The organism is Streptomyces sp. NPDC102451 (assembly GCF_044765485.1).
Taxonomy (GTDB): domain Bacteria; phylum Actinomycetota; class Actinomycetes; order Streptomycetales; family Streptomycetaceae; genus Streptomyces.
Genome location: NZ_JBIWKD010000003.1, coordinates 444,698 through 499,736, shown reverse-complemented (window position 1 = coordinate 499,736; position 55,039 = coordinate 444,698). Strand labels below are relative to the sequence as shown.

The following is a 55,039-nucleotide window of genomic DNA, read 5'->3' as shown; positions in this document are numbered from 1 at the left end:
CGGCGAATCCTCGTCGCGATGAGGACGAGTGCCGCTCTCTCTTTCGGCTGCCCGCACTTTTCGGGGTCACACCCGGTGAATTCAGCGAATTGAGAAAAACGCGGGCGGCCCAGGACCATGGGGTCCTGGGCCGCCCGCGTCAGCGCTGGTCGGAGTGGTCTACCAGCGGTACCACCGGCCGCGCTTGCCGCCGGTGCTCGACCGGGCGAAGAACCCGACGAGCCAGATCGCCAGCACGATCACCGCGATCCACCAGAGTGCCTTGAGTGCGAAACCGGCACCGAAAAGGATCAGAGCGAGCAGAAGAACGAGAAGCAGGGGAACCATTGTTATCAACCTCCGAAACAGCTGGTGCCCGGAACGAATTCCTCTACACATCGGATCGGGAATTTGATTTCCCGGCCTCGCCGTCCGGGAGCGGGCGGCCCACGGTAGGGTGCTGCCACCAGCGACGATCGGCGGGACCGTGATCCTTTCCTACACGCCCCCGCGGCAGTACGACGCTCCGGTCGGCATCCCCGGCTGGCTGGCTCTGCTGCTCGGGCTGCTGCTGGTCGGTGGCATCGGCTATGTGTGCTGGTCGGTGCGGCGATTCCGCCGGAAGATCGCCGCCGAGGCAGCCGCGGCCCGTAAGCGTGAGGCGCGAAAGAAGCACTGAGCCGCCCGGAGGGACCGGGCGGCTCAGTGGACGGAGTGGGTCAGGGGCGGGGCGGGATGGTCAGACCCTCGCGGGTTCCTTCGCCGGGGAGTCACCCGAGGCCGAGGCCGGGCCGGTGGCCGCGACCGTCGAGGCGGCAGGCTCCTGGGAGACGTTGAACTCCGTCAGCAGCGCCTTGCTGAAGCCGAAGAAGTACGTCGCCACGAAGCCCGCGACATAGCCGACGAGCAGACCGCCCGCGTAGATCGCGATCGTGGAGCCCAGGCCGTGGTTGCCGTCCAGGAGCGGGAACAGGGCCCAGCCGGACGGGCCGATGGCCGTGGAGCCGACCGAGTCGCCGAGCTGGTTGAACAGGCCCACGAAGCCACCGCCGAACGCGCCGCCCACACAGGCCGTGATGAACGGGCGGCCCAGCGGGAGCGAGACGCCGTAGATCAGGGGTTCGCCGACACCGAGCAGACCGGCCGGCATCGCGGACCTGATGGTCCTGCGGATCGACTCGTTGCGCGGGAGGCGGAGGTAGACCGCGGCGGCCGCGCCGACCTGGCCGGCTCCGGCCATCGCGAGGATCGGGAGCAGGACCGTGAAGCCCTGCTGCTCGATCAGCGTCGTGTGGATGGGGATCAGGGCCTGGTGCAGGCCCAGCATCACCAGGGGCAGGAAGAAGCCGCCGAGCAGGAAGCCCGCGCCCGCGCCGCCCGTGGAGAGCAGCCAGTCGGCGAACGTACCGATGGCGGAGGAGACCTCACCGGCCACGTACATCAGGCCGAAGATCGTGACGAGGCCGGAGATCAGGACGGTCAGGGTCGGGGTGACCAGGACGTCCAGGGCCTCCGGCACCCAGCGGCGGCACCACTTCTCGACGTACACCGCGAGGACCGCCGCACCGAGGGCGCCGAGGACACCGCCCTGGCCGGGGGAGAGCTGCTGGCCGAACGCCTCGATGTTCGCGACGCCCGGGAAGACGATGATCGCCGCGACCGCGCCGCCGAGGATCGGCGTACCGCCGAACTCCTTCGCCGTGTTGTAGCCGACGAAGACCGCGATCAGCGCCATGAAGCCGGAGGCCATCGCCGCCAGGGCGGGGGTGACCGAGGTCAGCCAGCCGAGGTTCACCAGGAGGCCGTTGAGGCCGGCGATGATGCCGCAGCCGATCAGGGCGGGGATCAGCGGGACGAAGATGTTCGCGATCTTGCGCAGGAACAGCTTGAACGGGGTCGCGTTCTTCGCCTTCTGCTGCGCCTTGAGGGCCGCGCCCTTGTCGGCCAGCTCCTCGGCCGTGTGGACGGGGGCGGGGTCCTCGGACGTCCGGCCCTCCTCGACCAGCTGCTCGAACTCCGGGGTGACCCGGGCGACCGTGCCCGGGCCGAGCACGATCTGGTACGTGTCGTCGTCGACCACGCCCATCACGGCGGGGAGGGCCTTGAGGGCCTCGTCGTCGACGAGGGAACGGTCGTGCAGGCCCAGCCGGAGCCGGGTCATGCAGTGGGCGATCGAGCCGACGTTCGCAGCGCCACCGACGAGCGGCAGGATCGCGGCGGCAGTGGCGCGGTTCTTGTCTTCAGTAGCCATGGTGCGTGGTGCCTTGCTGTGCGGGGAGTGGTGCGTCAGGTGGTACGGACGGCCGCGAGGGCGGCGCGGAGGTGACCGTCGGAGTCGGCCAGGAGCGTGGCGGCGGTGGGGCCGTCGACCCCGCCGAGGATGGTGAGGATGGCGTTCTTCACCTCGCCGTCGGTGGCGGCGAGCGCCGCCTCGATCTCCTGGTCGGAGGCGCCGGTGGCGAGCGAGACGATCCGGCGGGAGCGGGCGCGCAGCTTCTCGTTGGAAGCGCGCACGTCGACCATCAGATTCCCGTACGTCTTGCCGAGCCGGATCATCGTGATCGTCGAGATCATGTTCAGGACGAGCTTCTGCGCCGTGCCCGCCTTGAGACGGGTGGAGCCGGTGAGCAGCTCGGGGCCGACGACGATCTCCAGGCCGTGCTCGGCGGCGGCGGCGAGCGCCGAGTCCGCGTTGCAGGAGAGGCCCAGGGTGAGCGCGCCCTCGGTGCGGGCGTGCTCGACGGCGCCGATGGCGTACGGCGTGCGGCCGGAGGCGGAGATCCCGACCACGGTGTCGTCGGCGGTGAGGCCCAGGGCGTCGAGGTCGGCGGCGGCCAGCTCCTTGCTGTCCTCGGCGCCCTCGACGGCCTTGACCATGGCGGAGGGGCCGCCCGCGATCAGGCCGATGACCTCGGACGGGTCGGTGTTGAAGGTGGGCGGGCACTCGCTGGCGTCGAGTACACCGAGACGGCCGGCGGTGCCTGCGCCCGCGTAGATCAGCCGGCCGCCGCGCGCCATGCGCTCGGCGGTGGCGTCGATCGCGGCGGCGATCTGCGGGAGCTTCTCGGCCACGGCGGCGGGGACGGTGGCGTCCTCGCCGTTCATGATGCGGGCTATCTCCCCCGTCGGCAGCTGGTCGATCTCGGCGAGCTCCGGCCGGAACGCCTCGGTGGTGAGGGTGGCGAGCTGGGCGCGGAGTTCGCCGTAGCCGCCGGGGGTGGCTTCGTCGGCGTTCGCGTCGGTGGTGGAGGTCATGGACAGCGCTCTGCTTTCTCGTGCTCGTACGGTTCGCGGGTGCGGGTGCGGGTGCGGTGCGGGTGCGGTGCGGGTGGCCGCCGGGGTCAGCGGCTGCGGGGGGTGTGGCGGTGGGCGAGCGCCTCGTACGACGCGGAGAGGGCGGGGGCGGCCGTCTCGTACGTCCGCTGGGCGACCCCTATGAACAGGCAGTCGACGACGAGGAGCTGGCTCGTGCGGCTCGACATGGCGGCGGGCCGCAGCTCGCTCTCCCGTGCCGTGGACGTGGTCAGCACATGGTCGGCGTACTGCGAGACCGGTCCGTCCGGGCGGCCGGTGATCGCGATCGTCGTCGCGCCCCGGTCGAAGGCGACCCGGAGCGGCTCTATGACGTCGCCCGTGGAGCCGGAGTGGGTGATCGCGATGGCCACGTCGCCGGAGCGGAGCTGCACCGCGTTGGTCACGGCGAGGTGCGGGTCCATGTGGGCGTGGGCTATCAGGCCGATCCGGAGGAGCTTCTGCGCCAGGTCCTGGCCGACGAGGGAGGACGCGCCGACGCCGTAGATGTCGATGCGCCGGGCGGTCGCGGCGGCGGCCACGGCGGCACCGAGCTGTACCGTGTCGAGACCGGCCGCCGTGTCGGCGAGGGTCTGCTGCTCGTCGTAGGCCAGCTTCGTGACGACGTCCGCGATCGGGTCGTCGACCGCGATGTCGGCGGTGACGGCGGGCGCCCGGCCGGACTGCTGGTGGGCGGCGAGGCCGGCGAGCGCGAGGCGCAGGTCGCGGTAGCCCGGGTAGCCGAGGAGGCGGGCGGTGCGGACGACGGTCGCCTCGCTCGTGCCGGTGAGCTCGGCGAGACCGGTGACGGTGAGGGCGGCACACCCGGCGGGGTCCCCCGCGACCGCTTCGGCGACCCGCTGCATGGAACGGGTCATGGACGGCGCGAGCGTACGCACCTTGGCCGCGAGCGCCGCGGGGGCGGGCGGGGAGTCCGGGTTGAAACTTTCCTTCACGTCATTGGTCACATTTGAAAGATATTTTCATGGGTGAATCCCGTCAACCCCCCTTTGGTCCCTACCTCTGGAGGATCAAGGCCGGGCCGGTGAGCGGGCGGGGGACAATGGGGCCATGGAGTTGAACAGCCTGGAACAGGAGCTGCACACCGCGCGTGCGCTGGTGATGGCCGACCTCGTCGCGGGCGACGTGGCCGAGGCCGGAATCGTCTCGATGGTCGAGGACGCGGTGGCCCACCGGCGGTGGTGGGTCGAGCAGTGGCCCGAGGGCGTGTCCTTCGTCACGGGGCTCGTGGCCCAGGACGTCCAGGACGCTCTTCTCGAACAGCACGGGCGCTGGCCGCTGTGCCCGGTGTGCACCGACGAGGGGCCGCACGCCCTGGACGTCGAGCCGGAGCTCGGCCCCGACCCGCACTGGGTCTGCACCAAGGCGACGGTGTCCGTCGCGCGGGTCGGCGGGCTCGCCGAGGTGTTCGGCCGGTGACGGTCTACATCGACCCGCCGACCTGGCCGGGGCACGGCCGGATGTGGTCGCACCTGGTCAGCGATGTGTCGTTCGAGGAGCTGCACGTCTTCGCCGCCACGATCGGCTGCCCGCCCCGCGCCTTCGAGCGCGACCACTACGACGTGCCCGAGGCGCGTTACGCGGACGCGGTGCGCGCCGGGGCGCGGGAGGTCGGGTCGAAGGAGATCGTGCGCCGGCTCACGGACGCGGGGCTGCGGCGGCCGAAGGGGCGGCCTGTTCCGGGATGAGGGGGGCCGGAGTGCTCGTGGCGACGCGCCGGGACGGCGTGCCTCCGCCGCCCAGCCGCAGCGACACCGTCACGGCCACCAGGCCGAGCAGCAGCATCGCGGCACCCGCCCAGGCCGTGGCCCGGAAGCCGAAGTCCGCGTCGATGACCGCACCGCCCAGCCAGGGCCCGCTCGTGTTGCCCAGGTTGAACGCGGCCGTGGTCGTCGCCCCCGCGAGCGTCGGGGCCACCCCCGCGACGTTGAACATCCGGGCGTTGAGCGCCGGGGCCGTGTAGAACGCGGACAGGCCCAGCAGGAACGCCAGGACGACGACGGCGACCTGGTTCGACGCGAAGAGGGCCAGCGCCACCAGGAAGACCGTCGAGGCGCTGATGCCGCTCAGCAGCACACCGAAGAGGTGCGCGTCCGCGACCCGGCCGCCGATCGTCGTACCGATCAGCGCGCCGACACCGAACAGCGCGAGCACCCACGGCACCCAGCCCGAGCTGAGCCCGGCCACGTCCGTCAGCAGCGGCGCGAGATAGCTGAACGCGCAGAACACCCCGCCGGCCGCGAGGGCCGTGATCACGATGGACAGCCAGACCTGCCGGTCCCTGTAGATCGCCACTTCCCGCTTGAGCTGCGGCTTCTCGTCCGGCAGCGGGATGCGCGGGATGCGGGTGACGACACCGACCAGGGCCACGGCGGACGCGGCGCCCACCGCCCAGAACGCCGAACGCCAGCCGAAGCTCTCCCCGAGGAAGGCGCCCAGCGGCACCCCCAGCACATTGGCGATCGACAGCCCGCCGATCATCACGGCCATCGCCCTGGCCCGCGCGTTCACCGGCACCATCGCGATGGCGACCGCCGCGCCGACCGCCCAGAAGCCGGCGCACGCCAGCGCGCTCACCACGCGGGAGACGAACAGCACGTCGTACGTCGGGGCCAGCGCGCCCGCGACCTGGCCCAGCCCGAAGACCGAGATGAGCGCGATCAGCGTCGTACGCCGTGGCAGCCGCAGTGTGGCGACGGCGAGCAGCGGGGCGCCGACCACCATGCCGATCGCGAAGGCGGATATGAGGAGTCCGGCCTTCGGGATGGACACGTCCATGTCCTCGGCGATGGGCGGCAGCAGCCCGGACAGCATGAACTCGCTGGTACCGAGGGCGAAGACGGAGAGGCCGAGGATGTACACGGCCATCGGCATACGGGAGCGGCTGGAAACAGAGTCGGGCATGACAGTGGCCAACAGTGCTTCAGTCCCTGTCATTCCCTGCCATTCCTTTGTCTCAGTGGGTGAGCAGCTCCAGTTCCGTGGTCAGGTTCTGCCGCGCCCTGGGTTCCCACTCTGCCGCCCCGTGCGGGGTGCGGAAGAGCCGGGGCAGCTCCAGCAGCTGCCGCAGGACGGCGGCCCGCCCCTCGCGGAACGCCTCGTCGGGAACGAAGCCGTACTCCTCGCGCACCTGGGCCGCGTACGCCGCGTACTCCTTGGGGGCCGCCGCGAGGATCGCGAGGTCCGCGTCGCACAGCACCTCACCGTTGGTGTCGCCGTCCGCCGGATCGTGCGTGACGGTGAGCCGGACCAGCCGGGCGACCTCGGCCGTCGCGGCGTCGGGGACACCGGCCTCGGGCAGGGCGCGTTCGGCGAGGGCGGCGCTGCGCTCCTCGTTCTCGGAGCGGTCGGGGCGGTAGACCGCGTCGTGGAACCAGACGGCGAGGCGCACCAGGTCCGGGTCGGCGGCGTGGCCGGCCAGCGTGTCGACGCGGTCCAGGACCTGGGTGAGGTGGGCGGTGGTGTGGTAGCGCCGCTGGGGTTCGGCCCAGCGTTCCAGGAGGTTGTCCGCGTAGGGCAGCGGGTCGGGGGCCGGCCCGCCGCGCGCGGCGCGCAGGGCCTCGCTCCAGCGGCCACGGAGCGCGGAGGTGTCGTCGGACGGGGCGGGGGCCGTGTCGGGGGCGCTGTCGCTCATAGGCCGAGAGTAGGACGTACGCCCCGCGCCCACGGCCCGTACCCCGGCCCCGGTCGGCGGGCCGGGGTACGGGCCCGTCGCTCAGTGGCCGGGCGCCGTGTCCAGGGCCAGGGCCGCGTACGTCGCCAGCCAGTGGTCCGACGAGAAGTCCCCGGAGGAGACCGTCGGCAGGCCGCGCGCGAGATGCGCCTCGGCCGAGGCCAGCAGCGCGGTGCGGCCCGGGCCGTCCGGGAGCGCGCCGGCGATCGAGCGGAGGGCGGCGGCCCGGCTCAGGGTGAGACCGAGCAGGTGGCCGATCTGGGGGTCGGCGTGGTCGGAGACCACCGGCGGTTCGAGCAGCGTGGAGTCGGGCGTGGCGGAGACCAGGTCCGGCAGGAACCCGGCGATCCAGGTACGGAACTCCGCCACCGGCAGCACCCGCCGCATCGCGTCCGCCTCGGCCAGGGCGGGGGAGAGGAAGTCCTGCCCGGAGGGTTCCCAGTGCGCGGGGGCGTCGTGGTCGTCGGTGAACCAGGTCCGCAGCCGGTCCGTCGCCGCGTCCAGGACCGGCGCCGGAAGCCCGGCGGCCGGGCCCGCGTCGAGGATCAGGCCGAGGCCGAACGCGCTGTTGTTGTGGACACCGTGCCGGACCGGGTACGTCGCCCTGGGCAGCCAGCCGTCGAGCAGGTCGCCGACCGCGGCCACACCGGGGGCCAGGGCGTCGGCCCAGCGGTCGCCGTCGGGCGTGCCGAGGGCCCGGCACTCACCGGCGAGCGCGATCAGCCAGGCCCAGCCGTAGGGGCGCTCGAAGTGCGGCCTGCCGCGCAGGTAGGACGCCTCGACGTCGATGTTCTCGCGGGTCAGATGGGTGTCGAGGACCTCGCGGATACGGGTGGTGAGGGTCGCCGGAAGATCGCCGGAGGTGGAGAAGCGGCGCACGATGCGGACGAGCAGCCAGTGCATGTGCACCGTGGAGTGCCAGTCGTAGCCGCCGTAGAACGCGGGGTGCAGCGTCCGGGGCGCGACCAGTTCCTCAGGTCCGGCGTAGAGGTGGGCGGGCGCGTTGGGGTATTCGCGTACGACGTTGGCGAGGGCCAGCTCCGCGAAGGGGACCGCGTACGCGGCGGGGAGCGCGGGGGACATCGGGGGCTCCAGAGGGGTGGGCGAGCGGCTCGGGTCAAGGGGCGGCTCGGGGCGGGGGCGGTTCGGGTCAGGGGTGATCCGGGCAGGGGCCGGGGCGGTTCGGGTCAGAAGGCGAAGAGGGCCATGATCGCGACGTTGCAGACCAGCAGGGCCGCCGCCGTGGGGAGCTGGGCCTTGATCGGGCCGTACTGGTCCTTGAGTTCGAGGAGCGCCGCCGGGACCAGGTTGAAGTTGGCGGCCATCGGCGTGACGAGCGTGCCGCAGAAGCCGCACAGCATGCCGATCGCGAGGACGGCGGGCGCGTTGCCGTTCATCTGCTCGATGAGGACGGGCCAGCCGATCGCGGCGGTCATCACCGGGAACGCGGCGAAGGCATTGCCCATGACGATGGTGAACAGCGCCATGCCGCAGCAGTAGACGGCCACGGCCACGAACCTCTGGCCGTCCGGCAGCACCGCCTCGGTGATCCTGCCGACCTGCTCCCCGACACCGGCGGTCTGGAAGATCGAGCCGAGCACGGAGAGCAGCTGGGGCAGGAGCAGCGCCCAGCCCATCGATTCGAGCATGTTCCGGCCGGAGTGCAGCGGCACGGAGACCTTCCGCTCGCGCAGGAGCACCATGCCCACGACCAGCGCGGCGATGGCGCCGACACCCAGGCCGAGGATGGTCTCGGACCCCGGTTCCAGGACCGGTTCGCCACCGATCTTCCAGTTCTTCACGAGCGTCGCGCAGATCATCGCGACCACGGGGATGGTGAGCGCCGGGAGGAACAGCTTGTTGCCGAAGCGGGCGGCCGAGGCGACGCGCTTCTCGCGGGGCGGGGTGTGCGGCGTGCCCTTGCCGGTGAGGCCGAAGCCGCCCAGGACGATGAGGACCAGGACGACGACGCCCAGGGGTTCGGCGGGCAGGGACTTGTCGACGACCCCGGTGGAGTAGAAGAACGCCGCGCCCAGCAGGCCCCAGAAGCCGGCGGAGCCGAAGCGCTTGGGGTTGGTGCGGTCCACGGCCATCTGCGCGGCCATGACGAGGAACACCGCGCCGACCAGCCAGAAGAAGTACTCGGACTTGATCACTTGGCGTCCTCCGTCCGGAGCCCGGCGTGTGCCGTCAGGTCGTTCTCGGCTGCGGCGACGGCGAGTTCGCGCTCCAGCTGCCGGTCCAGGTTGAGCAGGCGGGCCCCGTGGATCAGGAAGGCGCAGATCGCGGAGGGGATCGCCCACATCGCCAGGTGCAGGGGTTCGAGGTGCTGGTCGTACGTGGAGTTCACGAAGCCGGTGATCAGCAGGATCGATCCGATGGCGAGGAAGCAGTCCTCACCGAAGAACACCCCGATGGTGTCGGCGCCGGACGCGTGCGAGCGGACCTTCTCGCGCAGCTTCTGCGGCAGGGGGCCTCCCGCCTTGGTCTCGGCGGCGGCCTCGGCCATCGGGGCGATCAGCGGCCGCACACTCTGCGCGGGGCCGCCGATGCTGGTGAGGCCGACGGCGGCGGTGAGCTGCCGGATCAGCAGGTAGAGCGTCAGGAAGCGGCCGGTGGTCAGTTTGCCGAGCTTGCCGATGAGCGTACGGGCCTGCTCCTGGAGCCCGTAGCGCTCCAGGAGCCCGATGACGGGCAGCGTGATGACGAAGACCGTCACGGAACGCGAGGAGGCGAAGCTCTGCCCGAAGGAGGCCAGCACCTCCTGCGGCGACATCTTGCCCAGCAGCCCCGTGACGATGCCGGCGACACCCACGACAAGGAGGGGATTGCGGCGGGTGGCGAATCCGAGGATCACCACGAGCACGCCGAGGAGAACGATCACGCGTCGGCCTTCTTCCGCGCAGGACGTGACGGTGCACGGTCCTGACCAGACGGGGGTAGTAGGCGAGACCTTAGGGTCTTGTTCAACAATCCCACAAGGGTGTGGGCTGCATGGATCGGAATCAGCGCTTCCAGAGGGGCAACTTGTCCGAGTGTGCTCGCATTACGGGTGAAATGCGGGCCCATGGAGGGCGAGCGGATCAGGGGACGATCGGCCCTAGCGCTCGGTGAGCCGTTGCGCGTATGCCTCCGCCAGCTGGCGCCGGGAGTCCTCCAGGTAGAAGGCGAGCATCCGCTCCGCGCCGGCCGCGTCCCCCTTGGCCAGTCTGTCCGTGATCTCCCGGTTCCGGGTGAGATAAGGCTCGTGGAAGCGGCGGGGGTCGGCCATCACATGGAAGGCGAGACGCAGTTCGGCGAGGACGTTGCGCATCAGCTCGTCGGTGCGGGCGCTGTTCGCCAGGCCGGCCAGTGCCTGGTGGAAGCGGATGTTGGCGGTGGAGCAGGCGGGCCAGTCGTCGCGCAGTGCGGCCTGTTCGCCCGTCGACACCGCCGCCTCGACCGCCGTCAGGTCGAACGGGGGCTCGCCCAGGGCCCGCAGGGCCGCGCACTCGACGAGGAGCCGCACCCGGTAGATGTCGATCAGGTCGTCCACGGCCAGGATGCGGACGAAGACGCCCCGGTTGAGCCGGTGCTCCAGCAGGCGCTCGTGCGACAGCAGGCGGAACGCCTCGCGCAGGGTGTTGCGGGACACGGCCAGGGCGCCGCTGATGCTCTCCTCGGACAGTCGGCTGCCCGGCGGGAAGTAGCCCTCGGTGATCCGGTCCCGCAGGATGACGGCGACCCGCTCGGCCGTGCCGGAGCGCTTCAGGGAGGCGCTGTGCGTCGCCAGTTCCGAGAGATCCGGTGCGCCGCCGCCGTTGGCCCCGCCGGTCGTCGTCCCCGCCATGCCCCGCCCCTTGCCTGGTGTTCCGTCAGCTGTGTTCAGTGTTTCAGCGTGTCAGTGAACCGTACGGGGGTCTCGGGCAGCGGGCGGGCTCTTGTCAGATTGTTGAACAATCGCTAGCGTGCGCCCGTGACGGATCTGATGAGTGTGACGCGCCCGGTGCGGACGATGGACCTCAACGCGGACCTGGGCGAAGGGTTCGGCCGCTGGACCCTCACCGAGGACGAGGCGCTGCTGACCTGTGTCACCAGCGCCAACGTGGCCTGCGGCTTCCACGCCGGGGACGCCTCCGTGATGCGGCGGGTCTGCGACACGGCGGCGGAGCGCGGCGTACGCATCGGGGCGCAGGTCTCCTACCGCGACCTCGCCGGGTTCGGGCGGCGCGCCATGGACGTACCGGCGGCCGAGCTGACCGCCGAGATCGCCTACCAGATCGGCGCCCTGCGGGTCTTCGCGGAGGCGGCCGGTTCCACCGTCTCGTACGTGAAACCGCACGGCGCCCTCTACAACCGGGTCGTCCGGGACGAGGAGCAGGCCGCCGCCGTCGTCGCGGGCGTACTGCTCGCGGGCGGCCGCCCCGCGGTGCTCGGGCTGCCCGGGTCGCGGCTGCTCGCCCACGCGGAGGCCGCGGGGCTGACCGCCGTCGAGGAGGCCTTCGCCGATCGCGCGTACACCCCGCACGGCACGCTCGTGCCACGGGGCGAGGCGGGCGCCGTGGTGCACGACGCGGACGAGGTCGTACGCCGCAGCGTCGGCATGGCCGTCGACGGCGCCGTGACCGGGGCGGACGGCAGCCGGATAGCGGTGGCCGCCCGCTCGCTGTGCGTCCACGGGGACACCCCCGGTGCCGCCGCGCTCGCCCTGCGGGTCCGGACGGCGCTGGAAGAGGCGGGCGTCAGCGTGCGGGCGTTCGCATGAGCGCCGGCCGGGCGGGCGCCGACAGCGCCGCGCGGGTGGTCACCGACCGGGTGCGTGGCATCCGGGTGCTGGAGGCGGGCCCCCGTGCCCTGCTCGTGGAACTGGACTCCGGCGAGGACGCGGAGGCCTTCCACGCGGAGCTGCTCCGCCGCCGGGCCGCCGGTGAACTCCCCGCCGTACGCGAGATCGTCCCCGGCGCCCGCACCGTGCTGCTCGACGGGGTGGAGGACCGGACGCTCGCCGGGCAGCTGCCGTCGTGGACCGTGCCGCCGCTGAGCCGGGGCGGTGGGGAGGCCGTCGAGATACCCGTCGTCTACGACGGCCCGGACCTCGCCGATGTGGCCGAGGCCTGGGGTGTCGCCGTCGACGAGGTGCCGCGCATCCACGCCCGTACGGAATTCCGGGTGGCCTTCTGCGGTTTCGCGCCAGGCTTCGCCTATCTCACCGGCCTGCCCGCGCACTTGGGCGTGGAACGCCGGGCCACGCCACGGACCCGGGTGCCGGCCGGGGCGCTGGCCCTCGCCGGGCCGTACACCGGGGTCTATCCGCGTACGTCGCCCGGCGGCTGGCAGATCATCGGCCGGATGCCGGAGCCGGACGCGCTCTGGGACCCGGGACGCGAACCCGCCGCGCTGCTCGGCCCCGGGTCCCGGGTGCGCTTCGTAGCGACGGAGGTGTCCGGATGAGCGCGGGGCTCGAAGTGGTCAGGGCCGGGGCCCTGACCACCGTGCAGGACGAGGGCCGTACCGGCTGGGCCCACCTCGGTGTGCCCAGGGCCGGGGCGCTGGACGAGCCGGCCCGGCGGCTGGCCAACCGGCTCGTCGGCAACGCCCCCGACGCGGCCGTGCTGGAGACCACGCTCACCGGGTGCGCGGTCCGGGTGACCGGCGCCCGGCCCGTGTACGCCGTGGTCGGCGGGGCGGGGTGCCGGGTCACCGTGGACGGCCGCCCGGTCGCCTGGGGCACGCCCGTCCGGGTGCCCCCGGGCGCGGTGCTGGAGGCAGGGCCCGCGGTGCACGGGCTGCGCGGCTACCTGGCGTTCGCGGGCGGCCTGGAGCCCGAGCCGGTGCTCGGCAGCCGCTCCGCCGACCTGCTCTCGGGGCTCGGCCCGCCCGTCCTGCGCGACGGGGACCGCCTGCCCCTGGGCCGGCCGGGCGGAACCCCGTGCGCCGACACCGTGCCGTGGCCCGGCGCCCCCGCCGAGCTGGTGCTTCCGCTGCACCGGGGCCCGCGCGACGGCTGGTTCACCGAGGAGGCGCTGCGCACGCTCACCACCGCCGAGTACCGGGTCTCGGAGCGCAGCAACCGCATCGGGCTGCGTACGGAGGGACCCGTCCTGCGGCGCGCCCGGGACGGCGAACTGCCCAGCGAGGGCATGGTGCTGGGCGCGGTCCAGGTGCCACCGGACGGGCTGCCCGTGGTGTTCCTCAACGACCATCCGACGACCGGGGGTTACCCCGTCGTGGGCGTGGTCGCGGAGGCCGCGCTCGCGGGCGCGGCGCAGGCCGCCCCGGGGACACCGGTGCGCTTCGTGCAGGCGTGACGCGCCGTACGGGGGACGACGCCTCGTACGGACAATGGGGGGAACGGGAACCCGGATGCGGGCATCGGCCAACAGGAGGTGACCGAGCCCGCCTCAGCAAGGGATGCCCATGAGTCCAGGAGCCGACCGGTGAGCGCCCCGCCGGGGTTCGAAGCACTGGAAGTCCCCGTCGCCGCCGACCAGTACGCCGAGTCCGACGCCTCGGTCGTGCGGCGCTCCCTTGGCGATCCCGACGCCTTCTCCGCACTGTTCGACCGGTACGCCGACGACATCCACCGGTACGCGGCCAGGCGGCTCGGCACCGAGGCGGCCGACGATCTGATGGCCGAGACCTTCGTGATCGCCTTCCAGCAGCGCCGCGGCTACGACCTGACGCGACCTCATGCGCGGCCCTGGCTCTACGGGATCGTGACGAACCTCGTGCGGGGGCACCGGCGGGCCGAGGCCCGGCGCCTGAGGGCCCTGGCGCGCGCCGCCTCGGCCGTCCCGGACGGCCCCGGCGGGGACGGCGAGCCGCTGGCGGACCGGGTGGCCGCCCGGGTCAGCGCCGAGGGCCTCCGCGGCGAACTCGCCGGAGCGCTCGCCGCGCTGCCCGCCCGCTACCGGGACGTGCTGCTGGTCGTCGCGTGGGGCGACCTGGACTACGCGGAGGCGGCGGAAGCACTGGGCGTACCCGTGGGCACCGTACGGTCGCGGCTGCACCGGGCACGGAAGAAACTGCGCGAGGCGCTCGGCGGCTCGGACCCCACCCGCCTCCACGACGACCACGAGGAGCCCGGTCATGGATGAACTCACCGCGCTGCGGGAGCTGGAGGCCGATGCGCCCGCGCTCACCGCGGACGCCCGCGCCGCGGGCCGCGCCCGGCTGGCGGACGCCATGGCGAAGGAGAGCCGGCGGGCGGGCGTGCTGTCCAGGCGGCTGGTGCTGCGGACAGGTTTCGCCGCTGCGGCGGCCGCCGCGGTGACCGGAACCGTCGTCGTCGCCACGGGCGACCGGGGTGGACCGCGGCTGACCGCGCTCTCCGCCGCCCAGGTGCTGGACCGGGCGGCGGACCGGTCCCGCGCCGACGGCGCCGGGATGCCGGTCCCGCGCAGCGACCAGTACTTCTACACCAAGGAGATCACCACGCGGACCATGATCGAGGGCGGGAGGACCAAGAGGTACAGCGATGAGATCTGGCTCTCCGTGGACGGCTCGCGGCCCTCCCGGTACGTCTACGACGGACGGATCCAGGACGATCCGCCGCTGACCGAGCACGAGGTGCGGTGGCCGCCCACCGAGTACGCGAAGCTGGCCGAGCTGCCGACCGATCCGGACGAACTGCTCGCGCTGTTCGACGCGAGCAGCTCCGGGGGGATCGCAACGTACATGGACTTCCTCATGCTGATGCGTGACCCACGGGTCATGCCTCCGGGGCTGCAGGCCGCCGCGTTCGAGGCGCTCGCGAAGCTGCCCGGAATCGTGCTCGACGACGACGAGGTGGACGCGCTCGGGCGGCACGGTATCGGCGTCTCGTATCCGGGAATGACCATCGGCCTCGTCTTCGAGCAGGACACGTACGCCTACCTCGGTCTCCGCCTGGAGGGCGTGAAGGGGGCCCGCGCGGTGGGGAAGGAGCTGGTGGGCGGCGAGAAGTACGTCGAGGTCAAGGGGCGCGTGAAGGCGGGCGTGGTGGACGAGATCGGGCAACGGCCCAGGTAGGCCCTTCCGACCGGAAGGCCCTCGCGGGGCCTTCCGACAGGAAGGGCAGGCCCGGTCGGGGGGCCGGGCCTGCCCTTCCGCACACGACCGATGCACGTTACCGAAGCGTAACTTACTCATGAGTTACCTCAGGTAACGCCGCGGTGCTAGCTTGCGCTCACCTTCATCGGAGCAGAGCGAGGAGTGAGCCGTGAGTCCGCGCAAGATCACCCGTTCGAGCTCGACCGTGAACACCCCCCACCTTCCGGACCCCCACCGTCCGGACCCCCACCTTCTGGACCCCCGTCGGCCGGGACGCCGTACGGGACGCCTGCTGGCCGCCTCGGTGGCTGCCGCCGCCTGCCTGGGCGCGGCGGTCGTACCGGCGTCGGCCGCCGGCTCCGCCGGATCGGCACCCGTGGTCTCCCGGGGAGTGACCATCCCCGCCTTCTACGACCCGCCGGCGCAGCTGCCCGCCGCCGACGGGGCCCTCGTCCGTACGGAGCCGCTGCCCCTCGGGCTGAGCCTCCCCGGTCTGGACGGCCGTCAGCTGCCCGGCACCGCGACGCGGCTGATGTACAAGTCCACCGACGCGGGCGGCGGGCCCGTCGCCGTCACCGGCGCGTACATCGAGCCGTCCGCCGCGTGGAAGGGCGGCGGCCCCCGCCCCCTGGTGGCGCTGGCCTCGGGGACCATGGGCCAGGGCGACCAGTGCGCCCCCTCGCTGGCGCTCCAGAACCCGCTGTCCATCGGCGAGGGCACGGTGTCCATCGGCTACGACAACATCGCGGTCTACCGCCTCCTCGCCGCCGGTGCCGCCGTCGTCGTCACCGACTACGCCGGCCTCGGCACGACCGACCGGCTCCACACCTACGTCAACCGCGTCGACGAGGGCCACGCCCTCCTGGACGCGGCCCGCGCGGCGCGCTCCGTCGCCGGTGCCTCGATCACCCCCGCCTCGCGGGTCGGCCTCTACGGCTACAGCCAGGGCGGCGGCGCCAGCGCCTCGGCCGCCGAACTCCAGTCGACGTACGCCCCCGACGTCAATCTGGCGGGCACCTACGCCGGAGCCCCGCCCGCCGACCTCACCGAGGTCATGAAGGGCATCGACGGCAGCGCCCTGGCCGGTGCGCTGGGCTGGTCGATCAACGGCTTCGCCCAGTCCGACCCGTCCCTGGAGGCGGTCGTCGAGGCCAACACGAACGACGTGGGCAAGGCCGCGCTGAAAGCCACCTCGACCATGTGCGTGGGCGACGCGATCCTCGGCTACGGCTTCACCAACAGCAAGAAGTGGACCGCGAGCGGCAAGCCGATCGCCGACATCATCGCGGCCGAACCGAAGCTGCAGGCGATCCTCGCCCAGCAGCGCCTCGGCAATCTGAAGCCGACCGCCCCGGTGCGGCTGGCGACCGGTGTGCAGGACGACATCGTCGGCCACAAGCAGGCCAGGCAGCTCGCGGTGGACTGGTGCCGCAAGGGCGGCGACGTGACGTACGAGGCCGTCCTGCTGCCCAACCTCGGCGACAAGCTCCTCACCAACCACCTCGCCCCGCTCCTCACCGACCAGGGCAGCGCCATCTCCTGGCTGACCGACCGGCTCGCCGGCAAGAAGATCTCCTCCAACTGCTGGTCGATGCCGGTCCAGCCCTGACCCTGCCCGTTCCGTGACCCCTGAGGCCGCGGCGCGTCCGCTCCACGGATGCCGCCGCGGCCTCGCGTATCTTCACGCATGCGTTCATGTGGGGAGCTGCGCCTCGGGTGGCTGACCCGTACTCTGGTTATTGGACTAGACCTGTAGTCCGCAGCCGCTCCGAAGGATGGGAACACCATGAGTAACCGTGCACTCCTGGAGGTGATCGCTCTCGACGCGGAGGACGCGGTCGCGGCGCAGGCGGGCGGTGCGGACCGCCTCGAACTGGTCACCGACATGGCGGCCGACGGTCTGACGCCCCCGCTCGCCACCTTCGAGGAGATCCGGGACGCCGTCCGGATCCCGCTGCGGGTCATGCTCAGGATCGCGGACGGCTTCGCTGCCGGTGACATCGGCGTCCTCGTGGAGAAGACCCGCGCGCTGCGCGCGGCCGGGGCCGAGGAGTTCGTCCTGGGCTTCCTCGACCAGGACGGCCACGCCGACCTGGTGGCCGTCGAGCGGATCGTCGCCGAGCTCAACGGCTGCCCGTGGACCTTCCACCGCGCCATCGACCGCGCGGCCGACCGCGACGTACTGCGCAAGCACCTCGCCGATCTGCCCGGCCTCGACACCTACCTCACGGCGGGCTCGCCGGACGGCGTCGACGCGGGCATGGAGACCCTGCTCGACGAGGCGGCGCGTGCCGAACTGCCCGGCTACGAACCGCGGATCATGGTGGGCGGCGGGCTGCGCCTCGACCACCTGCCGCGCCTGCGCGCCGCGGGCATCACGGCCTTCCACATCGGAGGGGCCGCCCGGCCCGGCGGCTGGAGCGGTCCGGTGGACGCCGCGGCCGTACGGGAGTGGCGCACGCTGCTCGACAGCTGACGCCCCCGCCGGGCCCCGCCGGCGAACCGGGGCGCCCCGGGCCCTCCCGGCACCGGCGGGTGTCACCCGTTCCCCCACTCCGGCGTGCCATGACGGTGGGACCGGCCTTGAATGCTGAGTGTCCCAGGTGTCCGGCCCAGCCCCGGAGTCCCCATGCCACTGCAGCGGTCCACCCATGACTCCGGCGCGAGGCCGGCCCGGGGCGGGGCGCTGCGCGCGACCGGTGAGTGGTGCGCCCGCCACTTCGTGATCGTCATCGTCCTGTGGCTGGCCGCGCTCGTCGCGCTCCAGGCCGTGCAGCACGCGTACGGCGGCGACTACTCGGACGACTTCTCCCTGTCCGACACCCAGTCGCAGAAGGGCCTCGACGTCCTGGAGGCACACGCACCCTCGGCGGGCGGCTACAGCAGCCAGGTGGTGGTGCACGACGCGGACAGGTCCCTCAGCGATCTGAGCAGCCAGATGTCGACTGTCGTCGGCAGTCTCCAGAAACTCCCCGACGTGCTGTCCGTCCAGAACCCGCTGACCGCGCAGAGCAGCAGCGGCGGCCCGGACGTGGGGCCGCTGTCCGGTGACGGGAAGACGGCGTACATCACCGTCCGCTTCAGCGTGCAGCCCTCCACCCTCGGGTCCGGCTACCTCCACGGGGTGGACTCCGCCGTCCAGCCGCTGCGGGCGGCGGGCGCCGAGGTCGAGTACGGCGGCCCGCTCGGCGAACTCGCCCGCCCCGATGCGAACGACCGCACCAGCGAGGCCATCGGCTTCGGGGTGGCCGTCCTGGTGCTGCTGATCGGCTTCGGCAGTCTCGTGGCCGCCCTGCTGCCGCTGATCACGGCCCTGATCTGCGTCGTCTGCGGGCTGGGGCTGCTGGGGCTGCTGGCCGCGGCGACGACCTTCGCCACCGTGTCGCCGACCCTGGCCACGATGATCGGGCTCGGCGTCGGCATCGACTACGCCCTGTTCCTGGTCACCCGGCACCGCCAGAACCTCATGGACGGCAAGGACCCGGTGTCCGCCGCCGGTGCCGCCACGGCCACCAGCGGACGGGCCGTGCTGCTCTCCGGCTGCACGGTGATCATCGCCCTCTGCGGACTGTGGGTCTCCGGCATCGGCTTCATCGGCAAGCTGGGACTGGCGGCGGCCGTCACCGTCGTCACCGCCGTGCTGGGCGCCCTCACCCTCGTACCGGCGATGCTGGGCCTGATCGGGCGGCACATCGACCGGATCCACGTCCGTGAGCCGGTCGCCGAGACGGACGCCGGGCCGGGGCAGGAGGCGCACGGCCCCTGGCACCGGTACGCGCGGCGGGTGGAGCGCCGCCCCTGGTGGTTCCTGGCCGGCGGTGTGGTCGTCCTGGCCGTCCTCGCCTTTCCGGTCTTCTTCATCCAGCTCGGCCACATCGGGGACGGCGCCGACCCGCGGTCCTTCACCGACCGGCGCGCGTACGACCTGATGTCCTCGGCGTTCGGGCCCGGATCGAACGGTCCGCTGACCCTCGTGATCGACCAGAGCGCGGTCCCGGGGAGCGACCGGTCCGCGCTGCTGACGCAGGCCCAGCAGTCCCTGACGAAGGTCCCGGACGCCTCGTACATCACCCCGCTCACCGCCACCTCGGACGGGGACGTCCTCACGGCCACCGCCTACTCCGTCGCCGCACCGCAGGACGGGAGGACCACGAGCCTGGTGAACCACCTGAAGGACGACGTGCTGCCCGCCGCGGTCTCCGGCACCGACGCCCACGGCTACGTCACCGGGACGACCGCCGCGCAGGTCGACTTCCTCGACATCGTCTCCAGCAGACTGCCCCTGATCATCGCCGTCGTCGTCGTCCTCGCCCTCCTCGTGATCCTGGCCGTGTTCCGAGGGGTGCTCGTCGCCGTCAAGGCGGCCGTGCTCAACGTGCTGTCGATCGCGGCCTCGTACGGGGTCGTCGTGGCGGTCTTCCAGTGGGGCTGGGGCGGACCCGCACTGGGCGTGTCGGGCGACGTCCCGATCGAGAGCTACGTACCGATGATGATGTTCGCCATCGTCTTCGGCCTCAGCATGGACTACGAGATCTTCCTGCTGACCCGGATCCACGAGGCGTGGCTGCGCACCCAGGACCCCCGGGCGAGCGTCGCGCACGCGCTGGAGATCACCGCGCGGGTCATCACCTGCGCCGCGCTGATCATGGTCAGCGTCTTCGCCGCCTTCCTCATCAGCGACAACATCGTCGTGAAGATGCTCGGTCTCGGCCTCGCGGCGAGCGTGCTCATCGACGCCACCGTCGTACGGCTGCTGCTGGTGCCCGCCGTGATGACGCTGCTGGGCCGTGCCGCCTGGTGGACCCCGCGGTGGCTGGACCGGATCCTTCCGCACCTCGACGCGGAGGGGGACGCCGGAGCCAGGGGATGAACCCCGGCCCCGGCGCCCCTCCGTGGGACTGCCGTCAGCCGTTCCGCCCGGCCTCACGGCGACGGCGCCGGCTCTGTGCCACCGCACCCGCGCCGAACACCAGGGCGGCGCCCGTCAGGGAGACCGCCGTCGCGGCGGGCAGATAACCGGTCGAGGACTCCTCGGCGGAAGCCACCAGACCGGCCTCACCGGCCGCCGCGTGCTCGGCGTGCTCCGCGTGGACCGGGTCCGCCTTGACCCCGGCCTTCTCCGCCTTCTCCGCCAGCTCGGCCGCCGAGAGCTGACCGCCCTTCATGCCGGTGACCTCGCCGTTGCCGCCGTCGAAGGCGATGTCGGAGCAGGAGTAGAAGTTCTCCTGGCTGTCCGAGCGGATCCAGTGGATGAACAGCATGTGCTTGCCGGTCCTGCCCTGCGGGAGCTGGAGGTCCCAGTAGTAGTTGCCCCCGTCCGAGCCGGCGCCCCCCGACTGCGGCGGGTTGCTGACGGTCTGGGTGAGCGTCAGGTCGTCCCACGCCAGCGGCTGGTCGGGCGTCCAGCCGTCCTTGGTCAGGTAGACGTCGAACTTCCCCGGGTGGGCCGCCCAGTTGCTGTACTTCACCTGGATCGTGGAGCCGGCGGTCAGGTGCGTCGTCGGCCAGTCGCTGCGGGCCGCGTTGTACGAGGAGAAGTTGTACGGGCCGTTGTGGCCGCCGCTGCACAGCTCGCCGTCCGGGATATAACCCTTGGTCCGGCCACCGCCGTTGGAGTCCAGCACGCCGAACCAGTTGTACAGCGGGGTGGTGCCGGTCTGCGCGACCGCTGCGGCACAGGCAGGGTTGGACGGGGTCTGGTTCCCGCTCGCGATCATGTCCTTGTAGCACAGGTAGCTGCGTGAGCCCGGCTCCATGGCGACGCCGTGGGCGGACGCGGGGGTGGGCAGGCCGGCCAGGGTGAGGCCAAGCAGGCCCGCGCCCAGGAGGCTCAGCACGCGGGGTGCGCGTCGCGGCGTCGTCCTGCTCCGGAGGGTGGTTCGCATAGCCATGAGGTTGATCTCCTCTGGGGGGATGAAGGAGAGTGCGAAGGTGGTGTGGGAGCGCTCCCAAAAACGTAGCGCGCGTCGGGAGGTCTGTAAACGCTCCGTGCACCGGCAACCACAACTTCCCCCGGAAGGGCCGAACTTGGCCAGCTTCCGGGGGATCTCGGCGTCCTAGGCCAGCTGCTCCGGAAGCTCCGCCGCGTGCAGCACGATCAGACCCGAAACCGCACGGGTCAGGGCCACGTACAGGCGGCGCAGCCCGGTGCGCTCGTCAGGCTCGCCGTCGACCACCGCCGCCGGCTCGTCCAGCACCACGTAGTCGTACTCCAGGCCCTTGGCCAGCGAGGCCGGGACCAGGGTCAGCCGGGACGCGGCCGTCGTCTCCTCACCCGGGGAGAGATACGCGTGCCCCGCCGCTCCGAGCGCCGCCGCCAGGGCCGGGATGCGGGCGTCGGCGGCGATCAGGCCGATCGAGCCCTCGTGGCGCAGCGACTCCTCGCACGCCGCGACCACCGCCGCGTCCAGCTCCCCGGCCTCCGCCACCTCACGCACCGCGAGGGAGCCCGGCGCCTCACGCACCGACTCCACCGGGGCGAGACCGGGCGAGATCGAGGGCAGCAGCCGGGAGGCGTACGCGATCACCTCGCGCGGCACACGGAAGCCGGCCGTGAGCTCCTCCACCAGCGCGTCCGCCTTGCCCAGATGGAACAGCGCCTGCTCCCAGCTCGCCGTCGACCACGGCGTCGTCCCCTGCGCCAGGTCACCCAGCACCGTCGCCGAACCGGTCGAGCAGCGGCGGCCCACCGCGCGGTACTGCATCGGCGACAGGTCCTGCGCCTCGTCGATGACGACATGGCCCAGCGAGTGCGTCCGGGCCACCAGGTCGGCCGCCTCGTCGACGAGGACCGCGTCCGCCGCCGTCCACCTCGCCGCCTTCACACTGCGGGCGGGCTTCGCCATCAGGATCTGCTTCTGCTCGTCGCCGTTGAGGATCCCCTCCGCGTGCGCGGCCAGGAACTCCGCGTCGGTCAGCAGCCGCAGCACGAGCTTCGCCGGCTCCACCGCGGGCCAGACCGCCTTCACGGCCGCCTTCACCGCGGGGTTACGGGCCACCGCGTTCTGCACCCGGTCGTCGGGGGCCTCGCCCGCCTCCTCCATCCGTACGAGAACGGCGTGGGCGATGCGCTGCGGAAGGGCCTCGTGCGCGGCCCCGTACCGCATGTCGCGGGCCAGGAGCTCGGCGGCCATCTCCTCGACCTCGTACGCCGGGACCCGCCAGCGGCGGGAGCCGCGCACCACCACGACCGGCTCCACCGGCATCGTCACGTGCGAACGGATCGCCCGCCGCAGGACCTCCGCCATCCGCGCGTCGCCCTTGATCACCGCGGCGGTGGCCTCGTCCGTACCGCGCACCTCGACGCGGGCCGCCACCAGGTCCTCGACGGTGGCCTGCTGTACCTCCAGCTCACCGAGCGCGGGCAGGACCTGCTCGATGTAGTGGAGGAACGACCGGTTCGGGCCGACGACGAGCGTTCCCGTACGGGCCAGACGCTCGCGGTGCGCGTACAGGAGGTAGGCGACCCGGTGCAGGCCGACGGCCGTCTTACCGGTCCCGGGCCCTCCCTGGACGCAGACCGTGCCGCCCAGATCACTGCGGACGATCTCGTCCTGCTCCGGCTGGATCGTCGCCACGATGTCGCGCATCGGGCCCACACGGGGCCGCTCGATCTCCGCCTGGAGGAGCCTGCTGGTCTGCTCGGTCTCCGCCGGGTCGGTGAGGTGCTCGTCCTCGTACGCGGTCAGCTCGCCGCCGGTGTAGCCGAAGCGGCGGCGGTGGTCGACGTCCAGCGGGTTGTTCCTGGACGCCTGGTAGAAGGGCTGGGAGACCGGAGCGCGCCAGTCGATGACCATCGGGTCGCCGTGGGCGTCGTGGACGTGGCGGCGCCCGATGTAGAACCGCTCTCCCTCCGCGCCCTCCGCCTTCTCGGCGCCGACCACGTGCAGGTAGTCGAGGCGGCCGAAGAACAGCGGGGTGTGCGCGAGGTCGGCGAGCGCCTTGATGCGGTCGTCGATCTGCGACTGCAGGACCGCGGCGTTGACCCAGTTCGCGGTGACGTCGCGGATGTCGAGCGCCTGCACGTCCTCACGCATGGCGCGCAGCGCGGCACGGGACGCGGCGAGGTGCGCCCGCTCCCTCTCCAGTGGATTGCTTGTCTCTTCGTGCGCGGGCACGGTGTTGCCTCCGGCTTTTCGACGCAGGACGGCGGACAGGGCTCAGCGCCCGGTCCGCTCGGGGACGTTCACACACGGATGCGCACGCGTGGCTGGGCGCGTGCGGCTGTTGTCGGCCGGTTTCCGTCCGGTCGGCGGCGCTCCCCCGGCTGCCGGCCGCTCGAAGGGCTGGCCGGTACCACGGTGCGGGAGGCGGGCAGACCGGCGATTGTATCGACCGCCGCGGCCGGGGGCGAACGAATAAACGTGGCGGTTACCGGCCGTCGGACCCGTCCCGCTGCGACTCCTGGAAGTCGGTGACGGCTTCGCCGTGCCGGTCCGCCCACTCCGTCAGGGCCGTGATGGGCACCACGAGCGTCCGGCCGAGCTCGGTCAGGCTGTACTCGACCCGCGCATCCGCGTACACATGGCGCTCGACGAGGCCGTAGCCCTGGAGCTTGCGCAGTGTCTGGGTGAGGACCTTGCGTGAGATGCCGCCGATGAGGCCGACGAGTTCGCCGTGCCGGCACGGCCGGCGGCTGAGCGCGAAGACCACGACGACGGCCCATTTGTCGGCGATGATCTCGATCGCCAGCCGGGCCGGGCAGTCGGCGAGGAAGACGTCTCCGGCCGGGTGGCTCATGGAAGGGAAGGTACCAGGAGGTACCTGGCCGCTCAGTAATTTCGTCGGTGTGCGGGCGGAACCGGCCCCCGGAACCGCGCCCAGCCACCCACCGAGAGAAGGACGGGTCACACCCATGCCACGAGTCGTCGTGTTCGACAGGACCGGAGCCCCGGACGTCCTGCACCTCGTCGATGAACCGGTCGACGAACCCGGCACCGGCGAGGTGCGGATCAGGATCGAGGCCGCCGGCGTCAACCGGCTCGACCAGATGATGCGCGCCGGCCACTACCCCGGGCCCGTCCGGCTGCCGCACGCCCGCCTGGGCTGCGAGGGAACCGGCACCGTCGACGCCGTGGGCCCCGGCGTCGAGGGGATCGCGGCCGGCGACGCGGTCGTCATCACCGCGGTGCCCGCGATGGACCTCAACGGCACCTACGCCGACTACACCACCGTGCCGGCCGCGTCCGTCATCCCGCGGCCCACCGGTCTCGACGCCACCGGAGCCGCGGCCCTGTGGGTGGCGTACTCCACCGCCTACGGCGCGCTCATCGAGAAGGCCGGGGTGCGGCCCGGTGACCACGTCCTGATCACCGCCGCCTCCAGTGCCGTGGGCCTGGCCGCGATCCAGGTCGCCCGCCAGATCGGTGCCGTGCCCCTGGCGGTCACCCGCAGCACCGCGAAGAAGGACGCCCTGCTCGCCGCCGGTGCGGCCGCCGCCGTCGCCACCGACCAGGACGACGTGACCGAGGCCGTCCACCGGTACACCGGCGGGGCCGGCGCCGACATCATCCTCGACACCGTCATGGGCCCCGGCCTGGCGGACCTGGCGAAGGCGGCGAAGCCCGGCGGCACCCTCGTCACCGCCGGATGGCTGGACCCCCGGCCCGCGTCGTTCCCGATGAACTGGCCCCTGACGGTCCTCGGTTACGCGAGCTTCGAGCACACGCTGGACCCCACGGTGGTCCGCCGCATCGCCGCGTTCCTGGACGCCGGTCTGCGCACCGGGGCGCTAAGGCCCACCGTCGACCGGGTGTTCGGCCTCGACGACATCGTCGCCGCGCACGCGTACCTGGAGGAGGGCCATCAGGTCGGCAAGATCGTCGTCACCGTCTGACCGAGGACGGCGCGGCGGGCGTCCGTCCCGTAGGGGAGGGGTCCCCCTTTCGGCCGACCCGGGGCCGCGCACACTTAGGCCGGTCGGCCGATGCCGGGGCGCGGGCGGGCGGAGCACCATGGAATACATGAGCACCGTTCACCTGAACCCCCGCAGGACCGGCCCCGCGCACGGCGCGACCGCGGCCACCGGTCACCCTCGCAGCCACCGCATGGGAAACGCGGTGCGCGCCGTATCCGTCTTCGCACGCACCGCGTTCGGGGTGGCCGTCCTCGGTGAGTACGCGGAGGAGGCGGGCGTCGTCCGCCGCCACCGCTGAACCCGCCCGGCCGGCCGCCCGGGACCGCTCAGCTCTCCGTCAGCAGCTCGTCCGCGTCGACGATCCGGTACGCGTACCCCTGCTCGGCCAGGAACCGCTGGCGGTGCGCCGCGAAGTCCTGGTCGATCGTGTCGCGCGCGACCACCGAGTAGAACCGCGCCTCGTGCCCGTCCGCCTTCGGCCGCAGCACCCGGCCCAGCCGCTGCGCCTCCTCCTGTCGCGAGCCGAACGTCCCCGACACCTGGATGGCGACCGTCGCCTCCGGCAGGTCGATCGAGAAGTTCGCGACCTTCGACACGACCAGCACGCTGATCTCGCCCTGACGGAACGCCTCGAACAGCTTCTCCCGCTGCGCGTTGCTCGTCTCGCCCTTGATCACCGGGGCGTCCAGGTGCTCACCGAGCTCGTCGAGCTGGTCGATGTACTGCCCGATGACGAGGGTCTGCTCGCCCTGGTGCTTGCGTACGAGCGCCTCGGTGACCTTCCGCTTCGTCGCGGTCGTCGCGCAGAACCGGTACTTCTCCTCGGCCTCGGCCGTCGCGTAGGCCAGGCGCTCCGTGTCCGTGAGGTTGACGCGGACCTCGACGCAGTCGGCGGGCGCGATGTAGCCCTGCGCCTCGATCTCCTTCCACGGGGCGTCGAACCGCTTGGGCCCGATGAGCGAGAACACGTCCGACTCGCGGCCGTCCTCACGCACCAGCGTCGCGGTGAGCCCGAGGCGCCGGCGGGCCTGGAGGTCGGCGGTGAACTTGAAGACGGGCGCGGGCAGCAGGTGCACCTCGTCGTAGATCACGAGCCCCCAGTCCCGGGAGTCGAACAGCTCCAGGTGCGGGTAGATCCCCTTACGGCGGGTGGTCAGCACCTGGTACGTGGCGATGGTGACCGGCCGGATCTCCTTGCGCGTACCGCTGTACTCGCCGATCTCCTCCTCGGTCAGCGAGGTCCGCTTCACCAGCTCGTGCTTCCACTGCCGGGCGGAGACGGTGTTGGTGACCAGGATCAGTGTGGTCGCCTTGGCCTCGGCCATGGCACCCGCTCCGACCAGCGTCTTGCCCGCGCCGCAGGGCAGCACGACGACGCCGGAGCCACCGTGCCAGAACCCCTCGACGGCCTGTTTCTGGTACGGGCGCAGCGACCAGGTCTCCTGGTCGAGTTCGATCGGGTGCGCCTCGCCGTCGACGTAACCGGCGAGGTCCTCGGCCGGCCAGCCCAGCTTCAGCAGCGTCTGCTTGATCTGGCCGCGCTCGGAGGGGTGCACGGCCACGGTGTCCGGGTCGAGGCGCGCCCCGACCAGCGGCTGGACCTTCTTCGAGCGGAGGATCTCCTCCAGCACCGGCCGGTCGTTGGACGTCAGAACCAGCCCGTGGACGGGGTGCTTGGACAGGGTGAGGCGGCCGTACCGCGCCATCGTCTCGGCGATGTCGACGAGGAGCGCGTGCGGCACGGGGTAGCGCGAGTACTCCACGAGTGCGTCGACGACCTGCTCGGCGTCGTGTCCCGCGGCGCGGGCGTTCCACAGGCCGAGCGGGGTCACCCGGTAGGTGTGGATGTGCTCGGGAGCACGCTCCAGCTCGGCGAAGGGGGCGATGACACGGCGGCAGGCCTCGGCCTGGTCGTGGTCGACTTCGAGGAGCAGCGTCTTGTCGCTCTGGACGATGAGGGGTCCGGTCACGCGCGTCGGCCCTTTCCTGCGGGGGGTGGCCGCCCGGGTGCGAACGGCCAAACGTCAAGTGTGCCGCATGGGGGGCGTGAGCGGGGGAGCCGAGTGCCGAGCGGATACCGGCCTGGTGTCTGAACACCGGCCACGGAAGGGTGACAAGCCTATGCAGTGTCGTTTGGTGGTCTGTATCGTCAGATCTTGACGATACAGACCACCAAACGACATCAGCGGATGCATGGAGGGGCCGTCATGCTGCTTCGGTTCCAGGTGGCGAATCACGCCTCGCTCCTCGACGAGCAGGAGCTCTCGCTCGTCGCCGCCGACCGTCACGACAAGAGGGCCGAGGCGGCGACGCCCGGTGGTGAGCTCAGCGCAGTGCCTGTGCTGGCGCTGTACGGCACCAACGCGTCGGGCAAGTCGAACGTCATCGATGCCATCGCATGGATGCGGACGGCGGTGCTGTCGTCGTTCCGTCGCTGGGACCCCGACGGGGGTGTGCCGCGCCGGCCCTTCGCGCTCGGTGTGCGGGGCACGGAGCAGCCGAGCTCGTTCGCCGTGGACTTCGTCCTGGAAGGCGTCCGCCACCAGTTCGGATTCTCCGTGGACGACACCCGCGTGACCGAGGAGTGGCTCTACTACTACCCCGAAGGCAGGCAGCGCCGCCTCTACGAGCGCGACGCGGCAGACGTCGTCACGTTCGGCCGCTGGCTCACAGGCCGTCGGAAGGTGATCGCCGAGCTGCTCAGGCCGAACAGCTTGTATCTGTCCGTCGCGGCGGCACAGGGGCATGACCAGCTCCGCGGAGTGTTCCAGTGGTTCAGTTCCGGCCTGCGAGTGGCCACGGACCACAACTTCTCGCAGCGGCTCGACCGTACGGTCCAGCTCTGCCTCGCCGGTCGGCAGGGGGACGAGCCTTCGCCGGTGATGACGCTGCTCCGTTTCGCCGACCTCGGAGTGTCCGGGCTGGAGATCGCGGAGTGGGACGACGCCGTGCTGGAGGACCAGAAGCGGATCTCACGCGTTCTCCAGGAGGCGCTGGGAGAGAAGGCGAAGATCGAGGTCAACAGCAAGCAGCGGGTGAGAGTGGAGCACCGGACGGCCGAGGGGACGTTCGCCCTCGACCTGGCGCAGGAATCGAGCGGAACGCGGACGTGGATCGGACTCGTCGGTCCTGTCGTCACGGCCCTCGCCGACGGAGGGGTGCTGTGCGTGGACGAGATCGATGCGCGCCTGCACCCCTACCTGGTGGACGCGTTGGTCGGGATGTTCCAGTCCCGCGAGATCAACACGGCCGGTGCACAACTGGTCTTCACGACACACGAGGCGGCTCTGCTGGGACGGAATGTCAGGACGGAACTCTTCAGGGACCAGGTGTGGTTCACGGAGAAGGACCCGGGAGCGCTCACGACCAGGCTTTTCCCGATGACGGAGTTCTCCGTGCGGGATTCCGTCGACAACCTGGAGAGGCGCTACCTGGGCGGACGCTTCGGCGCGGTCCCGCATCTGGAGGACGAACCGCTGCGGGGCATGGTCGCGGCGCTCAGGCATGGGGGTGGCAGTGAGGCGGGGAAAGCCGCTGAAGCGGGCGAAGGGCGTACGCCAGGAGCAGCGTAGGTACCTCATCTACTGCGAGGGAGAGTGCACCGAAGTCCAGTACTTCCAGGGTCTGAAAGCCGAGTTGCGTGCGCTCCCGGTGGCCATCTGTGTGGGTGGTGAACACGGCGAACCCATGTCGGTCGTCCGCGCCGCGATCGAGCACAAGAAGAGGGCCCCGTACTCCTCCGAGGACCGCCGGACGGAGTACGACGAGGTCTGGTGCGTGATCGACGTGGAGGCGCCCACACCGCACGACGGTCTCGACGAGGCGCTGGCGCGGGCGCGACGGGAGGGCGTCGGGGTGGCTCTCACGAACCCCTGCTTCGAGTTGTGGATCCTGTTGCATTTCATGGATGTCTCGGGCTATCGCACGTCGAAAGGCGCGCAGAAGGCGCTCGAGGAGCTGGGGATCGGCGGGTACACCGCGAGCCGTAAGCATGTGGACTACGAGAGTCTTCGGGAGCGTTTTCCGGCGGCGGCCGAGCGCGCGCACCGCCTGAGGCAGCGGGGCACGGAACCCGGGCACACGAACAATCCGTGGACCGATGTGGACCAGCTGGTGGGGCAGCTCAAGGCGGCACGGCAGAGGCCCGGGTGAGAGCCGGCGCCTGTGCGCCGCGGCTCCTGCGGCCGAGGAGAGCCGTAGCGTGGAGGGATGGACGGAGCGGAGGTGGGCGGGGCCGGGGTGGGTGAGCAGGGGTTTCCCGCCCTGCGGGCGCCACGGTGCGAGGAGCTCGGCGAGCTGGACGCGCTCGTCACGCACTGCCGGGCCTGCCCCCGCCTGGTCGCCTGGCGGGAGGAGACCGCCGAGGCCAAGCGCGCGGCCTTCCGGGACTGGGACTACTGGGCGCGGCCCGTTCCCGGCTTCGGGCCGCCGGACGCGGCCGTGGCGGTCGTCGGGCTCGCGCCCGCCGCGCACGGCGGGAACAGGACCGGCCGGATGTTCACCGGTGACGCGACCGGCGACTTCCTCTTCGCCGCGCTGCACACCGTGGGGCTCGCCTCGCAGCCGGAGTCCGTCCACGCGGAGGACGGGCTCACCCTGCGCGGCGTACGGCTCACCTCACCCGTGCACTGCGCGCCCCCGGCGAACAAGCCCACGCCGGGCGAGCGCGACACCTGCCGGCCCTGGCTGGCCGCCGAGCTGGAATTGCTGAGCCCGGGGCTGCGCGCGGTGGTGGTGCTCGGCGGGTTCGGCTGGCAGGCGGTGCTGCCGGTGCTCGTCGAGGCGGGCTGGCGGGTGCCGCGTCCGCGTCCCGTCTTCGGCCACGGCACGCACGTCGTGCTGCCCGCCACGGAGCGCAGGCAGGAGCTGCACCTGCTGGGCAGCTACCACCCGAGTCAGCGCAACACGTTCACGGGCCGGCTCACCATGCCGATGCTCGTCGACGTGCTCCGGGAGGCCGCGACCGTCGGCGGGCTCATGGCTCCCTGACCGCTTCCACTCGGCCGACCGGCCGTCAGGAACGGCTGGTAGAAAGAGGTGTCGCGTCGGCAGGGCGTCGATCGCGGGGGAGGAACGCCATGTCACAGCCGCCACCCTGGCCACCGCAGCAGCAGCCCGGTGCCCAGCCGCCCGCGCAGCCGCCGTACGGACCGCCGCAGACCGGGTACGGGAATCCGCACGGGGGGCAGCCCGTGCCGGACAACCCGTACGCGGCCCAGCAGCCCCAGCAGCCCGCACCGCCCCAGCAGCCCGCACCGCCTTCGCCGTACGGCGCGTATCCCCCGCCGCCGCCCCAGGGGCCGGGGACACCGCTGCCCCCGGCCCCGGGGAAGAAGAACCGCACCCCGCTGATCGTGGGAGCCGCTCTCGTGGCGCTCGTCGTGATCGGCGGCGGGGTGTGGTTCGCGCTCGGCACCGGCGGGGACGACGACCCCAAGGCGCCCGTCGCGAAGGGGAGTGCCACAGCTTCCGACTCCGCCTCCCCCTCCCCGAGCGTGACGGAGGAGACGCCCGAGGAGTCCCCCTCGCCCTCGCTCGTGCCCTCACCCACCGGGACCGGACTCCAGGCCGTCTGGCGGGCGTCCGACTCCACGATGCTGGGGCTGGGCGACGAGCACACCGACGAGCCCGCCCGGGTCAACGCCGTCCTCACCACCTCCGACGGCCTGGACTGCGAGGGCCGGTGGCAGAAGGACGAGAGCGGGGACTTCCTGGAGATGGCGCTGCTCTGCAAGGAGGACGGGGTCCGGGTCGCCGGCAAGGACCGCGTCGGCAACCTGGAGCAGACCGGGAACACCCTGACCGTCGAGTGGAAGAAGGGCGCCACCGGCACGGAGACCTTCGAGCGCTTCCGGGACATGGAGACCCCCTGAGGCTCCGCCGGCCACGGCGGTCAGGGCCGGGCCGTCAGGTCGTCTGCTCGTCGGCCAGCTCCGCGACGCCCGTGATCCGGTGCAGCGGATACGTCCGGACCTCGTCGGCGGTGTGGTCGTACGCCGTCACGAAGCCGCCCTCCACCTTGACCGGGGCGATCACCCGCTGGCTGGCCGCGCCCTCCGCGTTGACGTAGCCGATCCAGACGGCCGAGCCGGTCATCGCGGCCGCCTGCACCGTGGCCAGGGTCTCGGCGGCGGTCGTGCGGGGGAGGGAGCCCGCCGCGGAGGTGTCCGTTGCATCCCTGTGCACGGCCCTGGCGGCCGTGTCGCCCGCCCGGACGGCCCGGACCGCGGCGTTCAGCAGGGTGGCGTCCGGGACCGGCGGGCCCTCGGGGACGGGCGTGGGCGGTGTACGGGGCGGGGTGCGGCGGGCGCCGGCACGCGTGATCAGGACATCGCCCTCGGCGGACTCGGCGGCCGGGGCGTACCCCATCTCGCGCAGCCCTTCGAGCAGCGAGCCGGGGTCGGCCTGCGCGGCCAGGACGGTCGGCGCGAGCCGGCGCAGCCGCAGGGCGGCCGAGCGCTTGTCGGCGAGGATCTCGTTGAGCACGGCCTCGTCGTCGCAGCGTACGTAGGCGGAGGCGGCGCCGATCCGCAGATGGCCGTGGCGGCGCGCCACGTCGTCGATGAGATAGCTCAGCGGCTGCGGCACCGGCGTACGGCTGTGGGTGGCGAGGAAGGCGTGCAGGTCCGTCGCGGCCTGTCCGGCGTCGAGTGCGCGGCGTACGGAGCCGGGGGTGAAGCGGTAGACCGTCGCGCCGCCCTTGGACTCGATGTCGGCGAGCACCGAGAGCATGTCGGCGAGCGGGCGTTCCAGCGGGCCGGGGGCGACCGCCGTCAGGTCGGCCTGGAGCAGCACGTGGTCCAGGGGCTCGGGGATCAGCGGGGCGAGGCGGGCGGCGGCCGCGTCCGGGCCCTCGTCGAGCAGTGCGCGGGCCTGGGAGGAGAGGGCCCCGCGGCCGGTGATCCCCAGCAGCTCCGCGTCGTTGACCGTCCACAGGGCGATCCGGGAGCGGAGGTCGGAGACATTGCCCGGGGGCGTCGGTGAGCCCGGCCCCGAGGAGCGCAGCGGCCGTTCCCAGCGGAGCCGGGCGAGCAGGGTCTGCGGATCGGGCGCGGTGCCCGGCGGGAGCGAGGCGAACAGGGCCAGGACCCGGTGGCGCACCTCGGGGGCGGCCGAGCGGTCCAGGTCGGGGCCGAGCGTGGACAGGGCCCGGCCCTTGGCGTCCTGGCCGCCGATGAGGCCCGCCGTGCGTGTGGCGGCGAGCCAGGCGGTGGCGAGGTGGGCCCAGCGGTCCTGGGCGGGGAGGTCGAGCCACTCGTCGGAGGCGGGCGTCGGCGCGTACCGCTCGTCGGTCTCGCCGTCGGAGGCCAGCAGGCCCGCCGCGTAGGCGAGTTCGATCCAGAAGGCGGCGACGGGCTCCGTGGCGTCGAGCGCGGCGGCGGCGCGCTTCAGCTCGCGCACGCTCAGGCCGCCGGCGCGGAGGATGGCCGGGCCGCCGTTGTTCCAGAGCTTGAGCAGCTCCTCGACGGTGGACAGCGCCATGAAGCCCTGGCCGGCCGCGGCTCTGTCCACAGCCTGGGGATCCCGCTCGGCCGCCGCGACGAGCGCGGGCGGCACGGGCTCGGGCACGCGGTGGGCGCGGCCCGCGCGCAGATGCAGCGCCGCCTCGCGCGGCAGGACGACGGTGCGCGTCGACACCGGCAGCAACAGTCCGCGGTCGCGCAGCCATTGCACGGGCGGGGCGGGATTCGGGGTGACCTCCCCGTACGGCGGGCCCCAGACCAGCCGGTCGAGCACGGACAGCGCCTCGACCGGGGCGGTGTCCAGCAGCTCGGCCATCCGGGTGCGGTCCGTGAAGAGTCCGGCCAGGGCGGCGACGGCGGACACCGGGTCGTGGGTGGCGGGCAGTCCGGCGGCGGCCAGGATCTCCTGCAGCCTGCCGGGTGACATCCCGGCCGTGGCCTCGGCGACGGTCGGGCCGAGGCCCGTGGGGGAGGGGTGCTGCGGGGAGGGGGAGAGCAGCTCGCGCGCGGTGCGTACGAGGTGCAGCCCGGTGTCCTCACCCCAGACCAGGGCCTGTTCGCGCAGGGTCGTGAGGGCGGCGGGCAGCGCGGCGGTGATCGCCGCGCCGGCGTCGTCGCGCCCGTCGCCGTCGTCCTGGCCGTCGCCGGTGAGGAGCGCGAGCAGCGTGTCGTACGGAGCCGGGTCCGGCGCCACCGCCAGCGCCTCCGCGGTCTGCAGCGCGAAGCGGTCGAGGTGCTCCAGCGCACGGACGACGGAGGCGCGCGTGCCGGCCCGCGTCGCCAGCTGGGTGATGTCGTTCGGCACGGGGCTGAGCAGGTCGGGGCGGGCACGCAGCAGCCCTGCCAGCGATTCGTCGCCCCGGGCGCGCAGGGCTTCGGCGAGCGTGCGCGGTGGTGTGGTCGTCCCCATCCGTCCCACGGTAGCCCCTGGAACGCTACCGTCGGGGCAGGGCAGGTGGAGGGAGAAGGATCGCGTGGGCATCGAGAGCGACCAGCTCGTCTACGACTATCTCAGCCGGGTCGGTGACCTGGCGCAGCAGCAACAGCTGTCCTCGGGTGCCCGGATGAGACTCGTCGCGACGCTGCGGGGCGAGATCGACCGGCAGCGCGGCACGGACGGTTCGGACTCTCCCGCAGTGGTCCGGCGCATCCTCGGCAGGCTCGGCGCCCCCGGTGAACTCGTGGCCGCGGCGGCCGAGTCGGGCGACGGGGCGGCCCCCCTGCCGTCGCCCAGGACGGATGCGTCCCCGGCCGGCGCGGAACCGCGCGGGGTGCCACGGGCCCGGCGGAGCGTGCTCAGGAAAGCCGCTTCACGCAAGGGCGCGTCGCCGGAGGCCGGGGAGCCCCGGGAGTCCGGTAAGCCAGGACGTACGGACTTCGGAGGCGCGGAGCCGCCCCCCGGGGAGCCGGCCCAGGACTGGCCTTCGGCGTCCGCACCGCACATGGCGGGCCTGGACCAGGCCCCGTCCGGCGCCGAGCCCGAGTGGTGGCGGATCGAGCCGGGACCTTTCGGCGACGACGGACAGGGCGGTCGGAGCGTGCCGGGGGCGATGGGTCCGGGCACGGCGGTGCCCGGGTTCGTGGGCGGGCTGGAGAGCCCGGAGCTCTTCGGGCTGCCGAGCGCCCCGGGCCTCCGGAAGCCCCCGGGCCCGCGCGCCCCGGCCGAGGAGGAGGAGCCGGGGCCGACGGCCGGCGAGGAGGAGGCCGAGCCGCCCGCGGTGGTCCGCCCCCGGCGGAAGCTGCGGCTGCGCCGCCGCCGGGTCCTCGCGGACGGTGAGGTGGCGGCCGCGCGGCCCCGCCTCTCGAACCCGATGCTGCTGCTGGCCGCCGCGCTGCTGGTGGCCGGTGCCGTCTCCGGGCAGTGGCTGGCGCTCGCGGGCGGCTGGCTGCTGGCGTACAGCTCGCGCAGGTTCTCCCGCGCCGAGGCCAAGTGGGTCGCGATGGGCCTGCCGGGCGTGGTCGTGGCCGGGGCCTTCGTCTGGCTGTGGGGGCGGATGGATGGCCGCTGGGGCGAACCCCTCGCGGAGGGCGCGGTCGGCGACGCGATGTCGGACGTCTGGCCCGTGGTGGTGCGGGTGGCGGCGGTGGCGTCGGCGCTGTACCTGGTGTGGCGGGCGCGAAGACTCACGGGATGAGGGGCGTGCGTACGGAGTGGGGGACATCGAGTGTACGTTCGTACGCTCTCAGGGGGTACGATCGTACGCATGCCGACGGACTACTTCGCCAACGATCCGCGCACCAACCTGGAACGCATGCTCGCGGGTGATCTCTACATCGCCGACGATCCGGAGATCGCCGAGCGGCAGCAGCGGGCGATGCGCCTCGCGGCCCGCTTCCAGGCCGCCCACACCGAGGACGCCGACGCCGCCAGGACGATCCTGGCCGAGCTGCTGGACTCCGTGGGCGAAGGAGTCGACCTGCGCCCGCCGCTGTACGTGGACTACGGCAGCAACATCACGATCGGCGCCCGCACCTTCGTCAACTACCACCTCACCGCGCTGGACGTCGCCCGCATCACGATCGGCGAGGACTGCCAGATCGGCCCCAACGTCCAGCTCCTCACCCCCACCCACCCCGTCGAGCCGGGGCCCCGCCGGGACAAGCTGGAGGCGGCGCTCCCCATCACCATCGGTGACAACGTCTGGCTCGGCGGCGGCGTCATCGTCTGTCCCGGCGTGACCATCGGCGACAACTCCGTGATCGGTGCCGGAGCCGTCGTCACGAAGGACATCCCCGCCGATGTCGTCGCCGTGGGCAACCCCGCCCGCGTCGTCCGCAGCGTCTGACCGGGCAGCCCCCATGGCCACCGGACGCACGGACCCGCAGCGGCGCGAACGGATCCTCGCCGCCACGCTCGACCACATCGCCGAGGAGGGTGTGGCGGGCGTCTCCCACCGCAAGATCGCCGTACGCGCCGATGTCCCGCTGGGCTCGATGACGTATCACTTCGACGGCATCGACGACCTGTTGCGCGAGGCCTTCACCGGCTTCGCCGACCACATCGTGGCCGTCTTCGAGCTGTACCTGGGGCGGGCCGAGACCCCCGAGCAGGCCCGTGAGGCGGTCACCGACCTCATCCATGTGCTCTCCGAGGGCCCCCGCCGGGATCTCGTCCTCACCCAGGAGCTCTACACGCTGGCCGCACGGCGCGACGAGTACCGCGAGCTCACCCATGCGTGGATGAACCGCAGCCGCCGCCTGCTGGAGCAGCACTTCGACCCGGACACCGCCCGCACGCTGGACGCGCTGATCGAGGGGCTCGCCCTGCACCGGGCCCTCGACACCGAGCCGCAGGACCGCGAGCTGACGCGGCTGGCCGTGCTGCGGATGACCACGGCCGGCTGAGCCGGGACCGGAACCGCCTGTGGGGCGCGGACCTGACACCGCGCCCCACAGGCTTCAGCCGTCACTTCGCCAGGTCCGCCTGGAGCTCGTCGAGGATCCTGTCGGCCGCCGTGTAGCCGATGCCCTGGATCCACAGCTCGTCGTCGACGGGGAACACCTTGCCCGCCTTCACCGCGCCCATGTTCTTCCACAGGCCGCTGCCCACGGTCTGCGTCTGCTTGGACTTCTTCGCGTCCCCGTACGTCGAGTGGAAGATCACGTCCGTGTCCGCCTGGTCGATCTTCTCCGGGCTGACGTCGTACGAGAAGCCGTCCTTGGCCTTGTCGACGATCGCGGGCCGGCCGAGACCGACGTCGGCGAGGATCGTCGCGATGTAGTTCTTGTGGCCGTAGATCCGGATGTCCGCGCCCTCGACGAAGCGCACCATGTTGACCTCGGTGGCCGCCGCCTTCTCCTTGCCGCCGAGCGCCTCGGTGACCTCGCCGGTGTGCGCCTGGTAGTCGGCGATGACCTTCTCGGCCGCCGGGACCTTGCCGAGCGCGTTGGCGTGGACCTGGAAGTTCTCCTTCCAGGGGTAGCCCGTGTTCTCCGTCATGACCGTCGGCGCGATCTTCGAGAGCTCGCCGTACGCGTCGCCGTGGCGGAGCTTGCTGGTGAGGATCAGGTCCGGCTTCAGGCCCGCGACGGCCTCCAGGTTCGGCGTCATCATCTCGCCGACGTCCTTGATGCCCGCGACCTTCTCCTTCGGCAGGTAGCTCAGGTAACCCGACTCCGTACCGGCGTGCGTGGCGCCGACCGGCGTCACACCGAGGGTGAGCGCGGAGTCCAGCTCGGCGGTGTCCAGGACGACCACCCGCTTGGGGGCGACGGGGACCTCGATGTTGCCCATGGCCGTGGCGACGGTGTGGGTCTTGCTGTCCGAGGACGAGGCCGAACCGCCGGAGCCGGAGTCGGAGTCGGACGAGCCGCAGGAGGTGAGGACCAGCGCGGTGGCCATGGCCAGCGAACCGGTGACGAGCAGACGAGCCGCGGGAGCTGAGGGCATGTCAGAGAGCCTTTCCGGAGGGAGACGAGGAGGGAGACGAGGCCGGTGCGGGCCGGTCCGGGGACCAGGGCGCGCCGGGTACGACGAGCGGTGAACCCGTGACCGGGTCCGGGACGATGACGGCCTCCAGTCCGAAGACCTCGCGGACGAGTCCGGCGGTGACGACGTCCTCGGGCCGGCCCTCGGCGACGATGCGGCCCGCCTTCATGGCGACGAGGTGGTCGGCGTACCGGGCGGCCTGGTTGAGGTCGTGCAGGACGGTGACCACGGTCCGTCCCCGGGTGCCGTCCGCCGCCGGGGCGGCGAGCCGGCGCACCAGGTCCAGGACCTCCACCTGGTGGGCGATGTCGAGGTACGTCGTCGGCTCGTCGAGCAGCAGCAGATCCGTGTCCTGGGCGAGCGCCATCGCGATCCACACCCGCTGGCGCTGACCCCCGGACAGCTCGTCCACCGGCCGGTCGCCGAGCGCGGTGATGTCCGTACGCTCCATGGCGTCCGTGACCGCGCGCTCGTCCTCGTCCGACCACTGCTGCCACCAGCGCTGGTGCGGCTGGCGGCCCCGGGCGACCAGGTCGGAGACGGTGATCGCCTCGGGTGCCACCGGGGTCTGCGGGAGCAGCCCGACCGACCGGGCGATGGTGCGCGTGGGGATGCGCGACAGCTCCGTACCGTCCAGGAGCACCGAACCGCCGGCCGGCTTCAGCAGCCGGCCCAGCGCGCGCAGGGTCGTCGACTTGCCGCAGGCGTTGGGGCCGACGATGACCGTCACGCGCCCGTCGGGCACGGCCAGGTCCAGCTCGTGCACGACGGTGCGGTCCTCGTAGGCGAGGGTCAGGGCGCGCGCGGCGAGCCTGGACGGCGTCGTGGTGTCCGCGTCCGTGGGACAGGTCGTTGTCATGCGTTGCCTCCCGTGCGGCCACCGTGGCCACGGATGATCAGCCAGATCAGGTACGGGGCGCCGACCGCCGCCGTCAGCACGCCCACCGGAAGCTCGGTGGGGGAGAAGAGCCTGCGGGCCAGCAGATCCGCGGCCACGACGATCACGGCGCCGAGGAGCGCCGAGCACAGCAGCGGGATCTGCGCCGTACGCGTCATCCGGCGGGCGATCTGCGGGGCGAGCAGCGCCACGAAGTCGACCGGCCCCGCCGTGCCCGTCGCCACGGACGCCAGGACCACCCCGAGGGCGACGAGCCCGAGCCGTACGCGCCCGAGGCGCACGCCCAGCGCCGTAGCGGTGTCGTCGTCCATCGACACGGTGCGCTGCGCGCGGGCCGCCCACAGCACGGCGGGCAGCAGGACCAGGAGCGCCCAGCCGATGGGGGCGGCCTCGTCCCAGCCGCGGCCGTTGAGCGAGCCCGTCATCCAGATCTGCGCCTGCTGGGCGACCAGGTAGTCGCCCTTCGTCAGGAACAGGGTCGTCACCGACCGCAGGGCGATCGCGAAGCCGATCCCGATGAGGACGAACCGGGTCGCGTGGAGCCCGCCGCGCCACGCGAAGACGTACACGAGCGCGGCGGCGGCGACCCCGCCGATGACGGAGAGATAGGGCAGGACGGTGTACGAGGTGAGGCCGAAGGTCATCGCGCCGACGGTGAGCGCGCTCGCGCCCTGGCTGACGCCGATGATGTCGGGGCTGGCGAGCGGGTTGCGGGCGACGGTCTGGATCAGCGCCCCGGCGATCCCGAAGGCCGCGCCGACCAGCAGCCCGACGACCATGCGGGGCAGCCGCAGGGTGCCCACGACCAGCTCGTCCGGGGACGGCTGCCCGAGGACGACCTTCACGGCCTCCGCGGGCGCCACGAAGCTCTCGCCGGTGCAGAGGTAGGCGACACAGACCGCCGCCAGCAGGACGACGAGGGCCACCGCGACGAGCCCGGCCCGCCGGTGGAGCAGGAACCGCCCCCGCTTCCCGACCCGCACGACCCGGTAACCGGAGGGGCGGACCGGGGTCCGTACGGGCACTGCCGTGTCCGCGCTCATGCGGGCACCGTCTTCCGGCGTACGAGGGTGACCAGGAACGGGACGCCGATCAGCGCCGTCATCACACCCGCCGGGACCTCGCCCGGCGGGAACAGGACCCGGCCGACGACATCGGAGACCAGGAGCATCACGGGCCCGACGAGGGCCGCCATCGGCAGCAGCCAGCGGTGGTCGCCGCCCACGATCGCGCGGGCGATGTGCGGCACCGCGAGGCCGACGAAGGCGATCGGCCCGGCCGCCGCGACGCCCGCACCGGTGAGCACGGTGGCCCCGATGCCGCCGACGATGCGGACGGCCGCCACGTTCTGCCCCAGGCCCTTGGCGACGTCCTCGCCCAGCGCCAGCGCGTCGAGCCCGCGCGCCACGGACACCACGAGGACGGCGCCGATCAGCAGGAACGGCCAGATCTGCTGGGCGACCTGGGCCTCCCGGCCGGCGATCGAGCCGACCTGCCAGAAGCGGAACTCGTCGAGCGCCGACGCCTTGGTGGTGAGCACCGCCATCGTCACCGACACCAGCAGCGCGTTGATCGCGGCCCCGCCCAGCGCGAGCTTCACCGGCGTCGCACCGCCGCGCCCCCGGGCGGCGACGGCGTACACCGCGACGGACGCGACGGCGGCCCCCGCGAAGGCGAACCAGACGTAGCCGGTGAGGGTGTGGATCCCGGCGTAGGCGATCGCCAGGACCACGGCCACCGAGGCGCCCTGGCTGATCCCGAGGATCCCCGGGTCGGCGATGGGGTTACGGGTGATGCCCTGCAGCACCGTGCCCGCGAGGGCGAGCGCCGCGCCGACCATCAGCCCGATCATGGTGCGCGGCACCCGCATCTGCCGGATCACCTCGGCGGCATCGGAGTGCCCGCCGTGCAGCAGGGCGTCCAGGACCGCGGACGGTGCGATGGTGCGCGCCCCCACGGCGAGGCTGAGCAGGACGGACAGCAGCAGGGCGACGACGGCCGCGGCGATCGCGAGCGCGCGTCCGGACAGGCGTGGAGGGGCGGCTGCCATCGGAACCAATCGGGTGGGCGAGGGCCGGGAGTCGGCACGGAACGGGGCATTGCGAGGTAAGGCTTGGCTAAGTCTATGTGCGCCCTGTGGGCCCCGGCAGGGCGCCTCCGGGCCCCGGCCTCAGGCCGCCCGTGCCGTGCGCAACTCCACGTCCTGGGCGGTGACGGGCGCCTGGATGCCGTACACGTCACCGACGCGCAGACCGGCGGGCGTGCTGTACTCACCGCGCTCGGCGACGAAGGAGACCGCCGTCAGAGAACCCGGCTGCCAGAACGTGCGGTAGTGCGGTGCGTTCCCCGGGTACTCCGGGATCTCCACCAGCTGTACCCCGCGGCGGTCCAGGAGTCAGGAGCGGGCGGGTGCCGTGAGTCTGCACGGCGCCGGCGGTTCCGGGCGCCCCGGGGTCCCGTTGCCGAGGGGCCGGACACCTGGGCCGGGGTGGTCGGCACAATGGGTGCCATGTCCACACACACCTTGACGGTCGGTTTCGACCTCGACATGACGCTCATCGACTCGCGGCCCGGCATCAAGGTCGCCTACGAGGTACTGGCAGCCGAGACGGGTGTGCACATCGACACCGATCTGGTGGTCAGCCGGCTCGGTCCGCCGCTCCAGGACGAGATGCGGAACTGGTTCCCGGCCGACGCGATCGACGAGGCCTGCGACCGGTACCGCGCGATCTACCCGGACACGGCGATCGCACCGTCGACCGCGCTCCCCGGCGCGCGGGAGGCCGTCGAGGCCGTGCAGGCGCTCGGCGGGCGCGCGATGGTCGTCACCGCCAAGTACGAGCCGAACGCCAAGCTCCACCTCGCGCACCTCGGCATAGACGCGGACGTGCTGATCGGCGGGCTCTGGGCGGAGGGCAAGGCGGAGGCGCTCCTGGAGCACGGCGCGCGGATCTACGTCGGCGACCACACCGGGGACGTACGAGGGGCGCGCGCGGCGAACGCCCTGTCCGTCGGCGTCACCACCGGCCCGTGCGACGAGGCGGAGCTGCGGGCGGCCGGCGCCGATGTGATCCTGCCGGACCTCACGGCGTTCCCCGCCTGGCTGCGGACCTTCACGGCCGCCTGACGCCCGACGGGCGGGACCTGGGCGGCTACCTCGTGGCGGCGCGCTTCGGGGAGCTCTTCCACACCGACCGCACCACCCCCGCGGCGGCGATCAGGAAGCCCAGACCCATCAGCATGCACACCGCGTAGGCGATGGACGGGAACGGATCGGTGCCCAGGAACAGCGGGGCCACGGTGACCAGTGTGGCCAGTGCGCCGATGAAGAAGACGATCGCGCCGACCTGTACGAGCCGGTCGCCTGCGCCGGAAGGAGTAGTACTCACCCGGTCAGGGTAGTTCCCAGCTCGGCGGAACCGTTCGGCGACGTCTTGTGTCCGGCCCCTGGACCATTAGCCTGGGGCACGGCGGGTCGGAAGACCCGCTGTACTGCTATCCGGAGCCGTTTCGCGGCTCTCCCGCGCACCGACGAGTACGAGGACGAGGACAGACGTGCCCACGGGTAAGGTCAAATGGTTCAATTCGGAAAAGGGCTTCGGCTTTCTTTCGCGCGACGACGGCGCCGACGTCTTCGTCCACTCCTCCGTACTCCCGGCCGGCGTCGAAGCGCTCAAGCCCGGCCAGCGCGTCGAGTTCGGTGTGGTCGCGGGCCAGCGCGGTGACCAGGCCCTCTCCGTGGTGATCCTCGACCCCACCCCGTCCGTCGCCGCCGCCCAGCGGCGCAGGCCGGACGAGCTGGCCTCGATCGTGCAGGACCTGACGACGGTCCTGGAGAACATCACGCCGCTCCTGGAGCGGGGCCGTTACCCCGACAAGGCGGCGGGCGCGAAGATCGCCGGCCTGCTGAGGGCGGTCGCCGACCAGCTCGACGTCTGACGGGTGGCCGGGCCCCGGGGGCCCGGCCCGCCTCAGCGGCCGGTGACGGAGAACGCGTCCGGTGCCAGCGCCGGCACGAGGCCCTCGGCCGCCGCCCGGGTCAGCAGCCCCCGGATCGCCGCGTAGCCGCTCTCGCCCAGGTCGGCGGTGAACTCGTTCACGTACAGCCCGATGTGCTGGTCGGCCACGGCCGGGTCCATCTCCTGGGCGTGCTCCAGGACGTACGGACGTGAGCGCTCCGGGTCGTCCCAGGCCATCCGCACCGACGTACGGATCGACTCCGACAGCCGGTTCAGCGTCTCCTCGCCCAGCGAGCGCTTCGCGATGATCGCGCCCAGCGGGATCGGCAGGCCGGTGGTCGACTCCCAGTGCGCGCCCATGTCGGCGAGGCTGTGCAGACCGTAGTTCTGGTAGGTGAAGCGGGCCTCGTGGATCACGAGCCCGGCGTCCACCCGGCCGTCGCGCACCGCCGGCATGATCTCGTCGAACGGCATGACGACGATCTCGCCCACCCCGTCCGGCACGACCTCGGCCGCCCACAGCCGGAACAGCAGATAGGCGGTGGAGCGCTCGCTCGGCACGGCGACGGTCTTCCCCGTCAGGTCCGTGCCCGGCTCCTTCGTGAGGACGAGCGGCCCGCAGCCGCGCCCCAGGGCCCCGCCGCACGGCAGCAGCGCGTACTCGTCGAGCACCCACGGCAGGACGGCGTACGACACCTTCAGCACGTCGAGCTCGCCGCGCTCGGCCATGCCGTTGGTGAGGTCGATGTCGGCGAAGGTGACGTCGAGGGCGGGCGCGCCGGGGACCCTTCCGTGCGCCCAGGCGTCGAAGACGAAGGTGTCGTTCGGACACGGCGAGAAGGCGATCCGCAGCGCGGGGAGCGAGGCGGAGCCGGTCGCGGTGTCAGTCACGGTGTCGGTCGATTCGGTCATGCCGGGTCCAACTTTCCACTACGGGTGCGGTCTTCCCGAACGCCTCGGTGAGCGCCGCCAGGGCGTCGCCGATGCGCCAGGCCGCGCGGTCGCGCGGCCCCACGGCGTTCGAGACGGCCCGGAGCTCCAGCGCCGGCACACCGAACCTGGCGGCGGCCTCCGCGACGCCGAAGCCCTCCATGGCCTCGGCGACGGCTCCGGGATGTGCGGCCAGCAGCTCGGCGGTGCGGGCCGCGCTGCCGGTCACGGTGGAGACGGTGAGGACGGTGCCCGGCAGCGCGCCGGTGGCCTCCGCCACGTCCCGTACGAGGGCTTCGGGCGGCAGGAAGGAGTCCCTGCCGAAGCCGAGACCGGTGACGGGCACGAAGCCGTCCGGGGTCTCGGCGCCCAGATCGGCGGCGACGATGCCGGTCGCCACGACGAGGGAGCCCACGGGTGCGGCGGGCGCGAACCCGCCGCCGATACCGGCCGAGACGACGGCTGTGTACGGGGTGGACGCGGCGGACGCGGCGGCGAGGGCGAAGGCCGTGGCCGCCGCCGCGGCGGCCGGGCCCGCGCCGCCCGCGAGGACGTCGAAGGGGCCGGCCAGGTGCAGCTCGGCGCCCGGCACCTCACGTATCCGCGGCCCGTCCCCGAACGCACGCGTGACCGCGTCCCGTTCGGCCGGGACAGCGGTCACGACAAGCACCCGCACGGCGGTGTTCCTCGGGTTCAGGGGGTCGGTCAGGAGGGTCAGGAGGTCTTCGTGAGCTGGAAGTGCCAGACGCCCGTGAGCTTCTGACCCTTGGTCTCGACGATGCTCACCTGCGTCTTGTCCGCCGTGGTCTCGCCCGTCTGGCTGGCGAAGAAGGCGCTGCCGGGGATCGACCGGTAGGTCCTCTTGTACGGCTCCTGCTCGGCCTGCTGGCCGTTGATGAAGAGGGTCCAGCCGTGGTCCGCGATCTCGGGGTCGACGCCGAAGCGGACCTTGTCGTCCATCGCGACCTTGACGGACTTCTCCGCCTTCTTGTTCAGGCAGCCCTGGATCTCGGACTCCTTGAGCGCGTCGCCGTCGTTGTAGCAGGCGGCCTCGGTGCTCACCGAGTTGTCGCCGACCGTCACGGTGGCGAGCGGCGTCGGCTTGTCGCAGGCGGACAGGACAAGGAGTCCCGCGGACACGGCACCAAGAGCGACGCCGATTCGACGGCCCTTACCGGAGAAGAACGCAACGGTCATGGGCCGAAGGCTATCGGTCGGACCCGCTCATGCCACGCGGGGGTGCGGTGAGCCGCGCCGCGCGGCCCCCAGGAGGCCCCGTACGGAGGCCGCGGCGCCGAGTGCGAGGAGCCCCGCGGCGACGGAGATGCCGAGTACTCCGTTGAGGGGGAGCGCGATGCCGATGGCCCCTCCGACGACCCAGGACATCTGGAGCAGTGTCTCGGACCGGGCGAACGCCGACGTGCGCACCTCCTCCGGCACATCGCGCTGGATCATCGCGTCCAGCGAGAGCTTCGACAGGGCCTGCGTGAACCCGGCGACCGCGGTGAGGGCGGCGACCATCACCGTGCTGAAGAACACCGCGGTGAGCACGGCGACCCCCAGGGCGAGCCCCAGCACCGTCGCGACGATCACCTCGGGGCCGCGCGCCCTGAGCCAGGAGCCCACCGCCGTGCCGCAGGCGTTCCCGGCGCCGGCCGCGACCCCGACGATGCCGAGGGAGACGGCGGCGCTCTGCCCCGCCAGGGGGTGTTCGCGCAGCAGGAACGCCAGGAAGAAGATGAGGAAGCCGGAGAGCGCCCGGTGTGCGGCGTTCGCCTGGAGGCCGTGCAGGACTGACGGCCCGACGGACCGCAGCCCCGGCGGTTTCTCCCGCCCGCTCCGCCTCCTCGCGGCCCACGTGCTGCCGGTCCTGCCGCTCTTCGAGGTGCGGACACGGACGGGCGGCGGAGCGGCCGTCTCCTCGTGCGGGACGACGAGGCGTGCCTTGCGCTCGCCCTTCGCGGAGTCGACCTTGTGGGGCAGCGTGAAGGCGAGGACGGTCCCGCCGAGGAAGATCGCGCAGGCGCCGTAGAGCGGCCAGGGGGACCCGATGCTCTGCAGCCCCGCCCCGATCGGCGCCGCGACACCGGTGGCCAGCAGCCCGGCCAGGGTGACCCGTGAATTGGCCTTCACCAGGGAGAAGCGCGGCGGCAGGAGACGGGGCACCACGGCGCTGCGCACCACCCCGTACGCCTTCGAGCAGACCAGGACGCCCAGGGCCGCCGGATAGAGCTCCAGGCCGCCCGTGGCCACCGCGCCCGACATGGTGATCGCGAGCACCGCCCGGGCGAACATCGCACCGGCCATCGCGGCGCGGCGGCCGTGCGGCAGACGGTCCAGGAGGGGGCCGATCACCGGGGCGAGCAGCGTGAAGGGGGCCATGGTGACGGCGAGGTAGAGGGCGACGCGGCCGCGGGCCTCGTCCGTCGGTACGGAGAAGAACACGGTGGAGGCGAGCGCCACGGTGATCATGACGTCACCGGCGCCGTTGACCGCGTGCAGCTCGATCAGCTTGCCGAGGCCGGACTCGCCCGCCCCGTGGGCGTGGGTCGCCTTCCGGATCCCCCGCGCGGTGCCCGTGAACGGGGCGCGCAGGGCACGGCCCATCGCCCGGCCCGCCCTGCGGAGCGGCCCGGACCCGTCGGACGACCTGGCGGAAGCCACGTGGTCATAGTGCCCCACCCCCCGCCGTCACGAACCCATGATCGGGCCGGGGCGCGGCGGCGGCCGCTCCGTCGGGTGAGTCGGCCCCGGCCGGGAATTGGCCGGTACGCACCCTCGGGCCGGGGTGATTCCGCCCTCCGCCCGGCGGCCGGTCACCACCGATCCGCACGGGTTACTGTCCTGTTTGGGACGGGCAGGTGGGCGCGGGGCGGCGGAGAGGGTAGCGTGCACTCACGCGCCACCGGCGGTTGTTCTTGGCCGCGCGCCTCTCCGCGATCCCGCAGAATGGGTGGCAGAAGGCGCGCCCGAGGCAGGCACAACGGGTGTGGACGTCGACGCGGCCCCCAGGTCCGCTCCGCTCACAACTGTCATGGCCGAAATCGGACATCGATGGAGCTGCTGGCGCGCTCGTGAGACGGCGTATGGAGAGAAGCGAGACCTGTGAGTGCTGCGACGACGCGAAGCCGTACGGCCCGTACCCCCGCCCCTGACCGTCTGTGCGCCGAGGCGGTAGACCTCGCACGCGCGGCGGCGGAAGAGGCTGCCGCGCCAGGAGTGGTGGGTGAGCACGTGGCCCTGGTCTCCGAGGGGGACCGGGTCGTCACGCACTACTTCGAGTCCAAGGAGCCCGGCTACCGGGGCTGGCGCTGGGCGGTGACGGTCGCCAGGGCCTCCCGCGCCAAGAACGTCACCCTTGACGAAACGGTGCTGCTGCCCGGGTCCGACGCCCTCCTCGCCCCCGAGTGGGTGCCGTGGAGCGAGCGGCTGCGGCCTGGCGACATGGGGCCCGGCGACCTCCTGCCGACCGAGGCGGAGGACCCGCGCCTGGAGCCCGGCTGGACGGGCGAGGACGAGCCCCTGCCGAACTCCCCGGTCTCCGAGGTGTCCCAGGAGCTCGCCGCCCTCGCCGACGCCGAGGACGCGGAGCTGACGCCGCTGCCCGCGACGAGCCGCGGCTCGATCGCCGCGGTCGCGGACGAGCTCGGCACCCGACGAGCGCGGGTGCTGTCCCGGTACGGGCTGCGGCTGGCGGCGGACCGGTGGGACGAGGAGTTCGGCGCCCGTACGCCCATGGCGCAGGCCGCCCCGGCCTCCTGTGTCACCTGCGCGTTCCTGGTGCCGATGGCGGGCTCGCTGAAGCAGGCCTTCGGGGTCTGCGCGAACGAGTTCGCCCCCGCGGACGGCCGGGTGGTCTCCCTGTCGTACGGCTGCGGGGGGCACTCCGAGGCGGCGGTCATGCCGAAGCCGCCGAAGCCGGCGCCGCACGCGCTGGACACGATGCAGGTGGACGACTACTCCCTGCGTCCGGCCGACGACTCCGGCTCGGTGCCGGCGCAGCCGGACGGCTCCACGGACGACCTCGGCCACTCCTGACGCTCCTGCCCGCTGCGGGGTCCGGGCTTGCGGTGCCCGGGCATCGCAGGGGTGGGGGGCGGGGCCTCCTGGGACCGACTTTGTCCTCAATCGCCGGACGGGCTTGATTTTGCGGGCTTTGTCCTCAAGCGCTTTTCCGGGGTGGTCCGGCCCTGTGCGTTGCCGGTCCCGGGGGCGGCCGGCCTTGGGGGCTTCCCGCTCGCGGTACCTTCGGGCGCACACTGGGCGTCACGGGTCACCGGAAGAGCGGAGTACGAGCGTGAGCATGAATGCGACCGAGGGGGCCGATCCGTTCGGGACGGCGCGACTGCGGCGCGGCGTGCTCGACGCCTGGGGCGCTGGCCCCGCCCGCTTCCGTGAGGACGCCAACGCCGAGGAGGACCTCGCGCTGGGCGGCTACCGCGACCGGCTGGTCGTCGAGCTGGCCCAGAACGCCGCCGACGCCGCCTCCCGCGCCGGTGCCCCCGGCCGGCTCCGCCTCACCCTGCACGAGGCGGACGGCAGCAGCCCCGCCGTCCTGGCCGCCGCCAACAACGGCGCCCCCCTCGACGCGACCGGCGTCGAGTCGCTGAGCACCCTGCGGGCCTCCGCCAAGCGCGAGGGCCACGAGTCCGCCGTCGGCCGCTTCGGTGTCGGATTCGCCGCCGTCCTGGCCGTCAGCGACGAGCCCGCCGTGATCGGCCGCCACGGAGGCGTCCGCTGGTCCCTCGCGGAGGCCCGCGACCTCGCGCGGCAGGCCGCCGTCGGCAGCCCCGGGCTCGGTGACGAGCTGCGCCGCCGCGACGGACACGTACCGCTGCTCCGGCTGCCGCTGCCCGCCGAGGGCACCGCGCCCGACGGGTACGACACCGTCGTCGTCCTGCCGCTCCGCGACGGCGTCGCCGAGGACCTGGTGGGCCGGCTGCTCGCCGGGGTCGACGACGCGCTGCTCCTGACGCTGCCCGGCCTCGACGAGGTCGTCATCGAAACCCCCGACGGCGTACGGACGTTGCGGCGCTCGCAGCACGGCCCGTACACGCACGTCGACGACTCCGTGAACGGCCTGCACCGCTGGCGCACCGTCGCCGCCCACGGGCCCCTGGAGCCCGCGCTGCTGGCCGACCGGCCCGTCGAGGAGCGGCTGCGCCCGCACTGGTCGGTGACGTGGGCCGTGCCCGTCGGCGAGGACGGGGCGCCCGAGCATCCCCGTACGGCACCCGTCGTGCACGCGCCGACCCCCACCGACGAGCCCCTCGGCGTCCCGGCGCTGCTGATCGCCTCGCTGCCGCTGGACACCACCCGCAGGCACCCCGCGCCGGGTCCGCTGACCGACTTCCTGGTGCAGCGTGCGGCCGACGCGTACGCCGAACTGCTCGCCGGCTGGGAGCCCGTCTCCGTCGCCACGATCGCGCTGGTGCCGGGCGTCCTCGGCAAGGGACAGCTCGACGGCGCGCTGCGGGCCGCGATCCTGGAGCGGCTGCCCCGGGTCGCGTTCCTGGAGCCCGCCGCACCCCGGGACCCCGCCGAGGCGGCGGCCCAGTGGGACGACTGGGACGGTGCCGGGGCCCCGAGCCCGGGGACGACCGCGCTGCGGCCCGTCGAGGCCGAGGTGGTCGAGGGCGTCGGCGACCGGACCGTACGGGTCCTCGCCGAGGTCCTCCCCTGTCTGCTGCCCGCCGGCCTGGAGCGCCGCGTCGAGCTGCGTACGCTCGGTGTCGCCCGGGTCCCGCTGACCGAGGCCATCGACCGGCTGGCCGGCCTGGAGCGTGACCCGGACTGGTGGCGGCGGCTGTACGACAGCCTGGGCGGCGTCGACCCCGACCGGCTCTCCGGACTGCCCGTTCCCCTCGCGGGCACCGGGGACGCGCCGCCCCGCACCACCATCGGCCCCCGCCAGGTCCTCCTGCCGCTGCCGGACGCGCTCACCTCGCCGGTCCTCGGCCGGCTGGCCAGGCTGGGGCTGAAGGTGGCCCACCCGGACGCCGCCCACCCCCTGCTGGAGAAGCTGGGCGCCCTGCCGGCCACCCCGCGCGCCGTGCTGCGGACCCCGCAGGTCCGGGCCGCCGTCGCCGGTTCGCTGGACGCGGGCGAGATCTGGGACGAGGACGCCCTGGACGGGGACGAGCTCGCCGACACCGTCCTCACGCTCGTGCGCGACGCTGACCTCGCGCCCGGCGACGAGCCCTGGCTGGGCGCGCTCGCCCTGCCCGACGAGGACGGCGAACCCGCGCCCGCCGGTGAACTCGTCCTGCCCGACAGTCCGTTCGCCCAGGTGATGCGCGAGGGTGAACTCGCCCTGTGCGACGCGGAGCTGGCCGGACGCTGGGGCGAACAGCCGCTGACCGCCTGCGGGGTGCTGGCCACCTTCGCCCTCGTACGGGCCACCGACGTGGTCCTGGACCCGGACGAACTGGAGCCCCGCGACGGTGACTTCGCCGAGCCCGACGACGCCGGGCTGCTCGACGCCGTCGACGTGTGGTGCGAGGACGTCCTGGACCAGCTCCCGGACACCCCCGTGCCGCCGGTCGCCACCGAGCTCGTCGCCGTACGCGACCTGGACCTCGTCGACGACGACGCCTGGCCGCAGGCGCTGGCGATGCTCGCCCGCCCGCCGCTGCGCGACGCGCTGACCCAGCCGGTACGCGTCCTGCTCCCGGACGGCACCACGCAGTCCGTGCGGCCCTACACCGCGTGGTGGCTGCGCGACCACCCCGTGCTCGACGGCCGCCGCCCCGCCGGTCTGCGCGCGGCGGGCGGCGACCCGCGTCTGGCCGGTCTGTACGACTCCGCCGACGCGACCGGCTTCGACGACGCGCAGGTGCTGCGCGCCCTCGGCGTACGGACCTCGGTGGCCGCGCTCCTGGACGAACCGGGCGGGGCGGCCGAGCTGCTCGGCCGGCTCGCCGACGAGGAGCGTCCCGTCGGTCCCGTACAACTGCACTCGCTGTACACGGCGCTGGCCGAGCTGGACCCTGAACAGGTCACGCTGCCGGACGAGTTGCGGGCCGTCGTGGACGACGAGGTGCGGGTCGCCGACGCGGCGGACGTCGTGATCGCCGACGCCCCCGACCTGCTGCCGCTGACCGGCGGGCTCCCGCTGCTGCCGGTGGCCCCGGCGCGGGCGGCCGAGCTGGCGGACCTGCTCCAGGTGCGGCGGCTCGGCGAGACCGTCGAGGCCGTGGTCACGACGGAGGGCGAGGAGCACCAGGTGCCGGAGTCCGTACGGATCCTGCTCGGCGCCGGGACCCCGGACACCTATGTCGAGCACGGCGAACTGCGCGCGGGCGGCATCGAGCTGGACTGGCGCCGCACCCCGGACGGTGTGGTCCACGCGTCGACGGTGGAGGGCGTGGCGGCCGGCCTCGCCTGGGCGGCCGGCCAGTGGCCGCGCCGCTTCGAGGTGGCCGCCCTGCTGGAGGACCCGTCACGCACGGAGGAGCTGGCCCGGGACCGCTGGTTCGACTGAGCGGTTGTCTCGCGACAGCCCGACGCATGCGATCTTCACAGTAAATACACACGATGGGTACAACCATTCACATGTGTGCGCTGTCTGATCGTGCGAGTCAGCAGACTCGCAGACCAGATGGGACCTGCCGAGGGGGAACACACCCCGGCGGGTCCCCTGCTCCACAGGGGACCACATGCGTATTCGTGCCACCGTCGCCGCTGTTTCCGGCGCCCTGGCTCTGTCCGCTCTCGCTGTTCCGGCCGCGACGGCCGACGACGGCCGCACCTGGACGCCCGACTTCGGGTTCACCGCGCCCGAGCGCCCCGCAGGGCGCATGGCCGCCCGTTCCGTCACCTCCGACAGCGACCTCAAGATCACCAAGGCCGTCGTGAACGGTGGCAAGGCCATCGTGGTGGGCACCACCGCACCCAAGAAGGTCACCGTCGCCATCACGGCGACGGACGACTCCGGCATCGCCGACGCCAGCACCATCCTGTGGATCGGCAGCGACGTGGACTCCGAGGACAGCTTCGGCTTCCTGCAGAACGAGGACGTCGCGAAGTGCAAGGCGGCCAACGCCACGACCTCCACCTGCACGCTCACGGTCACCGTCGACCCGGCGTGGCTGATCAACTCCGACGCGACCAGCTGGAAGGTCGGCGCGGCGGTGCTCAGCAACGACGGCCAGGTCGTGCAGCAGGACGCCTACGCCAAGGTGAAGCTCCAGCGCCTCTCCAAGGTGACCGTCAACGCCGCGCCGGAGCCCGTCAAGAAGGGCAAGACCATCACGGTCACCGGCAAGCTGTCGCGCGCCAACTGGGAGACCGGCACGTACAAGGGCTACGCCACCCAGGCCGTCAAGCTGCAGTTCCGCAAGAAGAACAGCAGCACCTACACCACCGTCAAGACCATCAAGACGAGCAGCACCGGTGCGCTGAAGACCACCGTCAAGGCGTCCGTGGACGGCTACTGGCGCTACAGCTTCGCCGGCACCTCCACCACCCCGACCGTCACGGCCGCGGGTGACTTCGTCGACGTGAAGTAACCCCGGCAGCTCCTACGAGCGGAAGCGGCGGCCGACCAGTCTCCAGGCCAGTTCCAGGACGGCCGCCGCCACCACCGAGATCCCCACCGCCGTCCACGGCATGGTGACCCCGACCAGCTTCAGCGCGAAGAACTCCTGGAGCCAGGGCACCGCGAGCACGACGAGGAAACACAGGCCCATCGACGCCACCAGGGCCACCCGCCACCAGGTGTACGGGCGGGCGATGATCGCCAGGACCCACATGGAGACCAGGAACAGGGTGAGGGTCGCCGCGCTCGTCTCCGCGTCGAGCGCGCCCGGACCGGAGTAGGCGTGCCGGGCGATCAGATAGGTGGCGAAGGTGGCCGCCGCCGCGATGACCCCGGAGGGGATCGCGTACCGCATGACACGGCGTACGAAGTGCGGCCGGGCCCGCTCCTTGTTGGGGGCGAGCGCCAGGAAGAACGCCGGTACGCCGATCGTCAGCGTGGACAGCAGCGTCAGATGGCGCGGCAGGAACGGGTACTCCACCTGGAAGCAGACCACCAGGATCGCCAGCAGCACCGAGTAGACGGTCTTCGTGAGGAACAGGGTGGCGACCCGGGTGATGTTGCCGATGACCCGCCGCCCCTCGGCCACGACCGAGGGCAGCGTCGCGAAGCTGTTGTCGAGCAGCACGATCTGGGCCACCGCGCGGGTCGCCTCGGAGCCCGAGCCCATCGAGACCCCGATGTCGGCGTCCTTGAGCGCGAGCACGTCGTTGACGCCGTCCCCGGTCATCGCGACCGTGTGGCCGCGTGACTGGAGAGCCCCGACCATCTCCCGCTTCTGCTGCGGGGTGACCCGGCCGAAGACCGCGTTCCGCTCGATCTCCGTCGCCATGGCGTCGGTGTCGTCGGGCAGCCGGCGGGCGTCCAGGGGGTGCTCGGCGCCCGGCATCCCCAGCTTCTGGGCCACCGCGCCGACCGAGACGGCGTTGTCGCCGGAGATGACCTTCGCGGCGACGTTCTGGTCGTCGAAGTAGGCCAGGGTCTCCCCGGCGTCGGGCCGCAGCCGCTGCTCCAGGACGACGAGCGCGGTGGGTTCGGCCCCGGAGGCGGCGTCCGGGGCGTCCACCTCGCCGCGCACCCGCGCGAGGAGCAGGACCCGCAGCCCCTGCTCGTTGAGGTGACCGGTCTCGGCGAGGGCCGGGTCGTCGGCGGCCAGCAGCACATCGGGGGCGCCGAGCAGCCAGGCGGACGCGGTGCCGTCGGACTCGGCGAAGGCCGCGCCGCTGTACTTGCGGGCCGAGGAGAACGGCACGGCCTGCGTGACACCCCAGCCCCCGCCGTCCGGGTGCGCGTCGATGATGGCCTGGAGGCTGGCGTTGGGCCGGGGGTCGGAGGCGCCGAGGGCGCCCAGGACACGGTGGACGTACTCCTCGTCGGAACCGTTCAGCGGGCGGACCTCGGTGACGTCCATCCCGCCCTCGGTGAGGGTGCCGGTCTTGTCCAGGCAGACGACGTCGACCCGGGCCAGGCCCTCGATGGCGGGCAGCTCCTGCACGAGGCACTGCTTGCGGCCGAGCCGGATCACCCCGATCGCGAAGGCGACCGAGGTGAGCAGGACCAGGCCCTCGGGGATCATCGGGACGATGCCGCCGACCGTGCGGGCCACCGACTCCTTGAAGTCGTTCTCCTTGACGACCAGCTGGCTGATGATGAGCCCGATCGCCGTCGGCACCATCATCCAGGTCACGTACTTGAGGATCGTGCTGATGCCGCTGCGCAGCTCGGACTGGACGAGGGTGAAGCGGGACGCCTCCTCGGCGAGCTGGGCGGCGTACGCCTCGCGGCCGACCTTGGTGGCGGTGAACGCCCCTCCTCCGGCGACGACGAAGCTGCCGGACATCACCGGGTCGCCGGGCCGCTTGACCACCGGGTCGGCCTCGCCGGTCAGCAGCGACTCGTCGATCTCCAGGCTGTCCGCCTCGGCGACCGTGCCGTCGACGACGGCCTTGTCCCCGGGACCCAGCTCGACCAGGTCACCGAGGACGATCTCCGAGACGGAGACCTCGGCGGAGGTCCCGTCGCGCCGTACGGTCGGTTTCGCCTCGCCGATCACCGCGAGGCTGTCCAGGGTCTTCTTGGCGCGCCACTCCTGGACGATGCCGATCCCGGTGTTGGCGATGATCACGAAGCCGAAGAGGCCGTCCTGGATCGGCGCGACGAACAGCATGATCACCCAGAGCACGCCGATGATCAGGTTGAACCGGGTCAGGACGTTCGCGCGGACGATCTCGGTGACGGAGCGGGACGAGCGGACCGGTACGTCGTTGACCTCGCCCCGCGCCACCCGCTCCGCGACCTCGGCGGTCGTCAGCCCACCCGGTGGCGCGGGCGCGGGAGAGGTCCGTACGGAATCCGGCTGCTCACCGGAGGAATCGAGTGCCCGCTGCGTCATGATTCCGACCGTACGGGCGGAAGGGAGGGTTCACCCGCCGGGAACAGGAAGTTCCGACCGGGGGAGGACCGGAATGGTCCCACGGTCGTACGTGCGGTGGATCAGGGGCGGTGCGGGCGTACCTCGGTCAGTGGTGCGCGCCGTCGGGCGCGGACTCCTCGGCGGCGGCCTGTGCGGCGGCCCGCTTGAGCGCGGCGTCGCGCCCCCGGACGTACCAGATGCCGATCAGGCCGAGTCCGGCGCCGGCCAGGCAGACCCAGATCCACCAGGCGTGGCCCCGGTCGTCGAACCAGCCGTAGAAGGGGACCTGCACGAGGAAGAGGACGAACCAGAGGATCGTGCCGCCGGTGACGGTGGCGACGACAGGGCCCTCCAGGGGCTCGGGTGCCTCGTGTTTCGGTGTCCACTTCTCCATGCGCTCAGTCTACGGGCTGCGCTGCGGGCCAGTCGGCCCAAGGATCTACGCGCGGAGATAGCGATCTTTCCCTTATGTATTCATACTGAATCCGGTTGCGGATGACTCGAATTATTCGTGTGAACATCCAAATGTGACTACTTTCATCCCCTCGATGCACGACTGAAGGTCATACATGTCCTCCTCGACCACCGCTCCGGTCGATCAGCCGCCGACGCCGCAGCAGCCTCACGGCGTCCTCGATCGTTACTTCAAGATCTCCGAGCGGGGGTCGTCGGTCGCGCGCGAGATCCGAGGCGGTTTCGCCACGTTCTTCGCGATGGCGTACATCATCGTGCTCAATCCGATCATCCTCGGCAGCGCGAAGGACATGTACGGGCACCAGCTCGACGGCGGCCAGCTCGTCACGGCCACCGTGCTCGCGGCCGCCTTCTCCACGCTCCTGATGGGTGTCATCGGCAACGTGCCGATCGCGCTCGCCGCCGGTCTCGGCGTCAACACCGTCGTCGCCCTCCAGCTCGCCCCCCGGATGAGCTGGCCCGACGCGATGGGCATGGTCGTCCTCGCGGGCATCGTCGTGATGCTCCTCGTCGCTACCGGGCTCCGGGAACGCGTGATGAACGCCGTGCCGCGCTCGCTCCGCAAGGGCATCGCGATCGGCATCGGCCTCTTCGTGCTGCTGGTCGGCCTGGTCGACTCGGGCTTCGTCTCCCGCATCCCGGACGCCGCGCACACCACGGTGCCGCTGCAGCTCGGCAACGACGGCCACCTCAACGGCTGGCCGGTCCTGGTCTTCATCCTCGGCACGCTGCTGACCCTGGCGCTGATCGTCCGCAAGGTGCCGGGCGCGATCCTGCTCTCCATCGTCGTCATGACGGTCGTCGCGCTGGTCATCGACGCCGTCGCCGACCTGCCGGCCGGCGCCTGGGGCCTGACCGTCCCGGAGTGGCCCGGCAATCCCGTCTCGTCGCCGGACTTCGGGCTGCTCGGTCAGGTCAGTCTGTTCGGCGGCTTCGGGAAGGTCGGCCTGCTGACCGGCATCCTCTTCGTCTTCACCGTGCTGCTGTCCTGCTTCTTCGACGCGATGGGCACCATCCTCGGCGTCGGCGACGAGGCCAAGCTGATGGACAAGGACGGCAACTTCCCGGGCATCAACAGGGTCCTCCTCGTCGACGGTGTCGCCG

53 protein-coding genes (1 of these 53 only partly in view) are annotated in these 55,039 nt (G+C 72.5%); 26 read left to right on the top strand and 27 right to left on the bottom strand.

What is annotated here, in order from left to right; all coding sequences use genetic code 11:
• Window positions 1-159: 159 nt before the first annotated feature.
• The gene (locus ACIRD8_RS09395) at window positions 160-327 is read right to left on the bottom strand and encodes a DUF5670 family protein (RefSeq protein WP_403988369.1); all 168 of its coding nucleotides are present in this window, start codon (window positions 325-327) and stop codon (window positions 160-162) included.
• 139 nt (window positions 328-466) lie between these two features.
• Between ACIRD8_RS09395 and ACIRD8_RS09390 the strand changes: the two genes are divergently transcribed.
• A complete protein-coding gene (locus ACIRD8_RS09390) occupies window positions 467-658 on the top strand; it encodes a hypothetical protein (RefSeq protein WP_403988367.1) in 192 nt (63 codons plus the stop codon).
• A gap of 60 nt (window positions 659-718) precedes the next feature.
• On the opposite strand, the gene ACIRD8_RS09385 is transcribed toward ACIRD8_RS09390, so the two are convergent.
• The 3 genes from ACIRD8_RS09385 to ACIRD8_RS09375 form a co-directional block, all read right to left on the bottom strand.
• The gene (locus ACIRD8_RS09385; RefSeq protein WP_403988365.1) at window positions 719-2,230 is read right to left on the bottom strand and encodes a PTS transporter subunit EIIC; all 1,512 of its coding nucleotides are present in this window, start codon (window positions 2,228-2,230) and stop codon (window positions 719-721) included.
• A gap of 35 nt (window positions 2,231-2,265) precedes the next feature.
• Complete coding sequence (gene murQ / locus ACIRD8_RS09380; protein WP_403988363.1) at window positions 2,266-3,234, bottom strand: N-acetylmuramic acid 6-phosphate etherase; 969 nt, start codon at window positions 3,232-3,234, stop codon at window positions 2,266-2,268.
• An 86-nt stretch (window positions 3,235-3,320) separates the two neighbouring features.
• A complete protein-coding gene (locus ACIRD8_RS09375) occupies window positions 3,321-4,238 on the bottom strand; it encodes a MurR/RpiR family transcriptional regulator (protein ID WP_403988361.1) in 918 nt (305 codons plus the stop codon).
• Between the two features lie 103 nt (window positions 4,239-4,341).
• Here ACIRD8_RS09375 and ACIRD8_RS09370 point away from each other — a divergent pair, with 103 nt between their 5' ends.
• Entirely contained in the window at window positions 4,342-4,710 is a 369-nt protein-coding gene (locus ACIRD8_RS09370) for a hypothetical protein (RefSeq protein WP_403988359.1), read from the top strand.
• Window positions 4,707-4,979, top strand: coding sequence for a DUF4031 domain-containing protein (locus tag ACIRD8_RS09365; protein ID WP_403988357.1), 273 nt, complete (start codon window positions 4,707-4,709; stop codon window positions 4,977-4,979). Before ACIRD8_RS09370 ends, ACIRD8_RS09365 begins: the two co-directional genes overlap by 4 nt.
• Here ACIRD8_RS09365 and ACIRD8_RS09360 read toward each other — a convergent pair.
• From ACIRD8_RS09360 to ACIRD8_RS09335, 6 genes are all read right to left on the bottom strand, one after another.
• A complete protein-coding gene (locus ACIRD8_RS09360) occupies window positions 4,930-6,165 on the bottom strand; it encodes a Cmx/CmrA family chloramphenicol efflux MFS transporter (protein ID WP_403988697.1) in 1,236 nt (411 codons plus the stop codon). The genes ACIRD8_RS09365 and ACIRD8_RS09360 overlap by 50 nt on opposite strands.
• 82 nt (window positions 6,166-6,247) lie before the next feature.
• Complete coding sequence (locus ACIRD8_RS09355; protein ID WP_403988355.1) at window positions 6,248-6,925, bottom strand: hypothetical protein; 678 nt, start codon at window positions 6,923-6,925, stop codon at window positions 6,248-6,250.
• Between the two features lie 81 nt (window positions 6,926-7,006).
• Complete coding sequence (locus tag ACIRD8_RS09350) at window positions 7,007-8,047, bottom strand: DUF2891 domain-containing protein (RefSeq protein WP_403988353.1); 1,041 nt, start codon at window positions 8,045-8,047, stop codon at window positions 7,007-7,009.
• Window positions 8,048-8,151: 104 nt separating this feature from the next.
• Window positions 8,152-9,120 (bottom strand): DUF979 domain-containing protein, encoded by a 969-nt coding sequence (locus ACIRD8_RS09345; RefSeq protein ID WP_403988351.1) that lies wholly within the window; start codon window positions 9,118-9,120, stop codon window positions 8,152-8,154.
• On the bottom strand, window positions 9,117-9,848 hold the full coding sequence (locus ACIRD8_RS09340; protein ID WP_403988349.1) for a DUF969 domain-containing protein: 732 nt from the start codon (window positions 9,846-9,848) through the stop codon (window positions 9,117-9,119). The genes ACIRD8_RS09345 and ACIRD8_RS09340 overlap by 4 nt, the downstream gene beginning before the upstream one ends.
• A 216-nt stretch (window positions 9,849-10,064) precedes the next feature.
• Window positions 10,065-10,793: a GntR family transcriptional regulator gene (locus tag ACIRD8_RS09335; protein WP_403988347.1), complete on the bottom strand. Its 729-nt coding sequence runs from the start codon at window positions 10,791-10,793 to the stop codon at window positions 10,065-10,067.
• Between the two features lie 165 nt (window positions 10,794-10,958).
• Here ACIRD8_RS09335 and ACIRD8_RS09330 point away from each other — a divergent pair, with 165 nt between their 5' ends.
• From ACIRD8_RS09330 to ACIRD8_RS09295, 8 genes are all read left to right on the top strand, one after another.
• Window positions 10,959-11,708, top strand: a complete 750-nt coding sequence (locus ACIRD8_RS09330; protein ID WP_403988695.1) for a LamB/YcsF family protein — start codon at window positions 10,959-10,961, stop codon at window positions 11,706-11,708.
• Window positions 11,705-12,394, top strand: coding sequence for an allophanate hydrolase subunit 1 (locus ACIRD8_RS09325; RefSeq protein ID WP_403988345.1), 690 nt, complete (start codon window positions 11,705-11,707; stop codon window positions 12,392-12,394). Before ACIRD8_RS09330 ends, ACIRD8_RS09325 begins: the two co-directional genes overlap by 4 nt.
• Window positions 12,391-13,251: a biotin-dependent carboxyltransferase family protein gene (locus tag ACIRD8_RS09320; RefSeq protein ID WP_403988343.1), complete on the top strand. Its 861-nt coding sequence runs from the start codon at window positions 12,391-12,393 to the stop codon at window positions 13,249-13,251. The genes ACIRD8_RS09325 and ACIRD8_RS09320 overlap by 4 nt, the downstream gene beginning before the upstream one ends.
• 129 nt (window positions 13,252-13,380) lie before the next feature.
• On the top strand, window positions 13,381-14,040 hold the full coding sequence (locus ACIRD8_RS09315) for an RNA polymerase sigma factor (RefSeq protein ID WP_403988341.1): 660 nt from the start codon (window positions 13,381-13,383) through the stop codon (window positions 14,038-14,040).
• Entirely contained in the window at window positions 14,033-14,953 is a 921-nt protein-coding gene (locus ACIRD8_RS09310; RefSeq protein ID WP_403988339.1) for a CU044_5270 family protein, read from the top strand. The genes ACIRD8_RS09315 and ACIRD8_RS09310 overlap by 8 nt, the downstream gene beginning before the upstream one ends.
• 190 nt (window positions 14,954-15,143) lie before the next feature.
• Complete coding sequence (locus ACIRD8_RS09305) at window positions 15,144-16,583, top strand: lipase family protein (RefSeq protein WP_403988337.1); 1,440 nt, start codon at window positions 15,144-15,146, stop codon at window positions 16,581-16,583.
• A 177-nt stretch (window positions 16,584-16,760) separates the two neighbouring features.
• Window positions 16,761-17,450 carry a copper homeostasis protein CutC gene (locus ACIRD8_RS09300; protein ID WP_403988335.1) on the top strand — a complete coding sequence of 230 codons (690 nt, stop codon included), beginning with the start codon at window positions 16,761-16,763 and terminating at the stop codon, window positions 17,448-17,450.
• Between the two features lie 153 nt (window positions 17,451-17,603).
• The gene (locus ACIRD8_RS09295) at window positions 17,604-19,844 is read left to right on the top strand and encodes an MMPL family transporter (RefSeq protein ID WP_403988333.1); all 2,241 of its coding nucleotides are present in this window, start codon (window positions 17,604-17,606) and stop codon (window positions 19,842-19,844) included.
• A 34-nt stretch (window positions 19,845-19,878) separates the two neighbouring features.
• Here the strand turns inward: ACIRD8_RS09295 and ACIRD8_RS09290 are convergent, their stop codons facing one another.
• The 3 genes from ACIRD8_RS09290 to ACIRD8_RS09280 all read right to left on the bottom strand — a co-directional run bounded on the left by ACIRD8_RS09290 (window position 19,879) and on the right by ACIRD8_RS09280 (window position 23,713).
• The gene (locus ACIRD8_RS09290; protein WP_403988331.1) at window positions 19,879-20,865 is read right to left on the bottom strand and encodes a lytic polysaccharide monooxygenase; all 987 of its coding nucleotides are present in this window, start codon (window positions 20,863-20,865) and stop codon (window positions 19,879-19,881) included.
• A 165-nt stretch (window positions 20,866-21,030) separates the two neighbouring features.
• Window positions 21,031-23,091, bottom strand: a complete 2,061-nt coding sequence (locus tag ACIRD8_RS09285; RefSeq protein ID WP_403988329.1) for a HelD family protein — start codon at window positions 23,089-23,091, stop codon at window positions 21,031-21,033.
• Between the two features lie 253 nt (window positions 23,092-23,344).
• A complete protein-coding gene (locus ACIRD8_RS09280; RefSeq protein WP_403988327.1) occupies window positions 23,345-23,713 on the bottom strand; it encodes a winged helix-turn-helix transcriptional regulator in 369 nt (122 codons plus the stop codon).
• A 115-nt stretch (window positions 23,714-23,828) separates the two neighbouring features.
• Between ACIRD8_RS09280 and ACIRD8_RS09275 the strand changes: the two genes are divergently transcribed.
• Together ACIRD8_RS09275 and ACIRD8_RS09270 are read left to right on the top strand one after the other, a co-directional pair.
• Window positions 23,829-24,809 (top strand): zinc-dependent alcohol dehydrogenase family protein, encoded by a 981-nt coding sequence (locus tag ACIRD8_RS09275; protein WP_403988325.1) that lies wholly within the window; start codon window positions 23,829-23,831, stop codon window positions 24,807-24,809.
• A 127-nt stretch (window positions 24,810-24,936) separates the two neighbouring features.
• Window positions 24,937-25,128, top strand: a complete 192-nt coding sequence (locus ACIRD8_RS09270; RefSeq protein ID WP_403988323.1) for a hypothetical protein — start codon at window positions 24,937-24,939, stop codon at window positions 25,126-25,128.
• A 28-nt stretch (window positions 25,129-25,156) separates the two neighbouring features.
• Here the strand turns inward: ACIRD8_RS09270 and ACIRD8_RS09265 are convergent, their stop codons facing one another.
• Window positions 25,157-26,800 carry a DNA repair helicase XPB gene (locus ACIRD8_RS09265; protein WP_403988321.1) on the bottom strand — a complete coding sequence of 548 codons (1,644 nt, stop codon included), beginning with the start codon at window positions 26,798-26,800 and terminating at the stop codon, window positions 25,157-25,159.
• Between the two features lie 237 nt (window positions 26,801-27,037).
• On the opposite strand from ACIRD8_RS09265, the gene ACIRD8_RS09260 reads away from it, so the two are divergent.
• The 4 genes from ACIRD8_RS09260 to ACIRD8_RS09245 all read left to right on the top strand — a co-directional run bounded on the left by ACIRD8_RS09260 (window position 27,038) and on the right by ACIRD8_RS09245 (window position 30,703).
• Window positions 27,038-28,402, top strand: coding sequence for an ATP/GTP-binding protein (locus ACIRD8_RS09260; RefSeq protein WP_403988319.1), 1,365 nt, complete (start codon window positions 27,038-27,040; stop codon window positions 28,400-28,402).
• Window positions 28,347-28,982: an RloB family protein gene (locus ACIRD8_RS09255; RefSeq protein ID WP_403988317.1), complete on the top strand. Its 636-nt coding sequence runs from the start codon at window positions 28,347-28,349 to the stop codon at window positions 28,980-28,982. Before ACIRD8_RS09260 ends, ACIRD8_RS09255 begins: the two co-directional genes overlap by 56 nt.
• 57 nt (window positions 28,983-29,039) lie before the next feature.
• Entirely contained in the window at window positions 29,040-29,819 is a 780-nt protein-coding gene (locus ACIRD8_RS09250; RefSeq protein ID WP_403988315.1) for a uracil-DNA glycosylase, read from the top strand.
• A gap of 89 nt (window positions 29,820-29,908) precedes the next feature.
• Entirely contained in the window at window positions 29,909-30,703 is a 795-nt protein-coding gene (locus ACIRD8_RS09245) for a hypothetical protein (protein ID WP_403988313.1), read from the top strand.
• A gap of 34 nt (window positions 30,704-30,737) precedes the next feature.
• Here ACIRD8_RS09245 and ACIRD8_RS09240 read toward each other — a convergent pair whose 3' ends face one another.
• On the bottom strand, window positions 30,738-33,203 hold the full coding sequence (locus ACIRD8_RS09240) for a helicase C-terminal domain-containing protein (protein ID WP_403988311.1): 2,466 nt from the start codon (window positions 33,201-33,203) through the stop codon (window positions 30,738-30,740).
• Between the two features lie 64 nt (window positions 33,204-33,267).
• On the opposite strand from ACIRD8_RS09240, the gene ACIRD8_RS09235 reads away from it, so the two are divergent.
• The 3 genes from ACIRD8_RS09235 to ACIRD8_RS09225 all read left to right on the top strand — a co-directional run bounded on the left by ACIRD8_RS09235 (window position 33,268) and on the right by ACIRD8_RS09225 (window position 35,638).
• Window positions 33,268-34,428, top strand: a complete 1,161-nt coding sequence (locus ACIRD8_RS09235; protein WP_403988309.1) for a hypothetical protein — start codon at window positions 33,268-33,270, stop codon at window positions 34,426-34,428.
• Window positions 34,429-34,497: 69 nt separating this feature from the next.
• Window positions 34,498-35,079 (top strand): sugar O-acetyltransferase, encoded by a 582-nt coding sequence (locus ACIRD8_RS09230; protein WP_403988307.1) that lies wholly within the window; start codon window positions 34,498-34,500, stop codon window positions 35,077-35,079.
• A 13-nt stretch (window positions 35,080-35,092) separates the two neighbouring features.
• The gene (locus ACIRD8_RS09225; RefSeq protein ID WP_403988305.1) at window positions 35,093-35,638 is read left to right on the top strand and encodes a TetR/AcrR family transcriptional regulator; all 546 of its coding nucleotides are present in this window, start codon (window positions 35,093-35,095) and stop codon (window positions 35,636-35,638) included.
• A gap of 61 nt (window positions 35,639-35,699) precedes the next feature.
• Here ACIRD8_RS09225 and ACIRD8_RS09220 read toward each other — a convergent pair whose 3' ends face one another.
• The 5 genes from ACIRD8_RS09220 to ACIRD8_RS09200 all read right to left on the bottom strand — a co-directional run bounded on the left by ACIRD8_RS09220 (window position 35,700) and on the right by ACIRD8_RS09200 (window position 39,988).
• Complete coding sequence (locus tag ACIRD8_RS09220) at window positions 35,700-36,683, bottom strand: ABC transporter substrate-binding protein (protein WP_403988304.1); 984 nt, start codon at window positions 36,681-36,683, stop codon at window positions 35,700-35,702.
• 1 nt (window position 36,684) lies between these two features.
• Window positions 36,685-37,581: an ABC transporter ATP-binding protein gene (locus ACIRD8_RS09215; RefSeq protein ID WP_403988302.1), complete on the bottom strand. Its 897-nt coding sequence runs from the start codon at window positions 37,579-37,581 to the stop codon at window positions 36,685-36,687.
• Window positions 37,578-38,663 carry a FecCD family ABC transporter permease gene (locus ACIRD8_RS09210; RefSeq protein WP_403988300.1) on the bottom strand — a complete coding sequence of 362 codons (1,086 nt, stop codon included), beginning with the start codon at window positions 38,661-38,663 and terminating at the stop codon, window positions 37,578-37,580. Before ACIRD8_RS09210 ends, ACIRD8_RS09215 begins: the two co-directional genes overlap by 4 nt.
• The gene (locus ACIRD8_RS09205) at window positions 38,660-39,670 is read right to left on the bottom strand and encodes a FecCD family ABC transporter permease (protein WP_403988298.1); all 1,011 of its coding nucleotides are present in this window, start codon (window positions 39,668-39,670) and stop codon (window positions 38,660-38,662) included. Before ACIRD8_RS09205 ends, ACIRD8_RS09210 begins: the two co-directional genes overlap by 4 nt.
• Before the next feature lie 120 nt (window positions 39,671-39,790).
• A complete protein-coding gene (locus ACIRD8_RS09200; RefSeq protein ID WP_403988296.1) occupies window positions 39,791-39,988 on the bottom strand; it encodes a hypothetical protein in 198 nt (65 codons plus the stop codon).
• A 141-nt stretch (window positions 39,989-40,129) separates the two neighbouring features.
• Between ACIRD8_RS09200 and ACIRD8_RS09195 the strand changes: the two genes are divergently transcribed.
• On the top strand, window positions 40,130-40,747 hold the full coding sequence (locus ACIRD8_RS09195; protein ID WP_403988294.1) for an HAD family hydrolase: 618 nt from the start codon (window positions 40,130-40,132) through the stop codon (window positions 40,745-40,747).
• Window positions 40,748-40,772: 25 nt separating this feature from the next.
• Here the strand turns inward: ACIRD8_RS09195 and ACIRD8_RS09190 are convergent, their stop codons facing one another.
• Window positions 40,773-41,009: a hypothetical protein gene (locus ACIRD8_RS09190; RefSeq protein ID WP_403988292.1), complete on the bottom strand. Its 237-nt coding sequence runs from the start codon at window positions 41,007-41,009 to the stop codon at window positions 40,773-40,775.
• A 166-nt stretch (window positions 41,010-41,175) separates the two neighbouring features.
• On the opposite strand from ACIRD8_RS09190, the gene ACIRD8_RS09185 reads away from it, so the two are divergent.
• Window positions 41,176-41,559 carry a cold-shock protein gene (locus tag ACIRD8_RS09185; protein ID WP_014154805.1) on the top strand — a complete coding sequence of 128 codons (384 nt, stop codon included), beginning with the start codon at window positions 41,176-41,178 and terminating at the stop codon, window positions 41,557-41,559.
• A gap of 32 nt (window positions 41,560-41,591) precedes the next feature.
• On the opposite strand, the gene ACIRD8_RS09180 is transcribed toward ACIRD8_RS09185, so the two are convergent.
• Genes ACIRD8_RS09180 through ACIRD8_RS09165 form a run of 4 tightly spaced genes read right to left on the bottom strand, consistent with a single transcriptional unit; the run spans window position 41,592 to window position 45,173 of the window.
• On the bottom strand, window positions 41,592-42,491 hold the full coding sequence (locus tag ACIRD8_RS09180) for a 1,4-dihydroxy-6-naphthoate synthase (RefSeq protein WP_403988290.1): 900 nt from the start codon (window positions 42,489-42,491) through the stop codon (window positions 41,592-41,594).
• On the bottom strand, window positions 42,463-43,185 hold the full coding sequence (locus ACIRD8_RS09175; RefSeq protein WP_403988288.1) for a futalosine hydrolase: 723 nt from the start codon (window positions 43,183-43,185) through the stop codon (window positions 42,463-42,465). The genes ACIRD8_RS09180 and ACIRD8_RS09175 overlap by 29 nt, the downstream gene beginning before the upstream one ends.
• Window positions 43,186-43,223: 38 nt before the next feature.
• Complete coding sequence (locus ACIRD8_RS09170; protein ID WP_403988286.1) at window positions 43,224-43,706, bottom strand: DUF2771 domain-containing protein; 483 nt, start codon at window positions 43,704-43,706, stop codon at window positions 43,224-43,226.
• Between the two features lie 27 nt (window positions 43,707-43,733).
• Entirely contained in the window at window positions 43,734-45,173 is a 1,440-nt protein-coding gene (locus ACIRD8_RS09165) for an MFS transporter (protein ID WP_403988284.1), read from the bottom strand.
• A gap of 441 nt (window positions 45,174-45,614) precedes the next feature.
• Between ACIRD8_RS09165 and ACIRD8_RS09160 the strand changes: the two genes are divergently transcribed.
• From ACIRD8_RS09160 to ACIRD8_RS09150, 3 genes are all read left to right on the top strand, one after another.
• Window positions 45,615-46,547: a DUF3027 domain-containing protein gene (locus tag ACIRD8_RS09160; protein ID WP_403988282.1), complete on the top strand. Its 933-nt coding sequence runs from the start codon at window positions 45,615-45,617 to the stop codon at window positions 46,545-46,547.
• A gap of 265 nt (window positions 46,548-46,812) precedes the next feature.
• Window positions 46,813-49,992 carry a sacsin N-terminal ATP-binding-like domain-containing protein gene (locus tag ACIRD8_RS09155; protein WP_403988280.1) on the top strand — a complete coding sequence of 1,060 codons (3,180 nt, stop codon included), beginning with the start codon at window positions 46,813-46,815 and terminating at the stop codon, window positions 49,990-49,992.
• Window positions 49,993-50,167: 175 nt separating this feature from the next.
• On the top strand, window positions 50,168-51,019 hold the full coding sequence (locus ACIRD8_RS09150; protein ID WP_403988278.1) for a DUF5707 domain-containing protein: 852 nt from the start codon (window positions 50,168-50,170) through the stop codon (window positions 51,017-51,019).
• Between the two features lie 12 nt (window positions 51,020-51,031).
• On the opposite strand, the gene ACIRD8_RS09145 is transcribed toward ACIRD8_RS09150, so the two are convergent.
• Window positions 51,032-53,440 carry a cation-translocating P-type ATPase gene (locus ACIRD8_RS09145; RefSeq protein WP_403988276.1) on the bottom strand — a complete coding sequence of 803 codons (2,409 nt, stop codon included), beginning with the start codon at window positions 53,438-53,440 and terminating at the stop codon, window positions 51,032-51,034.
• Between the two features lie 127 nt (window positions 53,441-53,567).
• Window positions 53,568-53,855 (bottom strand): DUF2530 domain-containing protein, encoded by a 288-nt coding sequence (locus ACIRD8_RS09140; RefSeq protein ID WP_403988274.1) that lies wholly within the window; start codon window positions 53,853-53,855, stop codon window positions 53,568-53,570.
• A 175-nt stretch (window positions 53,856-54,030) separates the two neighbouring features.
• On the opposite strand from ACIRD8_RS09140, the gene ACIRD8_RS09135 reads away from it, so the two are divergent.
• Window positions 54,031-55,039, top strand: partial view of an NCS2 family permease gene (locus ACIRD8_RS09135; RefSeq protein WP_403988272.1) — the 5' portion only. 443 nt of this gene lie beyond the right edge of the window; the window shows 1,009 of its 1,452 coding nt (coding positions 1-1,009); its start codon is at window positions 54,031-54,033; its stop codon lies beyond the right edge, outside the window.

Bases quoted from the DNA above. Each gene is read 5' to 3' on its own strand.
- ACIRD8_RS09300 (WP_403988335.1), top strand. From the start codon at position 16,761: ATGAGTAACCGTGCACTCCTGGAGGTGATCGCTCTCGACGCGGAGGAC.
- ACIRD8_RS09240 (WP_403988311.1), bottom strand. From the start codon at position 33,203: ATGGGGACGACCACACCACCGCGCACGCTCGCCGAAGCCCTGCGCGCC.
- murQ (WP_403988363.1), bottom strand. From the start codon at position 3,234: ATGACCTCCACCACCGACGCGAACGCCGACGAAGCCACCCCCGGCGGC.
- ACIRD8_RS09325 (WP_403988345.1), top strand. From the start codon at position 11,705: ATGAGCGCCGGCCGGGCGGGCGCCGACAGCGCCGCGCGGGTGGTCACC.
- ACIRD8_RS09155 (WP_403988280.1), top strand. From the start codon at position 46,813: ATGAATGCGACCGAGGGGGCCGATCCGTTCGGGACGGCGCGACTGCGG.
- ACIRD8_RS09170 (WP_403988286.1), bottom strand. From the start codon at position 43,706: ATGACCGTTGCGTTCTTCTCCGGTAAGGGCCGTCGAATCGGCGTCGCT.
- ACIRD8_RS09220 (WP_403988304.1), bottom strand. From the start codon at position 36,683: ATGCCCTCAGCTCCCGCGGCTCGTCTGCTCGTCACCGGTTCGCTGGCC.
- ACIRD8_RS09195 (WP_403988294.1), top strand. From the start codon at position 40,130: ATGTCCACACACACCTTGACGGTCGGTTTCGACCTCGACATGACGCTC.
- ACIRD8_RS09215 (WP_403988302.1), bottom strand. From the start codon at position 37,581: ATGACAACGACCTGTCCCACGGACGCGGACACCACGACGCCGTCCAGG.
- ACIRD8_RS09230 (WP_403988307.1), top strand. From the start codon at position 34,498: ATGCCGACGGACTACTTCGCCAACGATCCGCGCACCAACCTGGAACGC.
- ACIRD8_RS09180 (WP_403988290.1), bottom strand. From the start codon at position 42,491: ATGACCGAATCGACCGACACCGTGACTGACACCGCGACCGGCTCCGCC.
- ACIRD8_RS09150 (WP_403988278.1), top strand. From the start codon at position 50,168: ATGCGTATTCGTGCCACCGTCGCCGCTGTTTCCGGCGCCCTGGCTCTG.
- ACIRD8_RS09270 (WP_403988323.1), top strand. From the start codon at position 24,937: ATGAGCACCGTTCACCTGAACCCCCGCAGGACCGGCCCCGCGCACGGC.
- ACIRD8_RS09350 (WP_403988353.1), bottom strand. From the start codon at position 8,047: ATGTCCCCCGCGCTCCCCGCCGCGTACGCGGTCCCCTTCGCGGAGCTG.
- ACIRD8_RS09330 (WP_403988695.1), top strand. From the start codon at position 10,959: ATGGACCTCAACGCGGACCTGGGCGAAGGGTTCGGCCGCTGGACCCTC.
- ACIRD8_RS09245 (WP_403988313.1), top strand. From the start codon at position 29,909: ATGTCACAGCCGCCACCCTGGCCACCGCAGCAGCAGCCCGGTGCCCAG.
- ACIRD8_RS09140 (WP_403988274.1), bottom strand. From the start codon at position 53,855: ATGGAGAAGTGGACACCGAAACACGAGGCACCCGAGCCCCTGGAGGGC.
- ACIRD8_RS09145 (WP_403988276.1), bottom strand. From the start codon at position 53,440: ATGACGCAGCGGGCACTCGATTCCTCCGGTGAGCAGCCGGATTCCGTA.
- ACIRD8_RS09205 (WP_403988298.1), bottom strand. From the start codon at position 39,670: ATGGCAGCCGCCCCTCCACGCCTGTCCGGACGCGCGCTCGCGATCGCC.
- ACIRD8_RS09290 (WP_403988331.1), bottom strand. From the start codon at position 20,865: ATGGCTATGCGAACCACCCTCCGGAGCAGGACGACGCCGCGACGCGCA.
- ACIRD8_RS09310 (WP_403988339.1), top strand. From the start codon at position 14,033: ATGGATGAACTCACCGCGCTGCGGGAGCTGGAGGCCGATGCGCCCGCG.
- ACIRD8_RS09250 (WP_403988315.1), top strand. From the start codon at position 29,040: ATGGACGGAGCGGAGGTGGGCGGGGCCGGGGTGGGTGAGCAGGGGTTT.
- ACIRD8_RS09280 (WP_403988327.1), bottom strand. From the start codon at position 23,713: ATGAGCCACCCGGCCGGAGACGTCTTCCTCGCCGACTGCCCGGCCCGG.
- ACIRD8_RS09320 (WP_403988343.1), top strand. From the start codon at position 12,391: ATGAGCGCGGGGCTCGAAGTGGTCAGGGCCGGGGCCCTGACCACCGTG.
- ACIRD8_RS09295 (WP_403988333.1), top strand. From the start codon at position 17,604: ATGCCACTGCAGCGGTCCACCCATGACTCCGGCGCGAGGCCGGCCCGG.
- ACIRD8_RS09225 (WP_403988305.1), top strand. From the start codon at position 35,093: ATGGCCACCGGACGCACGGACCCGCAGCGGCGCGAACGGATCCTCGCC.
- ACIRD8_RS09395 (WP_403988369.1), bottom strand. From the start codon at position 327: ATGGTTCCCCTGCTTCTCGTTCTTCTGCTCGCTCTGATCCTTTTCGGT.
- ACIRD8_RS09275 (WP_403988325.1), top strand. From the start codon at position 23,829: ATGCCACGAGTCGTCGTGTTCGACAGGACCGGAGCCCCGGACGTCCTG.
- ACIRD8_RS09210 (WP_403988300.1), bottom strand. From the start codon at position 38,663: ATGAGCGCGGACACGGCAGTGCCCGTACGGACCCCGGTCCGCCCCTCC.
- ACIRD8_RS09335 (WP_403988347.1), bottom strand. From the start codon at position 10,793: ATGGCGGGGACGACGACCGGCGGGGCCAACGGCGGCGGCGCACCGGAT.
- ACIRD8_RS09370 (WP_403988359.1), top strand. From the start codon at position 4,342: ATGGAGTTGAACAGCCTGGAACAGGAGCTGCACACCGCGCGTGCGCTG.
- ACIRD8_RS09385 (WP_403988365.1), bottom strand. From the start codon at position 2,230: ATGGCTACTGAAGACAAGAACCGCGCCACTGCCGCCGCGATCCTGCCG.
- ACIRD8_RS09260 (WP_403988319.1), top strand. From the start codon at position 27,038: ATGCTGCTTCGGTTCCAGGTGGCGAATCACGCCTCGCTCCTCGACGAG.
- ACIRD8_RS09355 (WP_403988355.1), bottom strand. From the start codon at position 6,925: ATGAGCGACAGCGCCCCCGACACGGCCCCCGCCCCGTCCGACGACACC.
- ACIRD8_RS09360 (WP_403988697.1), bottom strand. From the start codon at position 6,165: ATGCCGATGGCCGTGTACATCCTCGGCCTCTCCGTCTTCGCCCTCGGT.